Source organism: Thermostichus sp. OS-CIW-26 (assembly GCF_054058395.1).
The window spans coordinates 1-54,974 of sequence record NZ_JBSSAG010000014.1 but is presented as its reverse complement, the minus strand read 5'-3'; the positions used below and the strand labels follow the sequence as shown (position 1 = coordinate 54,974).

Annotated in this window: 56 protein-coding genes, 1 tRNA gene, 1 pseudogene and 1 riboswitch; of the genes and pseudogenes, 31 read left to right on the top strand and 27 right to left on the bottom strand. The window is 59.4% G+C overall.

Annotation, left to right across the window (positions count from 1 at the left end):
• Positions 1-97: 97 nt before the first annotated feature.
• Entirely contained in the window at positions 98-430 is a 333-nt protein-coding gene (locus tag ACVW0C_RS07725) for a fasciclin domain-containing protein (protein WP_414387847.1), read from the top strand.
• Between the two features lie 124 nt (positions 431-554).
• On the opposite strand, the gene ACVW0C_RS07720 is transcribed toward ACVW0C_RS07725, so the two are convergent.
• The gene (locus ACVW0C_RS07720) at positions 555-797 is read right to left on the bottom strand and encodes a hypothetical protein (protein ID WP_011433628.1); all 243 of its coding nucleotides are present in this window, start codon (positions 795-797) and stop codon (positions 555-557) included.
• Between the two features lie 188 nt (positions 798-985).
• Between ACVW0C_RS07720 and ACVW0C_RS07715 the strand changes: the two genes are divergently transcribed.
• Entirely contained in the window at positions 986-1,894 is a 909-nt protein-coding gene (locus tag ACVW0C_RS07715; protein WP_414342426.1) for a cyanophycinase, read from the top strand.
• Between the two features lie 10 nt (positions 1,895-1,904).
• Complete coding sequence (menD, locus tag ACVW0C_RS07710) at positions 1,905-3,725, top strand: 2-succinyl-5-enolpyruvyl-6-hydroxy-3-cyclohexene-1-carboxylic-acid synthase (RefSeq protein WP_457384817.1); 1,821 nt, start codon at positions 1,905-1,907, stop codon at positions 3,723-3,725.
• Here menD and miaA read toward each other — a convergent pair.
• On the bottom strand, positions 3,649-4,713 hold the full coding sequence (gene miaA, locus ACVW0C_RS07705) for a tRNA (adenosine(37)-N6)-dimethylallyltransferase MiaA (protein ID WP_457384816.1): 1,065 nt from the start codon (positions 4,711-4,713) through the stop codon (positions 3,649-3,651). The two genes, menD and miaA, sit on opposite strands and share 77 nt — an antisense overlap.
• Positions 4,714-4,990: 277 nt before the next feature.
• Between miaA and ACVW0C_RS07700 the strand changes: the two genes are divergently transcribed.
• On the top strand, positions 4,991-5,692 hold the full coding sequence (locus tag ACVW0C_RS07700) for a hypothetical protein (protein WP_457384815.1): 702 nt from the start codon (positions 4,991-4,993) through the stop codon (positions 5,690-5,692).
• Positions 5,693-5,779: 87 nt separating this feature from the next.
• Here the strand turns inward: ACVW0C_RS07700 and rpe are convergent, their stop codons facing one another.
• Complete coding sequence (rpe, locus tag ACVW0C_RS07695; protein ID WP_414408814.1) at positions 5,780-6,490, bottom strand: ribulose-phosphate 3-epimerase; 711 nt, start codon at positions 6,488-6,490, stop codon at positions 5,780-5,782.
• Positions 6,491-6,595: 105 nt separating this feature from the next.
• Positions 6,596-6,907 carry a hypothetical protein gene (locus tag ACVW0C_RS07690; protein WP_457384814.1) on the bottom strand — a complete coding sequence of 104 codons (312 nt, stop codon included), beginning with the start codon at positions 6,905-6,907 and terminating at the stop codon, positions 6,596-6,598.
• A 149-nt stretch (positions 6,908-7,056) separates the two neighbouring features.
• Here ACVW0C_RS07690 and ACVW0C_RS07685 point away from each other — a divergent pair, with 149 nt between their 5' ends.
• Positions 7,057-7,458: a VOC family protein gene (locus ACVW0C_RS07685; protein WP_414342431.1), complete on the top strand. Its 402-nt coding sequence runs from the start codon at positions 7,057-7,059 to the stop codon at positions 7,456-7,458.
• 2 nt (positions 7,459-7,460) lie between these two features.
• On the top strand, positions 7,461-9,122 hold the full coding sequence (locus ACVW0C_RS07680; RefSeq protein WP_457384813.1) for an NAD(P)H-hydrate dehydratase: 1,662 nt from the start codon (positions 7,461-7,463) through the stop codon (positions 9,120-9,122).
• 23 nt (positions 9,123-9,145) lie between these two features.
• Here the strand turns inward: ACVW0C_RS07680 and ACVW0C_RS07675 are convergent, their stop codons facing one another.
• The 5 genes from ACVW0C_RS07675 to ACVW0C_RS07655 form a co-directional block, all read right to left on the bottom strand.
• Positions 9,146-9,988 (bottom strand): undecaprenyl-diphosphate phosphatase, encoded by an 843-nt coding sequence (locus tag ACVW0C_RS07675; RefSeq protein WP_457384812.1) that lies wholly within the window; start codon positions 9,986-9,988, stop codon positions 9,146-9,148.
• Between the two features lie 222 nt (positions 9,989-10,210).
• Positions 10,211-10,729 (bottom strand): DUF2808 domain-containing protein, encoded by a 519-nt coding sequence (locus tag ACVW0C_RS07670; RefSeq protein ID WP_414418090.1) that lies wholly within the window; start codon positions 10,727-10,729, stop codon positions 10,211-10,213.
• 336 nt (positions 10,730-11,065) lie between these two features.
• On the bottom strand, positions 11,066-11,251 hold the full coding sequence (gene psbZ / locus ACVW0C_RS07665) for a photosystem II reaction center protein PsbZ (RefSeq protein ID WP_011433643.1): 186 nt from the start codon (positions 11,249-11,251) through the stop codon (positions 11,066-11,068).
• Between the two features lie 142 nt (positions 11,252-11,393).
• Entirely contained in the window at positions 11,394-12,086 is a 693-nt protein-coding gene (locus ACVW0C_RS07660; protein WP_414342434.1) for a queuosine precursor transporter, read from the bottom strand.
• Entirely contained in the window at positions 12,086-12,742 is a 657-nt protein-coding gene (locus ACVW0C_RS07655; protein WP_457384811.1) for a response regulator, read from the bottom strand. The genes ACVW0C_RS07660 and ACVW0C_RS07655 overlap by 1 nt, the downstream gene beginning before the upstream one ends.
• Before the next feature lie 251 nt (positions 12,743-12,993).
• Between ACVW0C_RS07655 and ACVW0C_RS07650 the strand changes: the two genes are divergently transcribed.
• The 13 genes from ACVW0C_RS07650 to ribB all read left to right on the top strand — a co-directional run bounded on the left by ACVW0C_RS07650 (position 12,994) and on the right by ribB (position 25,985).
• Positions 12,994-14,112 carry a class I SAM-dependent methyltransferase gene (locus ACVW0C_RS07650; protein ID WP_457384810.1) on the top strand — a complete coding sequence of 373 codons (1,119 nt, stop codon included), beginning with the start codon at positions 12,994-12,996 and terminating at the stop codon, positions 14,110-14,112.
• Positions 14,113-14,274: 162 nt separating this feature from the next.
• Positions 14,275-14,736: a hypothetical protein gene (locus tag ACVW0C_RS07645; RefSeq protein ID WP_457384809.1), complete on the top strand. Its 462-nt coding sequence runs from the start codon at positions 14,275-14,277 to the stop codon at positions 14,734-14,736.
• 110 nt (positions 14,737-14,846) lie between these two features.
• Positions 14,847-15,191 carry an MgPME-cyclase complex family protein gene (locus tag ACVW0C_RS07640; protein WP_414413585.1) on the top strand — a complete coding sequence of 115 codons (345 nt, stop codon included), beginning with the start codon at positions 14,847-14,849 and terminating at the stop codon, positions 15,189-15,191.
• A gap of 150 nt (positions 15,192-15,341) precedes the next feature.
• Entirely contained in the window at positions 15,342-16,883 is a 1,542-nt protein-coding gene (locus ACVW0C_RS07635; RefSeq protein ID WP_457384808.1) for an MFS transporter, read from the top strand.
• A 139-nt stretch (positions 16,884-17,022) separates the two neighbouring features.
• Positions 17,023-18,192: a glycosyltransferase family 4 protein gene (locus ACVW0C_RS07630; RefSeq protein ID WP_457384807.1), complete on the top strand. Its 1,170-nt coding sequence runs from the start codon at positions 17,023-17,025 to the stop codon at positions 18,190-18,192.
• Between the two features lie 80 nt (positions 18,193-18,272).
• Complete coding sequence (locus ACVW0C_RS07625; protein WP_457384806.1) at positions 18,273-19,970, top strand: PP2C family protein-serine/threonine phosphatase; 1,698 nt, start codon at positions 18,273-18,275, stop codon at positions 19,968-19,970.
• 93 nt (positions 19,971-20,063) lie between these two features.
• Positions 20,064-20,282, top strand: a complete 219-nt coding sequence (locus ACVW0C_RS07620) for a hypothetical protein (protein WP_414349808.1) — start codon at positions 20,064-20,066, stop codon at positions 20,280-20,282.
• A 130-nt stretch (positions 20,283-20,412) separates the two neighbouring features.
• Entirely contained in the window at positions 20,413-21,846 is a 1,434-nt protein-coding gene (gene argH, locus ACVW0C_RS07615) for an argininosuccinate lyase (protein ID WP_457384805.1), read from the top strand.
• Between the two features lie 128 nt (positions 21,847-21,974).
• Positions 21,975-22,271, top strand: a complete 297-nt coding sequence (locus tag ACVW0C_RS07610; protein WP_414329336.1) for a DUF6464 family protein — start codon at positions 21,975-21,977, stop codon at positions 22,269-22,271.
• 161 nt (positions 22,272-22,432) lie between these two features.
• Entirely contained in the window at positions 22,433-22,921 is a 489-nt protein-coding gene (locus ACVW0C_RS07605) for a M67 family metallopeptidase (protein WP_414390429.1), read from the top strand.
• 246 nt (positions 22,922-23,167) lie between these two features.
• A complete protein-coding gene (locus ACVW0C_RS07600; RefSeq protein WP_011433658.1) occupies positions 23,168-23,449 on the top strand; it encodes a MoaD/ThiS family protein in 282 nt (93 codons plus the stop codon).
• Positions 23,450-23,451: 2 nt separating this feature from the next.
• The gene (gene moeB / locus ACVW0C_RS07595; protein ID WP_457384804.1) at positions 23,452-24,621 is read left to right on the top strand and encodes a molybdopterin-synthase adenylyltransferase MoeB; all 1,170 of its coding nucleotides are present in this window, start codon (positions 23,452-23,454) and stop codon (positions 24,619-24,621) included.
• 110 nt (positions 24,622-24,731) lie between these two features.
• Positions 24,732-25,985: a 3,4-dihydroxy-2-butanone-4-phosphate synthase gene (ribB, locus tag ACVW0C_RS07590; RefSeq protein WP_457384803.1), complete on the top strand. Its 1,254-nt coding sequence runs from the start codon at positions 24,732-24,734 to the stop codon at positions 25,983-25,985.
• Here the strand turns inward: ribB and ACVW0C_RS07585 are convergent.
• The 3 genes from ACVW0C_RS07585 to ACVW0C_RS07575 all read right to left on the bottom strand — a co-directional run bounded on the left by ACVW0C_RS07585 (position 25,974) and on the right by ACVW0C_RS07575 (position 27,910).
• Positions 25,974-26,408: a hypothetical protein gene (locus ACVW0C_RS07585; RefSeq protein WP_457384802.1), complete on the bottom strand. Its 435-nt coding sequence runs from the start codon at positions 26,406-26,408 to the stop codon at positions 25,974-25,976. The two genes, ribB and ACVW0C_RS07585, sit on opposite strands and share 12 nt — an antisense overlap.
• Before the next feature lie 114 nt (positions 26,409-26,522).
• Positions 26,523-27,566 (bottom strand): GntR family transcriptional regulator, encoded by a 1,044-nt coding sequence (locus tag ACVW0C_RS07580; RefSeq protein ID WP_457384832.1) that lies wholly within the window; start codon positions 27,564-27,566, stop codon positions 26,523-26,525.
• Positions 27,567-27,721: 155 nt separating this feature from the next.
• Entirely contained in the window at positions 27,722-27,910 is a 189-nt protein-coding gene (locus tag ACVW0C_RS07575; protein ID WP_414374567.1) for a TOBE domain-containing protein, read from the bottom strand.
• 112 nt (positions 27,911-28,022) lie between these two features.
• Between ACVW0C_RS07575 and ACVW0C_RS07570 the strand changes: the two genes are divergently transcribed.
• Positions 28,023-29,216: an RNA-guided endonuclease InsQ/TnpB family protein gene (locus tag ACVW0C_RS07570; protein WP_457384831.1), complete on the top strand. Its 1,194-nt coding sequence runs from the start codon at positions 28,023-28,025 to the stop codon at positions 29,214-29,216.
• Between the two features lie 16 nt (positions 29,217-29,232).
• Here the strand turns inward: ACVW0C_RS07570 and ACVW0C_RS07565 are convergent.
• Positions 29,233-29,928, bottom strand: a pseudogene (locus tag ACVW0C_RS07565) (ABC transporter ATP-binding protein); the annotation flags it as partial.
• 249 nt (positions 29,929-30,177) lie between these two features.
• On the opposite strand from ACVW0C_RS07565, the gene ACVW0C_RS07560 reads away from it, so the two are divergent.
• On the top strand, positions 30,178-30,756 hold the full coding sequence (locus tag ACVW0C_RS07560; RefSeq protein WP_457384801.1) for a DoxX family protein: 579 nt from the start codon (positions 30,178-30,180) through the stop codon (positions 30,754-30,756).
• Positions 30,757-31,137: 381 nt separating this feature from the next.
• Here ACVW0C_RS07560 and ppk1 read toward each other — a convergent pair whose 3' ends face one another.
• From ppk1 to ACVW0C_RS07545, 3 genes are read right to left on the bottom strand one after another with little or no spacing between them, the layout of a single operon-like run.
• A complete protein-coding gene (gene ppk1 / locus ACVW0C_RS07555) occupies positions 31,138-33,312 on the bottom strand; it encodes a polyphosphate kinase 1 (protein ID WP_457384830.1) in 2,175 nt (724 codons plus the stop codon).
• A gap of 58 nt (positions 33,313-33,370) precedes the next feature.
• Positions 33,371-34,330 carry a branched-chain amino acid ABC transporter permease gene (locus ACVW0C_RS07550; protein WP_457384800.1) on the bottom strand — a complete coding sequence of 320 codons (960 nt, stop codon included), beginning with the start codon at positions 34,328-34,330 and terminating at the stop codon, positions 33,371-33,373.
• Positions 34,330-35,199 (bottom strand): branched-chain amino acid ABC transporter permease, encoded by an 870-nt coding sequence (locus ACVW0C_RS07545; protein ID WP_457384799.1) that lies wholly within the window; start codon positions 35,197-35,199, stop codon positions 34,330-34,332. Before ACVW0C_RS07545 ends, ACVW0C_RS07550 begins: the two co-directional genes overlap by 1 nt.
• A gap of 170 nt (positions 35,200-35,369) precedes the next feature.
• Here ACVW0C_RS07545 and lptC point away from each other — a divergent pair, with 170 nt between their 5' ends.
• Both lptC and ACVW0C_RS07535 read left to right on the top strand, forming a co-directional pair.
• Entirely contained in the window at positions 35,370-36,320 is a 951-nt protein-coding gene (gene lptC / locus ACVW0C_RS07540) for an LPS export ABC transporter periplasmic protein LptC (protein ID WP_457384798.1), read from the top strand.
• Between the two features lie 81 nt (positions 36,321-36,401).
• Positions 36,402-38,174 (top strand): sulfatase, encoded by a 1,773-nt coding sequence (locus ACVW0C_RS07535; RefSeq protein WP_457384797.1) that lies wholly within the window; start codon positions 36,402-36,404, stop codon positions 38,172-38,174.
• 12 nt (positions 38,175-38,186) lie between these two features.
• Here ACVW0C_RS07535 and ACVW0C_RS07530 read toward each other — a convergent pair whose 3' ends face one another.
• Entirely contained in the window at positions 38,187-38,681 is a 495-nt protein-coding gene (locus ACVW0C_RS07530) for a DUF3531 family protein (protein WP_457384829.1), read from the bottom strand.
• Positions 38,682-39,239: 558 nt separating this feature from the next.
• Between ACVW0C_RS07530 and fabG the strand changes: the two genes are divergently transcribed.
• Entirely contained in the window at positions 39,240-40,001 is a 762-nt protein-coding gene (gene fabG, locus ACVW0C_RS07525) for a 3-oxoacyl-[acyl-carrier-protein] reductase (protein WP_011433672.1), read from the top strand.
• A 5-nt stretch (positions 40,002-40,006) separates the two neighbouring features.
• On the opposite strand, the gene ACVW0C_RS07520 is transcribed toward fabG, so the two are convergent.
• The 6 genes from ACVW0C_RS07520 to ssuE all read right to left on the bottom strand — a co-directional run bounded on the left by ACVW0C_RS07520 (position 40,007) and on the right by ssuE (position 44,778).
• Positions 40,007-41,650: a gamma-glutamyltransferase family protein gene (locus tag ACVW0C_RS07520; RefSeq protein ID WP_457384796.1), complete on the bottom strand. Its 1,644-nt coding sequence runs from the start codon at positions 41,648-41,650 to the stop codon at positions 40,007-40,009.
• A gap of 37 nt (positions 41,651-41,687) precedes the next feature.
• On the bottom strand, positions 41,688-42,422 hold the full coding sequence (locus ACVW0C_RS07515) for an HAD family hydrolase (RefSeq protein ID WP_414343669.1): 735 nt from the start codon (positions 42,420-42,422) through the stop codon (positions 41,688-41,690).
• 66 nt (positions 42,423-42,488) lie between these two features.
• A complete protein-coding gene (locus ACVW0C_RS07510) occupies positions 42,489-43,142 on the bottom strand; it encodes a YqiA/YcfP family alpha/beta fold hydrolase (protein WP_414343667.1) in 654 nt (217 codons plus the stop codon).
• Positions 43,143-43,154: 12 nt separating this feature from the next.
• A complete protein-coding gene (secG, locus tag ACVW0C_RS07505; protein ID WP_011433676.1) occupies positions 43,155-43,394 on the bottom strand; it encodes a preprotein translocase subunit SecG in 240 nt (79 codons plus the stop codon).
• Positions 43,395-43,683: 289 nt separating this feature from the next.
• Positions 43,684-43,857 (bottom strand): DUF4278 domain-containing protein, encoded by a 174-nt coding sequence (locus tag ACVW0C_RS07500; protein WP_414343665.1) that lies wholly within the window; start codon positions 43,855-43,857, stop codon positions 43,684-43,686.
• 79 nt (positions 43,858-43,936) lie between these two features.
• Positions 43,937-44,018, bottom strand: a riboswitch (Glutamine riboswitch).
• A 232-nt stretch (positions 44,019-44,250) separates the two neighbouring features.
• Positions 44,251-44,778 carry an NADPH-dependent FMN reductase gene (ssuE, locus tag ACVW0C_RS07495; RefSeq protein WP_414331394.1) on the bottom strand — a complete coding sequence of 176 codons (528 nt, stop codon included), beginning with the start codon at positions 44,776-44,778 and terminating at the stop codon, positions 44,251-44,253.
• A gap of 235 nt (positions 44,779-45,013) precedes the next feature.
• Between ssuE and ACVW0C_RS07490 the strand changes: the two genes are divergently transcribed.
• A tRNA-Gly gene (locus ACVW0C_RS07490) sits at positions 45,014-45,085 on the top strand.
• A gap of 143 nt (positions 45,086-45,228) precedes the next feature.
• Entirely contained in the window at positions 45,229-45,672 is a 444-nt protein-coding gene (locus ACVW0C_RS07485) for a DUF29 domain-containing protein (RefSeq protein ID WP_457384795.1), read from the top strand.
• A gap of 5 nt (positions 45,673-45,677) precedes the next feature.
• Here the strand turns inward: ACVW0C_RS07485 and nusB are convergent, their stop codons facing one another.
• The 3 genes from nusB to ACVW0C_RS07470 all read right to left on the bottom strand — a co-directional run bounded on the left by nusB (position 45,678) and on the right by ACVW0C_RS07470 (position 49,704).
• Complete coding sequence (gene nusB, locus ACVW0C_RS07480; RefSeq protein ID WP_414331399.1) at positions 45,678-46,553, bottom strand: transcription antitermination factor NusB; 876 nt, start codon at positions 46,551-46,553, stop codon at positions 45,678-45,680.
• A 119-nt stretch (positions 46,554-46,672) separates the two neighbouring features.
• Positions 46,673-48,832 carry an ATP-dependent helicase gene (locus ACVW0C_RS07475; RefSeq protein WP_457384794.1) on the bottom strand — a complete coding sequence of 720 codons (2,160 nt, stop codon included), beginning with the start codon at positions 48,830-48,832 and terminating at the stop codon, positions 46,673-46,675.
• Between the two features lie 11 nt (positions 48,833-48,843).
• On the bottom strand, positions 48,844-49,704 hold the full coding sequence (locus tag ACVW0C_RS07470; RefSeq protein WP_457384793.1) for a Cof-type HAD-IIB family hydrolase: 861 nt from the start codon (positions 49,702-49,704) through the stop codon (positions 48,844-48,846).
• Between the two features lie 201 nt (positions 49,705-49,905).
• Here ACVW0C_RS07470 and ACVW0C_RS07465 point away from each other — a divergent pair, with 201 nt between their 5' ends.
• From ACVW0C_RS07465 to ACVW0C_RS07450, 4 genes are all read left to right on the top strand, one after another.
• Positions 49,906-50,859, top strand: a complete 954-nt coding sequence (locus ACVW0C_RS07465; RefSeq protein ID WP_457384792.1) for a DUF1517 domain-containing protein — start codon at positions 49,906-49,908, stop codon at positions 50,857-50,859.
• Between the two features lie 82 nt (positions 50,860-50,941).
• Positions 50,942-51,697 (top strand): hypothetical protein, encoded by a 756-nt coding sequence (locus tag ACVW0C_RS07460; RefSeq protein WP_457384791.1) that lies wholly within the window; start codon positions 50,942-50,944, stop codon positions 51,695-51,697.
• 76 nt (positions 51,698-51,773) lie between these two features.
• Positions 51,774-52,544 (top strand): peptidylprolyl isomerase, encoded by a 771-nt coding sequence (locus ACVW0C_RS07455; RefSeq protein WP_457384790.1) that lies wholly within the window; start codon positions 51,774-51,776, stop codon positions 52,542-52,544.
• A gap of 106 nt (positions 52,545-52,650) precedes the next feature.
• Positions 52,651-53,379: a HEAT repeat domain-containing protein gene (locus ACVW0C_RS07450; RefSeq protein ID WP_457384789.1), complete on the top strand. Its 729-nt coding sequence runs from the start codon at positions 52,651-52,653 to the stop codon at positions 53,377-53,379.
• A gap of 140 nt (positions 53,380-53,519) precedes the next feature.
• On the opposite strand, the gene bchM is transcribed toward ACVW0C_RS07450, so the two are convergent.
• Positions 53,520-54,185 carry a magnesium protoporphyrin IX methyltransferase gene (gene bchM, locus ACVW0C_RS07445; protein WP_457384788.1) on the bottom strand — a complete coding sequence of 222 codons (666 nt, stop codon included), beginning with the start codon at positions 54,183-54,185 and terminating at the stop codon, positions 53,520-53,522.
• A 155-nt stretch (positions 54,186-54,340) separates the two neighbouring features.
• Here bchM and ACVW0C_RS07440 point away from each other — a divergent pair, with 155 nt between their 5' ends.
• The gene (locus ACVW0C_RS07440) at positions 54,341-54,838 is read left to right on the top strand and encodes a hypothetical protein (RefSeq protein ID WP_457384787.1); all 498 of its coding nucleotides are present in this window, start codon (positions 54,341-54,343) and stop codon (positions 54,836-54,838) included.
• The last annotated feature ends 136 nt before the right edge of the window (positions 54,839-54,974 follow it).

Genomic DNA, 54,974 nt, shown 5'->3' with positions numbered 1-54,974 from the left:
GGTGTGGGTGCAGCGTTTTAGTTTGAATCAGAATGACTATAGATGCAGACAAACGTAACTGATCCCTCAGCCTCAAGGGATCCTTTTTCAGCCTGTTTTGGATTGCTCACCACCACCCTGCGATGATTGTTGCAAATCTAACCTTAGTGGAAGATACCCCCGCAGCCTTTGTAAGAAAGCATCTTGGGGCAGTAGAAACATCTTTTTCGGGGACTTTTTTCGATTTCTCACTTACCATGCAGTGCCCGGCAAAGTTCTCTCTACCTCTTTGGAAGCTGGGGAAGTGGTTACGGTCGAAGGATCTCCTGTGGAGATCTCTTTGGCTGATGGTGTCAAGGTCAACGATGCCAATGTGGTAACAGCCGACATTGAAGCTTCCAACGGTGTCATCCACGTGATCGACAAGGTGATCTTGCCTCCACAAGGGTGACCTACCAACGCCATGGATTCTAGGCCCTTCAGGGTCTAGCCCTCTGGCAGCCCCTGCTCTGGTGGCGGGGGTTTTGTATTGGGATCCCCAGCTATTCCGTTCTTTGGGCAAGGGATCCCCAATTTCATAGGTCGATGCCAACGCTGGAAGCGTAGATTGCCTCCACCGACACGCCGGACACCCGTTGAGGACGCACGATCATGTACTCATTGTCCATTTGCTTGGGCAAGGTGATGAACTCTTCGCCGCCCACCATGAGGTTGTTGATCAGCTCGGTGTATTCTCTGGCTTCTTTGACCCGTACCTGCATGGTTTGTCCACCTTCCAGCATGATGTGGACAAGATATCCGTCAGGTTTTCTGGCCATGGATGCTCCTGCTGGGTGAACCGAAGGACGAGAGGAGGGGTGTTCTTATGAACATTATTCCCCCTTTTGAGACCCCTAACCAACCCCTGACTCTTCCGTGAAATCTGGAATTGAGCTGCGCCAAACCGAATCCCAAGCCGTAGCATAGTGAAAGTGAAATGTGCCCATTTTAATCTTCCTCGCGCTCCATGCCCCATTTGCCTGATGTTTCTGCCGCCCACCGTGAGCTGGAGTGGAACGGAGTTCCTTCCACGCCGACAAACGACGCCCAACCCCTAAGCCGCCCTACTGTGAAGGATCCCATCACCGCCCGTTCCGACATCATCGCCGTCGGGGGAGCAGAGGACAAGGAAAATGAGCGCCACATCCTTTGGGAATTCTTCCGCCGAGCGGGGGGAAAGTCTGCCCACATCACCATCGTGCCCGCGGCTTCTGGGATCCCGGCGGTGCTGGGGGAGATCTACGCCAACATTTTTCAGCAGATGGGGGCGGCCAGCCTCCAAGTTCTGGATATCCGCAGCCCGATGGAGGCGAGGGATCCCGATAACGTTGAGAAAATCCGCTTCTCCACCGGCATCTACTTTACGGGTGGGGATCAGGAGCGGCTGGCGGAGGTGCTGGCCCACAGCGAGCTGATGGAGGCCATTCGACAGCAGTGGCAGCGGGGGCAGACGGTAATTGCCGGAACCAGCGCCGGAGCTTCTGCGTTGGGGCAGCAGATGATCTCCCGCGGCTACAGCGGAGAACCGCCCACGCCGGCAATTGTAACGGTGAAGACGGGCTTGGGCCTTTTGCCTCGCGTCATCATCGATCAACATTTCCATCAGCGCAATCGCCTGGTGCGGCTGGTTACGGCGGTGGCCCACTACCCCCAATGTCTGGGCATCGGCATTGACGAGAATACGGCGGTGGTGATCCAGGCCGACGATGTGATGGAGGTGATCGGCTTGGGCACAGTGACAATTGTGGACGGGACACAACTGTACTCGACTGTTCAGGAGGCGGCAGCGGATGAGTATTTTCGGCTGCACAATGCCCGCATTCACTTTTTGCCGCCGGGATCCCGATTCGATCTCAACACCTTGTCTCCGCTGTGACTGCTGAAATGTGACTGCTGAAAACTTTGTCCTGCCGAGGCGGCTGGACTGGCGCAACCTCAACACCCTCTGGGGATCCCTATTGGCCGAAACCTTGAGTCGGCTGGGTTGCCGTTTAGCGGTGGTGTCTCCGGGATCCCGCTCAGCCCCCCTGACCTACGCCCTGGCCCAGCACCCCGACATCGAGGCGATCCCGGTGCTGGATGAGCGGTCGGCAGCCTTTTTTGCGCTGGGATTGGCCCAGCAAACCCGGCGGCCCATTCCCCTGGTGTGTACTTCCGGCAGCGCTGGCGCTCACTTTTTCCCAGCTCTCATCGAGGCGGCAGAAAGTGGCTGGCCGCTTTTGGTTTTGACGGCGGATCGGCCCCCGGAGCTGCGCCACTGCCGCGCCGGCCAAGCGATTGACCAGGTGAAGCTCTACGGCCATTACCCCAACTGGCAGGCGGAGTTGGCCCTGCCCAGCGCGGATCCAGAAGCCCTGGCCTACCTGCGCCAAACCCTAGTGCACGCCTGGGAGCGCACCCTTTACCCTTTTCCCGGCCCGGTGCATTTAAATGTGCCTTTCCGGGATCCCTTGGCTCCCATTGCTGACGGCAGCACTGCGCCTTTGATTCATTTGCAGGAAGATCCGGAGTTTGAGAAGACCTTTTTTCGTGGAGTTGTTCCGCCATGCACCGGCTCTTCCTTCCAGGCGGTGCGGAGCCCTCTGCAGACGGAGACGGTTTCTTTTTGGCAGGAGTGGCGCGGCTGTGAGCGGGGGGTGATCTTGGCGGGGCCGGCTCAACCGGCGGATCCCCAGCGTTATGTGGAGGCAGTGGCCCATTTGGCGACGGCTTTGGGGTGGCCGGTTCTGGCCGAGGGGCTCTCTCCCCTGCGCAACTACGCTTCCCTCAACCCCTATCTCATCACCACCTACGGTCTCATCCTGCAGCGGGATCGGCCCCAGCTTTGGCCGGAGCAAGTCATCCAACTGGGATCCCTGCCCACCAGCAAAGCGCTGCGGCAAACCCTGGCCAAGGTTGCTCCCCGCGTTTGGCGGTTGGATCCCCGTCCCGACAATGGGGATCCCCTGCACAACCCCACCACCCACTTGCCTTTCGCCGTAGAGGAGTGGGTCGCCGGGATCCCGGAAGCGCCGGCCAAGCGAACAACTTTTCTGCAGGGCTGGCTGACAGCGGAAGCACAAATCCGTGCTGCCCTAGACCAGGCCATGACTGACCTATCGGAGTGGTTTGAAGGCAAGGTTGCCTGGTGGCTGGCCCACCACTTGCCCCCAGAGACTCCGCTGTTTATTGCCAACAGCACGCCGGTGCGGGATGTGGAGTGGTTTTGGCCCCCCAACGACCGCCGCATCCGTCCCTACTTCAACCGCGGCACCAACGGCATCGATGGCCTTCTCTCTACCGCCTTCGGGGTGGCCCACCGGCAGCGCCCGACGGTGTTGCTAACCGGGGATCTGGCCTTTCTCCACGACAGCAGTGGCCTACGGCTCGGCCAACAGGTGCGGGGATCCCTGACCATTCTCCTCATCAACAACCAGGGGGGTGGGATTTTCGAGCTGCTGCCCATTGCTGAAGTGGGCCGTCAAGGGCCAGATCCGCCCTTTGAGCCCTACTTTGCTACTCCCCAGTCGGTGGATCTTGCCCTCCTCTGCCAAGCCCACGGCATTCCCCACCGGCGGGTGGAAAGCTGGCAGGAGCTGGCCCAAGCTTTGGATCCCTTACCTGCCCAAGGGGTGCGGGTGTTGGAGATCCTTACGGATCGCAAGGCCGATGCTCAGCGGCGGCGGGACTGGTTTCAACAGTGGTCGGAGCTGCCATCCAAGCCTTGACCTGCTTCCAGATCTGCTCCGGCAAATCCTCAGCTTCGCAGTCCAGCCACAGGGCCACGCATCGACCCCTTCCCGACAGGGTGCCGTAGGCATGGCCCTTTTGGATCCCCAGCATGGCTCGAAACCAAGTCATCTGCCGTTTGGCAAATTGGCGGGTGCGCCGCACAATCAGGGGCTGCAGCTCGGCTTCCGGGATCCGCCCCTCCAGATAAGCGCCGATTTCCGCGTAGCCCAAAGTATTCAAAAGGGGCAGGTGGGGCCCATAGCGCTCCCGCAGGGTTTTCACCTCCTCGATCCACCCCCGCTCCATCATCTCTGCCGTGCGCCGGGCAATGCGTTGTTCCAAACGGGGCATTGGGCAGCGCAGCCCCAGGATCAAGATGGGGTAATGGGGGGGATGGGCCTGCCGTAGGCTGGAAGCCGGCTTCCCGGTGGTGTAAACGATCTCCAAAGCCCGCAGCGTGCGCACTGCGTCATGGGGATGAATGTGCTGGGCGGCAACGGGATCCAACTGCTGCAGCCAGGCGTAGCGGATCTCAGGGGGCCAAGTTTCCAGTTGTCTTCTCAGTTGGGGCTGCGGGGGTACCGCAGGGATCCCTAGGCCAGCAGTCACCGATTGGATGTAGAGACCGGTGCCCCCCACCAAGATGGGAGTCTGTCCCTGCCGATGGGCCTCGGCGATGCGGGCTTGGGCCGCCTGCTGAAACTCGGCCACCGTGTAGGTGTGGCGGGGATCCACAAAGTCAATCAGCTCGTGGGGCCAGAGAGCCCGCTCAGCAGGGGTAGGCTTGGCTGTGCCGATGTCGAACTCGCGGTAGACCTGGCGAGAGTCCGCATTCAACAACGGGGATCCCAGCCGTTGGGCCAAAAGCAGTGCCTGTCGAGATTTCCCGGTGGCCGTGGGGCCGGCAATGACGATCAATCCCGGCCATTCTGTCCGGTCAGAAGCTGCTGCAGCGGGAATGCCATTCTCGAGGGTAATGCGCATTCGCTACCCAAACCATCGGCAGGGCAGACTGGCAAGCAACTTTCCTCAGAGACCAGATTAAGATTCTCGAAGAACCTTGTCTCTTTGGGTTAGGATCGGTTGCTTACTACCCTGCTTTTTTGCTGTGCTGATCTCATCCTACATTCCTGCTTCGACGGTTTTGAGGGGCAATGGGCCACAGCCGCAGCCAGTGGCGCAGTTTTTACCTCTCCGGCTAGAGCTGTTCGCAAGGCGCGGCCTCAGCCAGATTGGACGGGCAATTGGAACAGGGTTGCTGATGGCTATGCTCATAGGTGTCCCTTGCTCGGCGCGGGGGGAGACCTTGGTGCTCAAGCAGGGAGAAGTGCGCACTCTGCCCCTGTTGCAAACCCGGGCCCGGCTGCCCTTGCAAATGGAAATGCTCTATCTGGGCATGGTCGAGGAGCGCTTCTTGAGCTACGCCCGCGCCAACAATTGGGAGACCCTTTCTAGCGAGCGGGAGGATCCCCGCTGGAGCCGCTGGCAACTGCGTCCTGGGGGTGAAGCCCTTTACCTGCCCGATTCCCCTTCATCTCAGAACTCCTTGGAGCCCCCCATCTATGCCCGTGGGTTTTATGTGCAAGCCTATTTTGTCGGCGGGCGCCTGGCGGGAATGCACCTGATTCGCAACCCTGAAGAGCCGGGCTTCAACTTGAAGGCCCTGCAAAGGCTTATCCGCGCCTGGTTTCCCGATAATCGCCTGATGTTGTATTACCAAGTGTTGCCAGAGGATCCCGAGCAGCAGGTGCTGGGCGCCTATCTGGGCACCATTCCTCCCCCCTACCTTGCCGATATTCGGCGCAACCGCGTGCCTTTTTGTCAGACTTTTCTCAGCCCCACTTCGCCCCAGCCGATCATCCCCCCCTCCGTCGATGTGCCTCCCCATTGCCTGGGCACAACTGCCGTCAACAGCGGGACGGGGCCTCACGCTGCCCAGAAAGGGGCTGCTGCTTTGCGCTAAAGGCACGTGAGGAGTTGGCTCAGCGCAGCGCTGGGGTCAAGCCGGATTTCAGTAAGGGAGCAGTTTCCTTCAAAATGAACTGTCACCTTAAACTGTCACCAGCTCGGGACGGCGGCTGTTGCGAATGCTGCGAATGGCTTCTGCATAGTCTTTGGCCTTGAACACTGCCGAACCGGCCACAATGGCATTGGCTCCTGCCTCGATCACCTGCCAAGCGTTGCTTCCCTTCAAGCCACCATCCACCTCGATCCAGGGATCCAGGCCGCGCTCATCACACATGGCCCGTAACTGGCGAATTTTGGGCACCACTGCTGGAATAAAGCTCTGGCCGCCAAAGCCGGGGTTGACGCTCATGATCAACACCAGATCCACCAGATCCAGCACGTATTGGATCAGCTCCAAAGGGCTGGCCGGATTGAGCACCACGCCCGCTTGCTTGCCCAGATCCTTGATTTGGCTGAGGGTGCGGTGCAGGTGAATGGTGGAGCTGGACTCTGCGTGCACGGAAATAATGTCGGCCCCTGCCTTGGCAAAATCCGCCACATAGTTCTCCGGCTCTACAATCATCAGGTGGACGTCCAGGGGCTTGGCCGTCACCGGGCGCAGGGCTTCCACCACCAACGGGCCAATGGTGATGTTGGGCACAAAGCGGCCATCCATGACATCCACATGGATCCAGTCGGCTCCTGCCTCATCCACTGCCCGTACTTCCTCCCCCAACCGGCTGAAATCGGCTGAAAGGATGGAAGGGGCGATCACAATCGGCTTTTGCCCAGAGGTCGCTGACGGCTGCACCATGGTGAGTCCTGGGGATTGAAAACAGAGAAACGGAGAAACCTGCTCCTCTATGGTACGGGGTTTGATCCCCTTTGCAAAGCGTCATATCCCCTCTCAGCTTGGCACTCAAGGCTCCAGGGGGGACGTGGACTCTGGCGACAGGATCCCGTTCGCGTTGGCGGAACGGAGTCCTTTCAAGCTCGCATCGCCGGGCCACAGACCCTGCAAGACTTGGGCAACACGGTGCCAGGGATCCAGCCGTTCCGCTCGCGGAAGCGGGACGGAGCCCTTGCTGCTTTGAGGCTCTGGAGAAGACTGCTCAGAGGGAGCGGGATCCCTTTCCTCCAGCCTCAGGGAAAGCTGCTGCAACTGCATGTAGATGCTGTTCACGGCCAGCATGGCCAAGACCGTGCCAAAAAACTTGGTGCGGGATCCCATGGGCCAACCCCTGTGCGAAAACAAAGATACGGTTGTCGCGGGTGCGCTAGCTCCACCTTAGCTTACGGGTTTGGCTTGCCGTTCGGAGAAAATATTGATGTTCGCGTCGGCCTTGCAAAGCCCCACGGTCAAGATTTCCCAACAAGACAATGACTGCCCCCCAAAAGCCAACCTATCATCACCTGCACACCGCCCTTTGGGTGAGCGATCTGGCCAGAGCCGAACATTTTTACGGGACAGTGCTTGGGATCCCCAAGGTGGAACGGTTGCCGTTTGACTTTCCCGGCGCTTGGTATCAAGTGGGTTCCTCCCAAATTCATTTAATCGTGGCCGAGGAGCCGATGGATCCACGGCAGCGAAGCGGAACGGGATCCTCAAAGTGGGGGCGTAATCCCCATGTGGCGCTGGGGGTAGATGACTTGGAAGCGGTGAAGGCTCGCCTGCGGCAGGAAGGGTATGAGGTGCAACCGAGCGCTTCCGGGCGAGCGGCAGTGTTCGTCCGGGATCCGGATGGGAATGTGATAGAGCTAAGCTCGATTAGCGCAACTTAGCCATGAGCCATCTCCCCTCAGCAATGCCGCCGGTTGCAACAGCGTTGCGTAGCGATATGGGTTCTCGTTGCCAGTTCGATCCGGCCATCAGCCTGGTCAGTTCCGCACAGATGCAGCGCATTGAGGAGCAGATCTTCTCTGCCGGCATGCCCGTTGCCGCTCTGATGGAGAAGGTGGGGCTGGCCGTTGTTGCTCAGTTGCAGAAGGATTTTCCGCAAGCCCATCGCGTTGGGATCCTCTGTGGGACAGGGCACAACGGTGGCGATGGGTTGGTGGTTGGGCGGGAGCTATGGCTGGCCCAAAAGTCGGTGAAGGTGTGGCTGGGCAAGCCGGATCTCAAACCCCTGACGGCAGACCACGCCCGCTATCTCAAGGCGCTGGGGGCAGAGTTTGTGGAGAGTCTTGAAGAGCTGGCCGATTGCGATTTGTTAATTGATGCCCTGTTTGGGATCGGTCTGAACCGGCCCTTGGGGGAGCCTTGGGCGGGGGCGGTGGGGTGGGCCAATGGCAGTGGGATCCCCATCCTCAGCCTGGATTTGCCGTCTGGCCTCAACGACCAAACCGGGGAAGTCTGGGGCTGCTGCATTCGCGCCAGCCATACCTATACCCTTGGCCTTTGGAAACGGGGGTTGTGGCAGGAAGCGGCTCTGCCTTGGGTGGGACGGCTGCGCCGCATCGAGTTCGGGATCCCCCCTTGGGCCTACCCAGAGGTGGAGGTTCCCCGGTTGTTGCTGCGGCCTTGGCAGCACTTTCCTGCGGATCCCCCTTTGGATACCCACAAATACCGCCAGGGATCCCTGTTGTTGGTGGCAGGCTCGGCAGCCTATGCTGGAGCAGCGGTGTTGGCGGGGCTGGGATCCCGCGCCAGCGGGGTGGGCATGGTGACGATGGCGGTGCCGGCGGAGTTGAAAGGACTGATCCACAGCGCCTTGCCAGAGGTTTTGGTTCATGCCTGGGAGGGGATCCCTTCTCTGCCGCCGGTGGCTGATCGCGACAGCGGGACGAAGTCCTTGAAACCCTTTCAGGCGGTGGCCGTGGGGCCGGGCTTGGGAGAAACCCGTTTGCCCCTGCTGGAGATCCTGCTGCGGGATTGGGCCGGGATCCCCTGGGTGATCGATGCGGATGGCCTCAATGCTCTCGCTGAGATGGGGGTAGAGCGCTTACGAGAAAAAGGGATCCAAGCCATTCTCACCCCCCACCTGGGGGAATTTCGGCGGCTCTTTCCAGGGATCCCGCTCCAGGATCGCCTTGAGGCGGCCCAAAGAGCAGCAGCCCAGAGTGGAGCTGTAGTGGTTTTGAAGGGGGCGCGGACGGTGATCGCCTCTCCCACTGGGGAATGCTGGGTGAACCCAGAGAGCACACCGGCTTTGGCCCGCGGTGGCAGCGGCGATGTCTTGACCGGCTTAATTGGGGGGCTGGTGGCCTGCTCCCTGGGCCGTGAGGTGGGATCCACTCTGGACAGGTTGCGGGCGTCAGCAGGGGGCCGCAGCGTTGCCTCAGCAATGCACAGTACCATCCTCTCCAACTGCGCCTGTGCAGGGGTGTGGTGGCATGCCCAAGCAGCTATCCAGCTGGCGCGGGAACGCGGTCTAACAGGGGTGGATCCGGCCCACCTGGCGGAGCACCTGCCCAAGGCGCTGCAGAGCCTGCGGGAGCAAGGGTGAAGGAAGGAGCTGCAAAACCCAGCCTAGGGTTTCAGGAACCCCAGGGCTAACCCCAAGAAAATGAACAGGCCAAAGCCAATCCGATAGACGATGAACAGCCAGGTGCTGCTGCGCTGCAAAAACTGAATCAGCCAATCGATAGAGAGATAGGAAAAGACAAAAGCAGAAAGAGTGCCCAACCCCTGCGACAGCAGCGCCTCTGCCCTGAACTCGGAGATAAACTCCACAACCCCCGCCAAAAAGAGCGCCGGGATCCCCAGCAAGAAGGAGTAGCGAGCGGCAGCCGAGCGCTGCAAATGGAGAAACAGCCCTGCCGTCAGCGTCGAGCCGGAGCGCGACACCCCAGGGATCAGGGACAAAGCTTGGGCCAGCCCTACCCAGATCCCATCCCCAATGCCTAAGCTGTGAAGGTCTCGCTGGCGTTTGCCCGTTTGCTCTGCCCAGCCCAACAACAAAGCCAAGCCAATGGCTGCAGTGGCGATCACCCACAACTGGCGGGGTGGGGATCCCCAAATGGCCTTGATGGCCCAGCCGGCAACCACAATTGGCACTGTTCCCACCAAGATCCCGACCGACAGCCGCCAAGGCTCCTGCTGAAAATCTCGTTCTCGCCAAGCCTTCCAAGAGCCGAGGATCAACTGGCGCAGGTCAGAGGCAAAGTAGATCAGCACCGCCCCCAAACTGCCCAACTGGATCACCGCCGTAAACGAAGCGCCCGCATCCGGCCACCCCACCAAAGCCGGAAACACCCGCAGATGGGCCGTGCTGCTAATGGGCAGAAATTCGGTGATCCCTTGCACCATGCCCAAAATTAGAGCCTGCCACCAATTGGGATACCAGGTGTCAGCAAGCAACAAGGTAAACACTCCCCCACCCAAACTTGCCGGATTTGCACAATCCCCATTCTTAGAAAAACTCAGAACTCCGGCTTTTTCCAGCAGCCCATACCACGGCGAACAAACACTTGGAGAGGGATCCCACCCCAACTGGCCGGGAACTTGGGTGTCGCTGTCCCAGACCCGCAAAAGGGCTGTGCCTATAGGATCGCCGCAAAGATCAACAGTAGGTCAGATCATCGGGTCAATAGATCAGAAGCCAATCCGCTCTGGGTCTTCAATGGTAATCAGCCAGTTGCCCACATTCCGGAAGAGGGGGTTGGGTTCCGTACCCCGTACCCGCGCCTCCACCCGATAGATGCCGGCAGACGAGGGGTTGCGCACATTGGAGAGCACCAGACGGATCTCCTGACCGGCAGCAATGGGTTGACGGGCCACCACCTCTAGAGAGCGAAACTCCTCGTTCCAGTACACTTGATCCAGCTCTACAGGCCGGCCTTCTACCTCCAGGCGGACACTTTCCGGATCGATGCGGCCATCGAAATTCCTGTCCCCGTTGATCTGCACTTCTGCCACCGCCACATTCTGGGGGGGAATGGTCAGGCGATAGCGATCCAAACGACTGCGAACCCCGCCAAAATCGAGCCGATAGCTGAGGACAGGTACCCCTTCACTGCCGGTGATCACCAAACCCGACTGCGCCTCTGCAGAATGGGGCACCATCAGGGATCCCAGGCTCCCCATCACCAGAACCGCCAAGGCCAGCCTCATGCCTCGCCGGGCAAGGCCAAGTTCCTGCGAACATTTCACTGCTCTCATCACTGCTCTCAACACCCAAACCTCCGCTGGTTGAAACACCTCAGCACCTTCAAAGCTCACTAGCGCGGCCTGTAGACAGCCTGACCGATGGCAAGCAAGGCCGACGCCTCGCCGTCCATTGTAGGGGATGGGATCCCCTCTACCGAGAGAGCCTAGGGCTCACCGGGGTGCGCAAGTACGCAGTTCTGGCAGAGATCTCAACAAGAACTTTGGGCCACCATACCCACAGTGCAGCCCCCCACAGCGCCGATTGTAACGGCAAGATGCCCCTGCCCTTCTACTGCTTCTTCACTTGAGGAAACTCAGCACCCCCACCCCGATCACCATCAGCACCCAGAGCAGGGATCCCACCAAAATCACATTCTTGGCCCGGCTCCAGTCACTGGCTGAGCTGTAGAGCACTGGCACCGCCACCACCAAGAGCAAGCTGTAAAGCACCAACACCAACAAAGCAATTTGGAAAACGAGCATCATCTTGCGGATCCCTCACAAAAGTCTTGTCTTGGATAAAAGCTCCCGGTAACACCGGATGGCAGCAGGATAAATAGGATGACGCTCTGACTATACCAAAATAGGATCCCTCTCAAAGCCAAATCCGTTGGGGCAGTTGATGGACTCACCTGGATACAGGCTGGAGGCGGAAGGGGTTAAAGTCGGTTGCCACATCGAAGTAGTCTTCTTGTTCTTGCTGCTTTAGCCAGCCGGTAATGGCATAGGTCAGGGGCGTGAACGCCGCCTCAACGGCACACTTGAACACATAGTTGGAGAGTATTAAGCTGCCCAGGCCAGGGAACACCCCCCAGAAGGCCAAGGTGACAAACAGTCCAGTATCCACCGCTTGGCCCACCAGGGTAGAGCCGATGGTGCGTGTCCACAGCCACCGTCCCCGCGTCCACACCTTCATGCGGGCCAGTACATAGGCGTTGGCAAAGCTGCCTCCCCAATAGGCGATTAAGCTGGCCAGCACAAGGCGGGGCGTCAGGCCCAGAATCTGGTCGTAGGCTTCTTGATAGGGCCAGTCGGGGGCGGCCGGCAGGGATCCCACGATCATGAATGTCACCGACATGAGGGCCGCCGAGATAAATCCCAGCCAGATCACCCGTCGCGAGCGGGCATAGCCATAGACCTCCGTGAGGATGTCGCCAAAGATATAGCTGAGGGGGAAGAGAATGGTGCCCCCGTCAAAGGTAAAGGGCCCCAGAAGAACGATCTTGGTCGAGGCGATGTTGGAAATCAGCAGCACGGCCACAAATAGAGCCGTCACCGCATCTAGGTGTCGATAAGCTCGCTCAAAAACCCTCTCAGACATCAGGATCCCCCCAACAACTTACGGATGTGCCGCAGCTCCTTGACGATCAAGGCCAAGCCTTGGCTATGCCGTTCCACTTCGCCGGCGAGCTTACGGATTTGTTCTTCCAGGTTAGCGCTGTGGGATTCCTGACGGTCTAGACGCTGGCTGAGGCTGGAAAGCCGCGTCACCACCTCCCGCTGGATCAGGTTTTCCGTGCCTTGAATCAGCAGCGTCTCGATAGCAGTGAGCTTGTTCAAGAGCAATTGGGTGTTGGTTTCCCCTCCAGCCTCCGGGGCAGCTACGGGGGCCACTTGCAGAGCCTTTTGAATTTGTGCAAGGAGAGCCTCCGCCTCAAACGGTTTTTCGATAAAGTCGAAATCGACAAAAGGCTCAGGGATGCGGGCCGTCACCTGCTCCTTCATCCCCGACATCATGATGATGGGGGTATTTTTCAAACTGTCTTCGCGGCGAATAGCCTGCAACGTGTCATAGCCATCCATCTTGGGCATGACAAAATCCAGCAAGATCAGGTCGGGGTGATGTTTTTTGGCCGCTTCCAGCCCTGTCAACCCGTCTTTGGCCTCCACCACTTGGAACTGATCGGCCAAGATGCTGGCCACCATCTTGCGAATCATGATGCTATCGTCAATGACCAACACCGTCTTGGTTGTCATGCTGAGGCGCTCCCTCTTCCCATTGACTCGACCTGATCGGCCCTTTCCTCCAGCCCATGAGGCGAGCGGGGAAATTTTTCTAGGACACCACTAGAGTACTCTCCTGTTCGGCCAGATGGAGCGTGCCTACGAATCCCCTTCCGCCAGGTTTCCCCTGATCCCAGTGGCTGCCAGCTCGGCGCGGCCGCCTTGCTATAATTAAGTGTAAACAAACGTTAAGCCTTCATTCTTCATTCGCACCTTGCAGGGTTATGAGCCTACAACTAAGTCCTGAGCTGTCGCTGCCGATCCCATCTCCAGTCGGAGAAGCTGCCTACCGCGCTTTTCAGTGGGGCAAAAACATCTTCGGCTTTGCCCACAAAGCGCTCTCCACCCAAGCTTCAGATCTGATGCTCTCGGTGCTCAGGGATCTGCAAAGCTTCTCCTCCGGAAGAACCCCGCCGCCGCGGGCCAAGGTGCGGGTGAGCGCTGACACGCTACAGGTGTTGCGGGCCCGTTATGAACAACTCCTGCAAGCGGACTGGCAAGATGCTGAGGCAGGGTACTACCCGCACGCGCTCTTGTTCGACAACCCCTGGCTGGACTTTGCCCGCTATTACCCGCAGGTGTGGTTGGATTTGCCGCAGATTACTCGGCGGGTTCACAGCAAGCGTTACCAAGAGTTTTCTCAAGACATCTCCACCGAGGGCTATCCGAAATACTACCTGCAAAATTTTCATTACCAAACCAACGGCTATCTGAGCGACAGCTCGGCTGAGCTTTATGACCTGCAGGTGGAGCTGCTGTTTGGGGGCACAGCGGATGCAATGCGCCGTCGGGTGATTCGCCTGCTCAAAGATGCCTTGGATCCCACCTTGGTCAGCCCCCACATCCTCGATGTAGCCTGTGGCACGGGGCGGATGCTGCGCTTGCTGCGGGGATCCCTGCCCAAAGCGGCTTTGTACGGTCTGGATCTTTCCCCCGCCTATCTGCGCAAGGCCAACCGACTGTTGCAGGAGCTGCCGGGGGAGCTGCCCCAGCTTATCCGCGCCAACGCCGAGGCCATGCCCTATGCCGACGCCACCTTTGACGCCGTCATCAGCGTTTTTCTCTTTCATGAGCTGCCTGGCCCGGCCAGACAAAATGTCATCAACGAGATGAGTCGGGTGGTGAAGCCAGGGGGCGTGGTGGTCATCTGCGACTCAGTGCAACTGCTGGATTCGCCAGAGCTGAAGGAGACGATGGAAGCCTTTATGCAAACCTTCCACGAACCCTACTACCGCGACTATATCCACGACGATCTGGGGGTGCGCCTGCAACAGGCAGGCTGTGCGGTGTTGCGCCGAGAAACTCACTATGTCAGCACCTACATCCTAGCCCGTAAGGGTTGAGCGCCCTTTCCACAAGCTTAAGAGGAAGAGTAAATCGGCGGTCACTTGTCCAGAGGGTGTATAGTAGTTTTAGACACGAAACCTTGGATGAGAAGACGGGCCACTAACTGGATAACCCTTGGGTGCAAGTCCGTCTAAGATCTTTTTCTTGTACTTAGGCTCATGTCTCACCCTCATGGATCCCTCCGCGCCGGCATTACTGCTCTCAAGCAGGAGCGCTACCTGGAGGCGATCAACCTTCTCGAGTCGTTCTGCTACTGCTGTTCCATCCAAGAGAGACAGGAGCACCGCCTGAGCGAGCGCAATGGCTCGAGGGCAGATCCGGAAGAATGCGTTTTGGCTCGTGTGGCTCTGATTATGGCTTATCAGGGCAGCGGCGACTTGGAGCGGTCAACCGCCCTCTGCCAAGAGCTGTTGGAGCAGAAGGAAACTCCTGAGTCCGCTCCTTGGGCTTGGGAGTGGGCAGCTCAGGCTCTGCCGACCCTCAAGCAGGCTTCAGAACACTCCATGCCCCCTGAGGAAGTGATGGCGCGGCTGCCCGTTCTCCGGCAGTTGGAAGACTGTCAGCCCCTGTGTAGCTCCCGCGATCCGGCCCCGCACCTGCTCAAATCTGCCCATCTCTAAAGGATAGAGCCAGAGCTCGCAGCGGAAGCCGTGGACGCCCGACTCTGGCCTTTACTCTTGCATAGTTTCACAGCTTGATAGTTTCACAGCGACCTAGCGATCTTAGTCTTATGTCTGCAGCCGAACTGGCCACCTATCATTTTGTCGTTGCCAGCCTGTCCTTCTTGCGTTCTGAGCCCCTGGAAGAGGTGTTGGAGGAGCGTCGTCGATACTGCGAGGAGCACCATCACCCTGTCGATTTCTTCTGGGTGCCGCAGCCGGCCTTCATGGAGGCTCCAGAGTTAAAGCCCCTGCGGGACAAGTTGAAGGAGCCCCTGGGGGCAGTGGTATCCACCAACGCGGATTTTATTCGTTGGCTGAGCCTGCGCCTGACTTTTGTGGAAAAGGGCAGCTTTGTGGCTCCCAGCGAGTCGATCCCGGATCCCTTGCGCTCCTTGTCTGCCGCAGGAAGCTAGGCCTGCCGATTCCCAAGATTTGGGTTGGTGGATTGGAAGGCGGGCCAAGATAAGATCGGGGCACCCCATTTCCACTTTTGTTTGCTGACGGGATCCCATTCTGTTGTGGGGCCGACGTCGGGGAAATGGGCAGGTCACCTGGGGAGCATCATGACTTGGGAGCAACGATGGGATTGGCCACAAGGAGGGGCAGGGATCTGCCACCCCAGTTCCCCTCTCCAGAATCCCCCACCTGCGTCAACGCCAACTTGGGGGCTGAAGTCAGAAGCTCTCTTGCCTGAGCCGACAGCAAGCCCCGCCCTCAGCTCGCCGGAGTGTTCTCCTGGGGATCCCCTGCCAGAGCCACCCCCTGAGGATCCCGAAAAAGGGCAAAAGGAAGAGGAAGATCAAGGTCTGGCTGAGCCGGGCCTGAGAAACTTTCTTGCCGTGCTGCGCCGGCGCAATTTCCTGCTGCTGTGGATGGGGCAGGCGTGTTCCCAGTTGGCGGACAAGGTGTTGTTGGTGCTGCTGATTGGGTTGGTTGCCCGCGAATTTCAGCCGGAAGGGGCTTCCATCAGCGGTTGGGTCTCGGCCATCATGCTGGCTTTTACGCTGCCGGCGATGCTATTGGGCAGCCTGGCAGGGGTATTTGTGGATCGCTGGCTGAAAAAAGGGGTGTTGGTGCTCTCCAACCTGGGGCGCGGGATCCTGGTGCTGCTGTTGCCGCCGCTGCTTTGGCTTACCGCTGGGCGCGACCTTTGGCCGGGGATCCCCTTGGGGTTTGCGGGGCTGTTGCTGGTGAGCTTTGCCGTCTCGGTTCTAACCCAGTTTTTTGCTCCTGCCGAGCAGGCGACTTTGCCCCTGATCCTGCCGAAGCGAGAGCTGCTGGCGGCCAACTCCCTGTACACCACCACGATGATGGCTTCGCTGATCGTCGGGTTTGCTGTGGGGGAGCCGCTGTTAACCCTGGCGGATCGTTGGATACGCCATTGGTTGCCGGGCTGGGAAGTGGGGCCGGAGCTGTTGGTGGGAGGAGCCTACCTCTTGGCGGGATCCCTGCTATTGCTGCTGCAACCCCACGAGAAGCTAGAGCCCCGGCGTTGGGAAGTCCCCCACCTCTGGGAAGATCTCCGCTTGGGCCTGCACTATGTTGGCCAGGTGCCCCTGATCCGAGCTGCCTTGGTGCAGGTGGTGGTGCTCTACTCGCTGTTTGCGGCGCTGGCAGTGTTGGCGGTGCGCATGGCCGAAGTGATGGCAGAGCTGAAGCCAGATCAGTTCGGGGTGTTGTTGGCCGCTGCTGGCCTAGGCATGGGGATCGGCGCCTTTTGGGTGGGCCATACGGGCCGACGGGTGAGCCGCCGCGCCTGGATTGGGCTGGGATCCCTGCTGCTCTGTGGGGCTCTAGCAGCCCTCTCCTGGACGACCCACTGGCTGCTGCCCAGCTTGGGCTGGATTGCCCTGTTGGGCTGTGGGGGGGCTTTGGTGGCGGTGCCGATGCAAACCTTGATCCAAGAGGAAACGCCTGACCATCTGCGGGGCAAGATTTTTGGGCTCCAGAACAACGCCGCCAACATTGCCCTCAGTTTGCCGCTGGTGTTTACGGGATTGGCGGAAGCTTGCTTTGGCCTTCCCTGGATGTTTGTGGCCCTGGCTGTTCTGACGGGGCTGGCGGGGCTGTACACCTGGAGCTTATTGGGCAGAGAGGCCCCCTAAATCCTGCCGCAGCGCCAGGCTGGATACCCTCTTCTGGGGGAACGGGCCAAGGCAGGAGCCAACTCTGCTACTCTTGTAGAGGTTTAAGAATCGAGACTCCCTTTGCAGCTCAGCGTTTCAGCTCCGCGGGGATCCGCCCATGCACATCGCCTGGATAGGCAAAAAGACACCTTTCTGTGGCAACGTCACCTATAGCCGCGAGATGACCAACGGCCTTTTGGATCGAGGGCATCAAGTGAGCTTTTTTCACTTCACCAACGAGGGCCAACCGCCCGCCCTGGATCCTGGAGGTGAAGGCTGGAGGGCGGAGCTGGATCGTCGAGACGTTTCCCTCCCCTGTCTGTACAAGTCGCAGATCTACACGATCCCGGCCCCCAACGCCAAGCGGTTGCTCACCCAGGCCCTCAAGGAATTGCAGCCGGATCTGGTACATGCCTCCTTGACCATTTCTCCCATCGACTTTGTGCTGCCGGAGATCTGTGCTGAGCTCAACCAGCCGCTGGTGGCCACCTTCCACCCGGCCTTCGACCGGCGGCGGCGCAACATCGCCTCTCGCACCCAATACTTGGCCTACCAGCTCTACGCCCCGTGTTTGGCCAACTATCACCGCACCATTGTCTTCTCGGAAACGCAACGGGAGATCTTGGTCAAACTGGGGGTGAGCCCCCAGCAGGTGGTGGTCATTCCCAATGGTGTGGATGTGGACAAGTACGCGCCTGGGCCCTCCACCCTCAAACAGCGGTTGGGACTGGAGCGGATCTTCGTCTATCAAGGGCGGGTCTCGCCGGAAAAAAACCTGGAAGCCCTACTCAAGGCTTGGAAACACGCCCAAATGGGGGAGAAGTGTGGTCTGCTGATCGTGGGGGATGGGCCACTGCTCAACACCCTCAAGCCCTGCTACACCCTTCAACATGGGATCCACTGGCTGGGCTATATTGCCGACGAGCAGCAGCGCATCGAGATCTTGCGAGGGGCTGATGTGTTTGTTTTGCCCTCCTTGATCGAGGGGCTCTCTTTGTCGCTGCTGGAGGCGATGGCCTGTGGGCTGGCAGCAGTGGCCACCGATGTGGGTGCCGATGGCGAGGTTTTGGCCGATGGAGCCGGGATCCCGCTGGATCCGACACGGGTGACAGCAGAGCTGCAAACGCTGCTGCCTTTGCTGCGGGATCAACGGGAGTTTACCCAACTGCTGGGGATGAAGGCCCGCCAGCGGGTGCTGGAGCGCTATACCCTCAGCCACAACCTCAGCCAGGTGGAACAGCTCTACCGAGAGCTGTGCCAGGGATCCCGTCAGCATCGCTGGGTGTGAGGGATGAGTGTGATGAAGCTTGTGATATTTTTGCTAAGCTGTTTCGTTACGTTTCCAAGGGATTAACGCCAGTCTTCCCGATGGATGATCACAGCCCCCAAAAGGCCGTTTTAGGGCAGCCCCCTGCCGGGCTGTCAGATTCTTTGTGGTCAGAGTCCTTGCTGGCCCAGGATTCGGGCAAAAATCCCCTCCCCCCCAATGCTCCGTCGCTGTCGCCCACGGACAATTCGGGGGACTTGCGCTCAGCTCAGACCGGCCAGGATGAGGATCCCACCTCTTCAGGTGCTGTTGCGTCCGATGATAGAGAGCTGCCGGAGGTCAAGCCGGCCATTGTGCCTGCCCCTGCAATGCCGGATCGGGTGGCAGAACTGGAGAGAGAACACCATCGGATGCAGTATCTGCTGGCGTGGCTGGCTTTTGCTCTGCGCTCTTTTAACAACTTGAACCAGATCCTGGAGCTGACGGCTTTTGTGGCCAGCCAACTGACCGATGCCGAAGGCGGAGCCCTGGTTTTGTTCAATCCCAACGGCACCATCCAGTTGGATCAACTGCATTGCTCTGATCTCAATCACCGCGAGCAGATTCGGGCTGAGATGGAGCAGATCGCCCAAACTCTCTCGGCTCAAGAGCCCATCCTCAAAACGGAGGGATCCCTGTCTGTTAAGATCCCTGCCCTTGAACACCTCTTGGACGAACGGTTCCGCCAGAGCTTGGGGCCGGATGTACGCCTTTTCGGCACGCCGCTGCTGATTCGCAACTCTGTCCAGGGTCGCTTGTACGTCTTCAGCCGTCAGCCTGGCTACCACTGGGATGAACGTCGCCAACAACTGTTGCGCTTGGTCGCCGATCAGGCAGGGGTGGCCATCGAAAATGACCGCTTGACGGCAGCCTTGCGCCGCAAGATGGCCCTGGAAAAAGAAATGGAGATTGGCTCTTACATCCAGACCCAACTGCTACCTCGGGAGTGCCCTCAAGTCAAGGGGATTCGCTTGGCAGCCCGTTGCCGGGTGGCCAGCAAAGTGGGGGGCGACTACTATGACTTCATCAAGATTCCCGGCGAACGCCTGGAAACATCCGACTCATCTGAAGAAACGGCAGGCTTTCGCTTGGCCATCGTCATTGGGGATGTGATGGGCAAAGGGGTGCCCGCCGGCCTGTTGATGACCATGACCCGCGCCATGGTGCGGGCGGAGGCCCTCAACCGCCATTCGCCGGCCCGTGTTCTGCAACATCTGAACCGGGCCATGTACAGTGACCTGGAAAACTCCAATCGCTTCATCAGCCTGTTTTATTCGGAGTACGATCCCCGCTCCCATCGCCTCTGCTTCAGCAACGCGGCCCACAACCCCACCCTGTGGTGGCAGGCCCGCACCCGAGAAATTCAACCCCTGGACACAGAGGGGGCGCTGATCGGCTTGGAAGAAAACAGCCACTACTCGGAAAGCTGCGTGCAACTGCAACCCGGGGATGTGGTGGTGTACTACACCGATGGCTACACGGAGACAGCCAACACCCGCGGCGAGCGCTTGGAAACCTCTGGGCTGATGGACGCCATCCAGTACGCTGCCCGTCGCTACGACTCCCCCGAAGACATTTTGGAGAGCTTGTTTGAGCAGATGGATGCCTTCCGAGGCCGCCGGGGATCCCACCCTCTTCCCCTATGGCTGCCTGCGGATCCAGAGCTCCTGTTGCAGGATGAAATTTCCCTGCGGCCTGAGCCCGTGGACGATACAACGCTGGTGGTGTTGAAGGTGTTGCCGGACTCTGAGCCAGCCTAGCCACAGAAGGCTTAAACTCAGGGTAAGCTCTAGCTAGTGGAGCTACAGGGTTGGCTGCACTCTTTCCCGATTATCTGCACTTGAGGCGTAACCATGAACTTCTCTTCTTCCGGGTCTGAGACCGCTTCGGTTTACTTGCCGGCCCCCACGGCTTTCCAGACGGAAATGATTGTCGGGCAGGTGTTCCGACAGGATGTGCTGGGCGATATCCGCAAGGGTTGGAATGGCTTTGTGGAATCGGGCCAAATTTGGGCGCTTTTGATAGGGATCGTGGCGGGCTACATGCTCAAGAGCATCACCAGCTCCCACTAGAGCCTTGTCGCCGTTGCTCTAGCTGGATCCAGTTGGCCTGAGCCGGCGGGGTTTTGGCCGTCGGTATTTGGTTTTTGTGCTTTTTCTTCTGCAGCGGGGTCTTTCTTCCCATTCTCCCAGTTCCCAGCCGATGTCTGAGCTGACGGTAACTTCCACCCCTCGCCCCTGGAGCCAACGCTTCGAGGGATCCCTGCACCCTGCCATTGCCCGCTTCAACGCCAGTATCGGCTTCGACATCCGCCTGCTGCCCTACGATGTGGCCGGATCCCTGGCTCATGTGCAGATGTTGGCCGCTTGTGGCATCCTGACCCAGCAAGAGGCCGACCAGATCCGGTGGGGATTGGAGCAGATCCAACAGGAAGCGGCTGCCGGCACCTTCCGGCCCGATCCAGAGGCAGAGGATGTCCACTATGCCGTCGAGCGTCGTTTGGTGGCTTTGGTGGGGGAAGTGGGAAAAAAACTGCATACCGGGCGCTCCCGCAACGACCAAGTGGCCACCGATCTGCGCCTCTATCTGCGAGATCAGATCGATCACCTTCGTCAAGCCCTCTGGGAGCTGCGCGGAGTTTTGTTGGACTTGGCTGAGCGGCATCTGGAGACAATCCTGCCCGGCTACACCCATCTGCAACGGGCTCAGCCGATTAGCTTAGCCCACCACCTCTTGGCCTATGAAGAAATGTTCTGGCGAGACTGGCAACGGCTGGGGCGGGTGCGGGAAGAGGTGAATGTCTGCCCCCTCGGATCCGGAGCTTTGGCCGGCACTTCCCTGCCCATTGATCGGCAGCTCACCGCCCATCTGCTGGGATTTGAGCGGATCAGCGCCAACAGCTTGGATGCCGTCAGCGACCGGGACTACCTGGTGGAGTTCCACGCTGCCGCCAGCTTGATTTTGGTGCATCTCAGCCGCCTCTCGGAAGAGATGATCCTCTGGGCTTCCCAGGAGTTCGGCTTTGTCACCCTCACCGATGCCTGTGCCACCGGCTCCAGCCTCATGCCCCAGAAGAAAAATCCCGATGTGCCGGAGTTGGTGCGCGGCAAGGCGGGGCGGGTGTTTGGCCATCTCCAGGCTTTGTTGGTCACCTTGAAGGGGCTGCCGCTGGCCTACAACAAAGATCTCCAAGAAGACAAAGAGGGACTATTCGACACGGTCGATACCCTGAAAGCCTGCCTAGAGGCGATGACCCTTCTGCTGCGGGAAGGGATCCAATTTCAACCTGAGCGCATGGCCGCTGCTGTGCAGGAAGATTTCTCCAACGCCACCGATGTGGCCGACTACTTGGTGCGCAAAGGGATCCCCTTTCGCACAGCCCATGATTTGGTGGGGCAGATTGTGCGCATTTGTTTGGCAGAGGGGATCCTGCTGCGGGATCTGCCCTTGGAGCGCTGGAAAACCTTCCACCCGGCCTTTGAGGCGGACATTTTGACGGCCATTGAGCCCCGCCAGGTGGTGGCCACGCGGCTCAGCGCCGGGGGAACGGGCTTTGCTGTGGTGCGAGAAGCCCTGCAACAGGCCCAGGCCCGCCACCAGCAGCCAGAGCCATCGGAAGAAACTCCACAAACTTAACAAACTTAAACTGAACTCAAGGAGAGTTTGCAATTCTTGGGTTCTTCTCGCCAGTCTGTGCCATCCTGAGGTTCTCAGCCATCCAACGCAACTCCCAGCCTGTTGGCCTCTTCCCTGGGTATCGTTCCATGTTGGATAACCTCACCGCCCACGTCCTCGAAAATGCGGCCAAGCGTCGCTGGCGGGAACGCGCCTACAGCCGATTTTTGCAAGATTGGCGACGGCAAGTGGTGCTGCTGCGCCGTCAACGGGCCGGCGAATTTGGCCCACCCCTGGGGGATCCCTCTTGTGTTTTCAGTGCCCACTCGGCTTGGTTGCGCTGTGCCGTCCATCCCCAAGGGCCGTGCCAGGGTTGCCCCCACTATGCCCCCGTCACCCCTCCAAAGCCAGAGCCACCTCTGGGTTCACTCGATGGACGGGTCTGACCGCGCCACACTGGTGGCCGAACATTTTCAGCAGCGGCGGCCTCTGCGGAACGGCCTGCCCGTTGCGCCCCAATGGCATCCGCTGTAGCTAAGTTGAGGGATCCCTGGCCAATTTGTGCCAGAATAAAAGGACGGTAACTCCATCGGCAAAGGCGAGATTCATGGCCCTCTACCTCTCGGCAGACCACATTCGCAGCATCCGTCAGCACGGCGAACAAGCCTTTCCCCACGAGAGCTGCGGCATTTTAATTGGGGAAATCCGGGGATCCGACAAGATCATCCACGAGCTTTGGTCGGTGACCAACACCTGGGATCAAGCGGAAAACCCTCTGGCAGACGGGGAATCCAGCCGCCGCCGCTTTTTGATCGATCCGGCGGATTTCAAGCGGGCCAACGACCACGCGGTGCGCAAAGGGCTGGGGATCCTGGGCACCTATCATTCCCATCCCAACCATGCGGCCATTCCCTCCGAGTTTGATCGGCAGCATGCTTTTCCTTGGGGCTTTTCCTGTGTGATCGTCAGTGTGCGCGAGGGCAAGGCAGAAGAGGTGGTGAGCTGGGTTTTGGATGAGCAGGAGCAGCCCCAACGGGAGCCAATGCAGATGCTGGAAGACATTCGCATCCCCCCGCTCCCGGCTTTGGCAAGCTAGAGTCGTTTGGGCTTTGCCGCTGTTTGAGGCTGAAGTTCACGGCTAAGTTCAGTTGGGATCCTTGAAAGCTGGGATGGGCGCCACCGGAAAAAGCGGTAGTCTAGTGCTGAACCTTATCTGTAACATAGCTGAATCCTCAAAGTCAGTGGACAGCCCCAACAAGATCGACAAACGGATAGGTCAGCCCAGATCCTCTGGATCCTCAAAAGTCTCCAGTAGATACCCAAGATCTCTCCCCGAACTCCCATGGCAACCAAAGTTCTGATCCCCTCTCCCCTGCGCCCCTACACCGACAACCTGGAAGCTGTCGAGATCGAGGGCAGCAATGTTGGCGAAGTGATGGGCAACCTCATCGCCCGCTATGGCGAGCTGAAGCGCCACCTCTACACCGAGGATGGGAAGCTGCGCAATTTTGTCAATGTCTACCTCAACGACGAGGATGTGCGCACGTTGCCCCAAGGCAACAACACCCCCGTGGGAGAACAAGCCGTCATCAGCATCGTTCCCGCTATTGCTGGAGGGTTGTGAGCATGTTGAACCTGGATACCAGCCAAGTCAGCCTCTCCCGCGAAGAGATGGAGCGGTTTTCTCGGCATTTGATCCTGCCCGAGGTGGGCCTGGAAGGACAGAAGCGGCTGAAAGCCGGAAAGGTGCTGTGCATTGGCACCGGCGGGCTTGGCTCGCCCCTGTTGCTGTACTTGGCGGCAGCCGGCGTGGGGCGGATTGGCATCGTCGATTTTGATGTGGTGGATGTGTCCAACCTGCAGCGGCAGGTGATCCACGGCACCTCCTGGGTGGGCAAGCCGAAGGTGGAATCGGCCAAGAACCGCATCCTGGAGATCAACCCCCACTGTCAAGTGGATGTTTACAACACCGCCCTGAAGGCCCACAACGCACTGGAGCTGTTTGCCAACTATGACGTGATTGTGGATGGCACCGATAACTTCCCCACCCGTTACCTGGTGAACGATGCCTGTGTGTTGACGGGCAAGCCCAATGTCTACGGCTCGATCTTCCGCTTCGAGGGACAAGCGACGGTCTTTAACTACGAAGATGGGCCCAACTACCGGGATCTCTACCCCGAGCCGCCCCCACCAGGACTGGTGCCCTCCTGCGCCGAAGGGGGAGTGTTGGGGATCCTCCCCGGCATCATCGGTGTTATTCAAGCTACCGAAACCGTGAAGATCCTGCTGGGCGTGGGCACAACCCTAAGTGGGCGGCTGCTGCTTTACGATGCCCTGAACATGAGCTTCCGGGAGCTGAAGCTGCGCAAAAACCCCGCCACTCCGCCCATCACCCAGCTTATCGACTATGAGCAGTTCTGCGGGATCCCGCCAGCCCAAGTCACAGAACAAGCTGGCCAGACAGAGATCCCCGAGATCACTGTGGCCGAGCTGAAAGCGCGGATGGATGCTCACCAAGACTTTGTGTTGGTCGATGTGCGCAACCCAAATGAGTGGGAGATAGGCCGGATCCCTGGTGCTCACCTGATCCCCCTGCCCCAAATTGAAAACGGCGACGGGGTGGAGCAGGTGCGTCGCCTCCTTAACGGCTCAGAGCTGATCGTCCACTGCAAGAGTGGGGCGCGCTCGGCCAAAGCCCTGAAGATCCTGCAAGCTGCTGGGATCCAAGGAAAAAACCTGCGCGGGGGGATCCTCGCCTGGGCAGAGGCTTACGATCCCTCGATTCCCAAGTACTGACCCTGCCTTGGGATCCCTAGCTGTTGCCCGGTTTGCTCTAGCATAGATCCGGCAGATCCGGTGCCCAGAGCCGGCTGTGCCAGGTTTTCCCTTTTTGCGTCCCCTTTTCCATGAGTGCCATCCCGCAGGCCGAGACAGAAACGATCTTCCACTCCATCCCCGAAGCCCTCGAAGACCTCAAGTGTGGTCGCATGGTCATCGTGGTCGATGACGAAAACCGAGAAAACGAAGGGGATCTGGTCTGTGCTGCCCAGTTTGCCACGCCCCAAGCTATCAACTTCATGGCCACCTACGGGCGGGGCCTTATCTGCCTGGCCATGCAGGGATCCCGCCTCGATGAGCTGAAGATCCCCCTGATGGTGGGGCAGAACACCGACAGCAACCAAACTGCCTTCACCGTCAGCATTGATGCTGGGCCAGAGGCTGGAGTTTCCACCGGCATTTCCGCTGCCGATCGCTCTCGCACCATTCAGGCGGCCATTCACCCGCACACGCGACCGGAAGATCTGCGCCGGCCTGGGCATGTCTTTCCGCTGCGGGCACGGGAGGGCGGAGTACTCAAACGGGCTGGCCATACGGAAGCAGCGGTGGATCTGGCGATGTTGGCCGGGCTGTATCCGGCAGGGGTGATTTGCGAGATCCAAAACCCGGATGGCTCCATGGCCCGCCTGCCCCAGTTGATCGAATATGCCCGTCAGCACGATTTGAAGATCATCACCATCGCCCACCTCATCGAGTACCGCTTGCGCACCGAACAACTGGTTCACCGAGAGGCTGCCGCCACCCTGCCAACGGAGTTCGGCCAGTTTCGGGTTTACGGCTACCGCGATAGCCTCAACCAAGTCGAGCACCTGGCCCTGGTGAAAGGGGATCCGGCCCAATTTGCCGCTGAGCCCGTCCTGGTGCGCGTCCATGTGGAGTGTCCCCTGGGGGATGCGCTGGGATCCCTGCGCTGCGATTGTCGCCGCCAATTGACCGCCGCCCTGAAAATGATCGACCACCAAGGCAAGGGGGTACTGGTGTACCTGCGCCGGCAAGAGCAGGAGCTGAGTCTCATCGAGCAAATCAAGTCCTACGCCCGGCAAGATCTGGGACTTTCTGAAACCGCGCCACCGGTGGCGATGGACTTGCGCGATTACGGCATCGGCGCCCAGATCCTACGGGATGTGGGGGTGCGCAAAATGCGCCTGATCAGCAATACCTCTCGCCACATCAGCGGCTTGAAAGGATTTGGCCTGGAAGTGGCCGAGCGCGTGCCCTTGCTGGTGGAAGAGCCGGATCTCAATTTGCACGTGGAGCCGTCCTGTTCCCTGAAACTGTTGCTGCACGACGCTGGCGCAACCGATTCCGGCTCAAGCCTGTAGCGCGTTGTAGGGCCGAGGGCTATGGTGGAACAAAGACTGGGGTGCAGCCGGCTCGCCATCCACCACATAAGCCTTGGATCCCCAACCCCAAAAAGACCAGAAAGGACGTTTGGGCAAAGATGGAACCGAACGCGCCGGTAGGAGGGAGTCCCTGGCTGTCGGGCTCAACAGTTGCTTCGGCAAGACGGGAATGTCGGATCCCACCTGCGACCACACCTCATAGCTCCGAGGGCGCACCACCACGAGGCTGATCAGGGATCCGTGATCCATGTCGTAGCGGCAACTGGCGATGGCCTCTTGCAGCTGAGAAAAGCCCCGGTTGAAGACGTAAAAATGGTCTTGGAAGCGGATGGCCTCCCAGAAACCTTCCCGTGTAACCGCCACATGGTCATGATCGGCGGAGGCGTAGTCGAGGATCACCATACGTGTAAAGACTGATCAGCGATGAATCAAAGTGAGTAAGCTTTTACCGTATTTCCACTTAAACACGATATCGGGCAGCCTGTCATCCGCAAAATGGCTCACCTGCAACAAGGCTTAATGCGTTTCTTTACTCTGCAAACCGCTGCCGCCCGCCTCTCTATCCCCTCCGGCTCCAGGGATCCCACCCAGTTCCCGTCGCAGCTCGGCCATGGCTGCTTCTCCGATGTGGGGGGTGGCGCAGACTAGGTTGGGTGTGCGGATTAGATCGGCTCGGGCTTGGCGCACCAAGACCCGCAGGGTGGGGTAGCTGGCCTCATCGCAAATCAGCGTATGGGCGCGGCGGATTAGGGATCCCACCCGTTCCGTATCCGAGATCACTGCCGTCAGCACCAGCAGGTCTCCCCGCAGACTGTAGACAATCACCTCGGCAACCTCCAGCAGGGCAGTGCTGATGCTCACCAGCCCCAGACAGGCGTAGGAAGGCAATTGGCGGATCAGGGCAATTTCGCGGGCGTAGTCAGACACCTCCACCGTCAGAACACGGGCCCCTCGCGGCTGGGCAATGGCTTCGACGGCGCTGAGAAAATAGTGCAGCGTCACCACAGTGCCGGAATGGATCTGATCCAGAACGGTGGCCAGCTCCTCCAGGGGCACCAACTGGACCCGGATGCCCAAAGTCTGCTGGATTTGCTGGGCCATCAGTTGTCCTGTACCCAAATCCCGGTTGGGCACACACACCAGCACTTGGGCACTGCAGCGCAATCGCCAATCGATCTCCGCTAGCAGCAGATCCCGCACCTGCTCCAAAGAAAACCCCTGCTGCAGCAGCTGGTCGATGCCCTGGCGCACCTGCTCCAGGACCTGTCGGGATCGATCCAGGTTTTCCCCCAGGCCGCGAGAGTAGTTAACCACCTGGCGGGCGGAGCGGCTCACGTAAATGCCAGATCCAGCGCGGGTTTCCACCAGGCCCATAGCCTCGAGTTGGTGGTAAACCTTGTGGATGGTATTGCGGTGCAGGCCTGTTTGCATAGCCAATTGACGGGTGCTGGGCAGGCGGTAGCCGGGAGGAAATTGCCCGCAGGCGATGGCAAAGCAGAGCAAATTAAAAAGCTGTACGGAGCCAGGGATCCCGCTCCCCGGCTGGATGGAAATGCGCATCATGGCCCGTTTTTCTCCCTTTGACAACGCCGTTGCGAGCCCGTTTCTGGGCTACGTAAGAATCCCTCGACTTCAGTCGGCGGGAGTGTCAACTGCCTGCAAGATAGCGCCGACGCCGGATAGACAAGCTCCAGAGGAGATCGGGATTGAGAGCCCTATTCGGGGATGCGGTGCATCCGGCTGGGATCCCAACTTAAAGTCACCTCCGTCCCTTCCGGCAACTGCTGCAAATTCAGGCCGGGGTTGGGTTGCACAGCCAAAAGTTTCACCTCACAGCCCGACACCCATACCTGATAGCGAATGAAAGCCCCTAGATAAGCAGTGTCGCAAATCCGTCCCCGCAAGCGGCAGTGGCCATCGGGGATCCCTTCTTCAGCTTACTAGCGCAGGAGCCCCGCACTGTACCCGTAGGGTCAGTGCCGGGAGGAATGCGCTTTGATGAAGTACAATGAACTTATGAGCCAAATCCTGACCATCTCCTGCAAGCTCAAGGTGTCCCAGTCGCAAGCCGCTAAATTGGACGCGACGATGGATGCCTTTGTGCAAGCGTTGAACTGGGTCAACCAAAACACGCCCGAGAAAGTCACCAACGCCGTTAAACTTCAATCTCTGTGCTACCGCGAAATCCGTGCCCGGTTCGGCTTGTCCAGTAACTTGGCTCAGCAGGTCTGCAGACGGGTGGCGGGCGCTCGCAAAGTGGCGAGACAGCGCAACCGTCCAGTTAAAGAGTTCAAGCGTAGGTTCGTTACCTACGACGCTCGCATCTTTTCGTTCCGTCAAAAAGACTGGACGGTGTCGCTGACCACGGTGGAAGGGAGAGAACGCTTTGAACTGGCCATTGGTAACTACCAGCGTGGGATGCTGGCTGGTTCCAACCCAAAAGCTGCCACGCTGATCAAGCGCAAAGATGGCTCCTACTACATCCAGATTTGCGTAGAGGAAAAAACACCCAAACAACAAGATACCGACAAGGTGATCGGGGTGGACTTGGGAAGGACAGATATTGCCCATACATCGGAAGGAGATAACTGGAATGGACAGCAGTTGAACAGAGTCCGCGACCGCTACTCCCGGTTGAGGGCGGTACTCCAACGCAAAGCCAGTAAGGGCACACGCAGTTCGCGGCGCAGATGCAGAGAACTGTTGCAACGGCTGTCTGGCAAGGAGAGACGCTTTCAGGCGTGGGTCAATCATCGCATCTCCAAAGCTATTGTCTCTAGGGCAAAGACCACAAACAGCGCTATTGCCCTGGAAGACTTGACAGGGATCCGGGAAAGGGTCAATCAACAGCCACGCAGCAAGACAGAGCGTAGGCGGGCAAATAGTTGGGCGTTTTATCAACTCCGTCAATTTTTGGAGTACAAGGCTCTGCGTGCGGGGGTTGCTCTGATTCTTGTTCCGCCTGCCTACACGTCACAGACCTGCCACCGGTGTTTGCACATTCATCCCGACCCTGCGCAATCCTATCGCAGTGGAAAGAAGTTTAAGTGTGGGCACTGTGGATGGGAGGGGGATGCGGATTTGAATGGTGCGAATGTGATTGCGCTTTTGGGGGCTGCCGTAAACCAGCCTAGAGGTTCGGGCCTGTTTTGTTCTCTGGTAGGGCAGAGCAGGCTCAGGGCTACTGAAAGCCCGCTCCGTACCGCTTAGCGGTCGGAGTCGGGTAGTTTACGGCCTCTTCTTGGTCGTGGGTGACGTACAAAAAGGTGAGACCAAGGCGGTGTTGTAGGGCCTTGAGTTCAAACTGCATCTGTTGGCGCAACTTCAAATCCAGCGCCCCCAAAGGTTCATCCAGCAAGAGCACCTGCGGTCGGCCAACCAAAGCCCGCGCCAAGGCCACCCGTTGCCGTTGCCCCCCTGAAAGTTGGCTGGGTTTACGGGATCCCAGATCGGGCAGTTGTACCAGCTCCAGCGCCTCTTGCACTCGCTTTTGGCGCTCCTTCGGCGGTATGCCGCGGATCATCAAGCTGTAGCCAACGTTCTCCGCCACCGTCATGTGGGGGAAGAGAGCATAGTCCTGAAACACCGTGTTCACAGCCCGTCGGTAGGGCGGCAGACCCAAAACATTCTGGCCGTTCAATTCGATCTGCCCCTCATCCGGACGCTCAAAGCCCGCGATCATCCGCAAACAGGTGGTTTTGCCCGAACCCGACGGCCCCAACAACGTAAAAAACTCCCCCTGCTGCACCTCCAAATCCACCCCGTCCACCGCTTGGATCCCGGAAAAGTTGCGGCTGACCCTCCGCAAACGAATGGCAGGCGGGGATCCCTCCTCTCTCCCGGCTTGGGCTTTGGCGGAGCTGACATCAGAGGCGAGGACAGATTCGGCAATCATAGCGACAGGGTCAGCCAATGAACCCATTATGAGGGATCCATTTACAGAGGTTGACAGGTCTCAGCAAGGCCGGAAAAGTCCCAGGCCAAGAGCAGAGATAGTGTGGCGCAATCGCCTGCGGTGAAAGCTCGCCGGAAACCCAGCGGGCCGGAGGCCTTGTTTTTGCATGGGATCCCTTGACCACTGGGGATCTGAGTCCCACCCTTGTTACAGAAATTTAGAATCGTTACAATAAGTTAGAATTCTTGCTCATCTTTGCATTGCAGGTTTTATCCTATGGCACTCACTCAGCAGTTTCCCGTGCTACTCGCCTCGGCTTTGCGTCACGACAGCGTAACTCCGCGCTGGTCTCAAGTGGCGTGGACCGTTTTGCGGGTGGTGGCAGGGCTATTCATGATTCACAACGGCCTTGACAAGCTGGCAGATATCGAAGGATTTGCGACGGCTTATGTAGAAGTGATCGGGTTGCCCTTCCCGATCTTTTTTGCTTATGTAGCTGCCTATACCGAGCTGATTGCAGCCCCCATGGTGGCGCTGGGTTTGTTGACCCGCGGGGCAGCGTTGGGTTTGTTCGCCACGATGGCAGTGGCCATGTTCCATCACATTAAGGTGGCCGGCTTCAGCGTTCCCTACTTGGAGCTATCCGCCATTTACGCAGCGATCTTCCTGGCCTTTGCGGTGAATGGGGGGGGCTGGTTCTCTGTGGATCAGCTCTTGGTGAACGCAATCGAGTCGTGGCTGAACCGCTCCAGCCGAGAAAAGTTGGAGAGCTTGCAGTCTTCGTTGCAGGCCACGGAACGGGTAATTGCGCTGGGCGAGGAAGAGGCCGAGGCCGCCAAGACCACCGGATCCTGAGCTTTGGTGGCCATTCCCGATAGCGGCGAGGCTGCTCCTCTCTCCCTCTGAGAGAGCATGACTCTAGTCAATAATAAGCTCAACTATACTGAAAATAATGTATAATATGTTCAGTACGGATTACTACCAGTTGATCTTTCTGTTTACTTTCGAGTCTGCCAACATGGTAGCCAAAGCAAAGCAGAAAATTGGTAGTAAGACGACACAGAAACTGCGCTTTGGGTATTCTACTCAAAGCTTTGCGGGATACCGCCATTCTGTTTGGACTCCGTCCCGCTAACGCGAATGGAAACAAACAGAATGCTATCGCTGCATAGTTGAACAGTGATGTTCAGCAGTGTTCAGCGTAAATGTATCAGGTTAGCAGTGAGAGTCATCCTGCTAAATGCGGCTAGCGGCCTGCTCCATCAGGCGTTGGTGGGTGGAGCGCACAGGCTCTCCTGGCTTGGGTTGCCGCTGCACGTAGGTGCCATCAGGGCGCAACTCCCAGGCTTGCCGGTTGTCCGTCAGGCAGATGTCCAAGATCGCCTTGAGCTCCCGCTGCAACGCGGGATCCTCCACAGGGGTAACCACCTCAACCCGTCGATCCAGGTTGCGGGTCATGTAGTCGGCGCTGCCAATGAAGTATTCTTCCTGGCCGCCATTGTAGAAGTAGAAGATGCGGGAGTGCTCCAGGAAGCGCCCGATGATGCTGATCACGCGGATGCGTTCGCTTAGGCCTGGGATCCCGGGCTTGAGGCAGCACATGCCGCGCACAATGAGGTCGATCTCCACCCCGGCTTGGCTGGCCTCGTAGAGCAGCCGGATCATTTCCGGGTCGGTGAGAGAGTTGATCTTGACGATGATACGCCCCTGGCCCCCCGCTTGGGCATGGCGGATCTCGCGGCGGATCAGGGCTTCCATGCCTTGGCGTAGGGTTCTGGGGGCCACCAAGAGCTTGCGGAATTGCCGTTGCCGTGAGTAGCCCGTCAGTAGGTTGAACAATTCCGTAACATCGTTGCAGAGGGTCTCATCGCAAGTGAACAGCCCTAGATCGGTATAGATACGGGCGGTTTTGGGGTTGTAGTTGCCGGTACCGATGTGGACGTAGCGGCGCAGGGATCCCTCCTCTTCCCGCACCACCAAAGCCAGTTTGCAGTGGATTTTCAGCCCCGGCAGGCCATAGGCCACGTGGACCCCGGCTTTCTCCAGCTTTTTGGCCCAGAGGATGTTGTTTTCTTCGTCGAAACGGGCTTTGAGTTCCACCAGAGCGGCCACCTGCTTGCCGTTTTCGGCAGCCTGAATGAGGGATTTCACCACCGTTGAGTCGCCGGAAGTGCGGTAGAGGGTTTGCTTAATGGTGAGCACCTGCGGATCGTTGGCGGCCTCCTCCAAAAACCGTTCCACGCTGGCGGCAAAAGAATCGTAGGGGTGATGCACCAACAGATCCCCTTCCCGGATGACGGCAAAGATATCCACCGGCTCATCGCTGACCGAGGCAGTGCGCAGGCGGGGCGGGGTGACCGGCCCCCAAGGGGGATCCTTCAAATCGGGCCGATTCAGGCTGAGAAACGCCATCACCCCCCCCATACTCAAGAGGCCATCCACTTCGTACACCGAGTCACTGTTGAGGCGCATCTCTTCGCTGAGCCGTTGTCGGATGGCTGCCGGAGTTTGGCTGGCAATCTCCATGCGCACCACTGAGCCGAAGCGGCGCTTGCGCAGCTCTTCTTGAATGGCAGCCAGCAGATCGTCGGCCTCGTCCTCTTGGATTTCCAGATCGGCATCCCGGGTGATGCGGAAGGGGTAGTACTCCAGCACCTGCATGCCGACAAACAGCGCTTCCAGATGGTGGGCAATCACCTGATCCAGCGGCACAAAGCTCACCCCATCCCGCAGCGGCACAAAGCGGGGCAAGGTGTTGGGCACCTTCACGCGAGCAAAATGCTCCTTGCCAGTCTCTGGATCCCGCACCACCACCGCCAAGCTGAGGCTGAGGTTGGAGATGTAGGGAAAAGGATGGCCTGGATCCACCGCCAAGGGGGTGAGCACTGGAAACAAACGCCTCTCAAAGTAGTCCCGCAGCTCCTGCCGTTCCGACTCGGCCAGCTCGGAAAAATCGCGGATGTGAATGCCCTGTTCCGCCAGCTTGGGCACCAGTTCCTGCCGGAAGCAAGTGTGCAATTTTCGAATCAGGGGGCGCAGGTGGCTCGAGATCTGCTGCAACTGCTGCTGCGGTGTAAGGCCATCCGGGGTTAGCACCAACACGCCCGTTTCCAACTGACGACGGATCACCGCCACCCGCACCATGAAAAATTCGTCCAGGTTGCTCTCAAAGATGGCCAGAAACTTCAGCCGCTCCAGCAGAGGTGTGCGCTCATCCAGGGCCTCGTGCAAAACCCGGGCATTGAATTCAATCCAGCTCAGCTCCCGGTTGAAATACTGCTCCGGCAGAGCATAGCCCTCTTGGATGGGTGTAGTCCGGATCCCTGGTTGTCCGGCATCAGGGGGGCAGCCCGTCGTGTCGGGGTTGCAGGGTGGCCAGGAAGGGTCAGTTTCCTTGGGACGCGGAGTCATGACGACAGAGGGCTGGGTTATCTCAAACACGTCAACAACAGCTGGAGCCGACCCAATCCTATCCTGCGGGGTTCTGCTTAGGCGAAGGAGAAGTGCCCAAGACGGGCTTGGGCGGACGTTCAGGCAACAATCCTTGAGAGCGCGTCAGAAGAATGACCTGTAGCAGGATCCCGATCAACAAAATGCGCAAAGGGCCAGCCCGGGTGGCCCACTGGGGCGGCAAACGGTTGGTGAGCCACTCGCTGCCCGACCACACCCCCCAAATTACCAGCGCTCCCAGCAAGGCGCCGCGATTGTTGCCACTGCCCCCCGCGATCAGCATTACCCAAACGATAAAGGTGGCAAACTCCGGTTGAAAGGCTTCTGGGCTGATGAAATTGACAAAATGGGCGTAGAGGGCCCCCGCCAACCCCATGAGCATGGATCCCAGCACAAACGCCTGCAGGCGAAACTGGAGCACATCTTTGCCGGCGGCCATGGTTGCCGGTTCATCCTCGCGAATGGCCCGCAGCACCCGCCCCCAAGGGGAGCGATAGGCCCGCTCCGCAGCCCAATAGACCACCGCCAAAATGACCAGCACCAAGCCCAAGTAGAGAAGGGTATCCTGACCTGGGATCCAGCCGCGAAAGGGTCGCGGAATGCGGGTAATTCCCCGCACACCGTTGGTGAGCCAGCCCTCATTCCTCAGGATTTGGCTGATGATCTCGGCAATGCCGATGGTAGCGATGGCCAGGTAGTCGGAACGCAGCTTCAGGGTAATCAAGCCGATCAAAAAGGCAATCGCCCCGGCGACAGGCACAGCTATGGCAAAACCCACCCAAAAGGGCAGATTGAAGCCGCCCAAATGCTCGGCGCTTGGGGGTGTGGTGACAATGGCGCTGGCATAGGCTCCCACGGCAAAAAAAGCCCCCACCCCGATGTTGAACATGCCGGCGTAGCCCCACTGGATATTGAGGCCCAGCACCAGCACGCCGTAGATCCCCACCAAAATCAAAAAGAAAATGCCGTAGCTCAACATCAGACATCCCCCCCACCCGGGGATCCCAGCAATCCCGTGGGTCGGAAGATCAGCAGCAGTACCAAAATGGCGAAGGCCACCCCGGTTTTATAGGCAGGGTTCATCACCAAGGTGGAAAACTCTTCCGCCAGGCCAATCACCAGCCCTCCAGCAATGGCCCCGTAAGGGCGACCAATGCCGCCGAGAATGGCCGCTGCAAAAATGGGCAGCAATAGCCGCCAGCCCATGGTGGGGTGCAGACGGGTATCCATGCCCAGGAACACACCTGCTGCACAGGCCAAGGCTGCGCCAATGGCCCAAGTCCAGAGGACGATCCGCTCTGTATCAATGCCGGTAATCTTGGCCAGCTCAAAATTGTCGGCCATGGCCCGCATCGCTTTGCCCACCCGCGTGCGTTGTAAGAAGAGATGCAGGGCCACCACCAACAGGGCTGTTCCCACCAGGATCACTGCCCAATCGGGCTTGATGCGCAGCTCCCCAAGCCGCCACGGCAACTGGATCCCGCTGCGGTACACCTGATTGTTGGGCCCCCAGATGATCTGCACCAGGCTGCGCAGAATCAGGGCGGTGCCAAAAGAAGAAATGAGCAAGATCACTGGTGCCTCCCGGCGCAGGCGGCGATAAATGAGTTGGTCGATCCCAACTGCACAAAGTACCGTGGCCAAAGCTGCCGGGATCAGGCTGACCCCAATTGGCCAACCCAACCCAACAAATGTCAGGCCGAAGTAGGCCCCCAGGGTCATCAGATCCCCGTGGGCAAAGTTGGCAAAGCGCAAAATGCCAAAGGTCAGCGACACCCCAATTGCTCCCAGGGCGTAGATGCTGCCCAAGACAAGGCCGTAGATGAAAAGTTGCAACAGTTGGGTCACGCTTGCCCCCAAAAACACTTTGCCCTGATAATGCCACGGGTTTGCCGAGAGCGGGATCCGGCTCAGCGCAGCGGAAGGATACGGCTGATCGCGCCAGCGGGACGGAGTCCTAAGAAAGCTAGGGTAGGGGAGAGCGCCCACAAGGAAGAAGATCCATGCAGTCCAGGTCTTTGTCTGTCCTCCGTTTCCTGGCCGTTTTGGCCCTGCTGAGCGCGGGCTGTGGCGGGCCGGAGTGGGATCCCGATGCGCCTTCCGAGCCCATCTCCACCCCCCAGTTGATCTACGAAGACATCACCCTCACCCAAGCCAGGCCCGACGGCGGCATTCTTTGGCGCTTACAGGCTCGCCTGGCCGAATATGAGTCCCCCCCAGAAAATGGTGCCGCTCCTGTGCAGTTGGGATCCGCCCATTTGCAGGCCGTTGAGGGAGAATTTTTCGACGAAGACAACCGCGCCATCCGCACCCGCGCCGAGCAAGGCTCTGCCTACCCCGGCGAACGACGGCTGGAATTGACGGGTCAAGTCGAGGTGGAATCGGAGCGAGACAACCTGCGTCTGCAGGCCCAACGGGTGGAATGGCTGCCGGAACAGCGCCGCCTCCAAGCCGAGGGCCAGGTGAAAGTGGAGCTGTTGGATGGGCAGGGATCCCTGTGGGGGGATCGGCTGCTCGTTGATTTTGGCCAAGCCCAGATGCAGTTGGAGAACCTGGATCCCACTCAGCCTGTGCGGGCAGAGTACCGGGATCCGGATCTGGAGCTGGCCGCCAGCCGTTTTCTGTGGCAATTTGGCGTCGGGGAAGTGCAGGCAGTAGGGGCTGTAGAGGTGTATGCCCCCCTACAAGCCTTGCGCCTCAGCGGTGGTCAGTTGCGTGCTCCCCTGCCCTTTGCCGAGCTGCGCTTGCTGGACAATGTGAAGGCCAAAGCCGAGCAGACAGGGCAAGAGCTGGAAGCCCAGGAGATCCGCTGGCGCATCGGCTCCACCCAGCTGCAGGCCCAGGGCAACGTGCGCTACCGCCAGCCCGGCCAGGCTTTGACTGTCAGAGGCAACCAAGGGATCCTGGATTGGCAGGCCAACACTGCTCGGATCCAAGGCAACAGCCAAACCCAGCTCACTTTGCCCTGAGGAGGCGGTGGGGGAAGCAGAAAGCTGGCCGAGAGCATGGCAGGATAGGGATACTTTAAGAAACGTATCAGGTGGGTTGTGGTGAGTTTTAAGGACTCCGTCTCGCTGACGCAAACAGGATGTTTCCCCGCCAGGGCTGGCGCTGCTGCAGAACGCCCCAACATCCTGCTGATCGTGCTGGATACCCAGCGGGCAGATCGTCTCTCCTGCTACTGGTCGGAAGCGGAGCGTGCCCGCCAACTGCCCACCAGCCCCAACCTGGATCGGCTGGCTGCCGAATCCACCCTCTTCGAGCGGGCCATCGCCCCCGCCCAATGGACCATCCCCTCCCACGCTTCCCTCTTTACGGGGGAATATCCCAGCACCCACCAGACTGTCCAAGCAGATCTGGAGCTGAGCCCCGCCCTGCCCACCCTGGCAGAGCTGTTGCAGCTGAGTGGCTATACCACCGTGGGCTTTTGCAACAACCCCCTGGTGGGGATCCTGAAAAACGGCTTGCGGCGCGGCTTTGAAACCTTTTACAACTACGGTGGCGCTCTGCCCACCCGCCCCCCCGAAGGCACCCCCTTGCCCGCCCCCTTGAACCGCTGGCTGGCCGCCTACACCCAATTTTGGCGGCGGCTCTCCTATCCGGTGCAAAACGCCTTTGCCCGCTCCGACGCCCTCTTCCAGCTGGCGCTGCACCCCTGGTTTGCCTCCCTCTGGACCCGCCTGCTCAACTTCAAAGGCAACACCGCCGCCTCGATTGCCGACCTCAACCGCTACCTGCAGCAGATGGCCCGCCGCCGGTCGGATCCCGGAGCACGGCCCTTCTTTTGCTTTGTCAACCTGATGGAGCCCCATCTGCCCTACTGGCCGCCGGAGCCCTTTGTGCAGAAATACGCCCCCTATTTCAAAAGCAACCGCGAGGCCCGCGACTTTTTGCGCCAATACAACGCCCAGCCCTACCGCTGGATGGCGCCCCTGCCGCAGCCCCTTTCTCCACTGCAAGCGCAGGTGCTGCGGGATATCTACGATGCTGAGGTGGCCTACCAAGATCACCTACTGGGATCCGTCTTCGACACCCTGCGCCACACCGGCCTGGAGCAGAACACGCTGGTGGCCATCGTCGCCGATCACGGCGAAGGCCTGGGAGAACACGACTTCGTCGGCCACGCCTTTGTGGTCTACGAAGAGCTGATCCGCGTGCCCCTCATCCTGCGCTATCCCGGCCACTTCCCGGCAGGAAAACGCATTGCCACCCCCGTTTCCACCCGCCGCCTCTTCCATACCCTCCTGGAAGCTGCCGGCTTTAGCCCCAACCTTTCCCCCAACGGTGCCCCCTGTGTCAGCCTCAAGCTCCGCCGCGAGGTCGCCCGCCTCAGCTTGGCCCGCACCTTGGCAGGGGAAGATCCCGAGCAGGGAACAGTGCTCAGCGAAGCCTTCCCGCCCCACCTCCTCATTCGGGCTATGGAAAGCCGTAACGACAGCCTGCTGCGGGCGCGTGCCTGTTACGACATCCGCCGTGCCCTCTATGAGGGGATGACCAAGCTCATCCAAACGGGGGATCGCCCCAGCCTCTACAACCTGGAGCAGGATCCGGCGGAGCTGCGGGATCTGCTTTGGGTCGGCAACGGGGATCCCGTCTCCTCTCTCCCTGATGCTGATCCGCAACGCTGTCACGACGGGTCGGCGGGGGAAGCCGGCTGGGGATCCCTTTCCCCCCAGGCTTGGCTGGCTCGCCTACAGCAGGGGCTGAAAGCCTGGGTGAGCTGGGCAGAGTCCCGGCGGCCTAGCACGGCTCCTCGCAAGGTGAATGTGGAGAGCGATGCCGACTTGGTGCGGCAGATGCAGGAGCTGGGCTACTTGGAGTAGGCAGGGATCCCGCTATTCCAGCCCTCCTTCCTCCTCCCTGTGATCCCGCACATAGCCGTTTAGATCGTAGTCATCCATGTCATCCATCTCCTCCGGATCCGCCGTTGGCCAATCCTCATTTTGCCCGCCGATAATCACGCGGCTGAGGCCGATGTATTCCAGGCTGAGGGTGCGCAGGGCGTTGATCAACACATCCAGCGCCATCGCATCGGCGGTGCCCAGATCAAACCAGCAGCGGGCCCAGTTGTCCTTCTCTTCCAGGGATCCCATGTTGTGCATCAGGGAAGGCAAGGGATCCGATTCGTTGGGATACTCCAGATAGCTCAGATCCGCCTCTGCCTCTTGGGCCACCAGGCGCTCGGCGTTAAATCCCCCCAGTTTGCCCAGCACGTACCATGACTCCAGCACCTCGTTGAGGTACTCCAGCTCAGCTTCGACCGGCGGCTCGGCAAACTCAAACCAGATCCACAGATTTCCCGGATCGCACTCGCGAAACTCCACTTGCATGGACAGTTCCTGATACATTCACGCTGGACTCTCCTGAACATGGTTCAGGAAAGAAGCGATCGCATCCTGCCTATCTCTGAGCAGGAAGGCGGTATCCCGCAAAGCCCTGAGGAATACCCCCCGAGCGCTTTCCCCCTTCACTTCCCGGCAACCGTTGCGGTGGACTCAAGGATCAGGGGGAAACTTGGTCTACTATATCCCTCTCAATGACTTTTGCCAAACCGCCTAAAGCTCAGTAAATTCAGCAAAGTTCAGGGTTTTGGGGGTTAGAGGCATGCTCTGCTGCGGCCTAGCCTTTGATCATAGTCCGGCTCTGCTCGCCCGTTGGTCTGGGAATCCGTCCGTCAACACATCTTGCGGGCAGGGTGACTGCACAGAGCCGTGGGATCCCTCCTGCCTATGCCGAAGGACTCCATCCAAGTAGCGCGAACGGCGGTTATGAGGGACGCAGCGCAAGCGATCGCAGGGAAGCCAGTGGCAACCAGAGGGCTCTAAAGCATCCTATACTGTTGCGGCTGTCCTAATCACGCTGTCCGAATCACGAGGAATCTGCCGCTTATGTCTGAGCTTCTCCCTTTGCCTTCCCTCCAAGACCGGGTGGCTGTGGTCACCGGAGCCAGCCGGGGCATTGGCCGGGCGATTGCCCTGCACCTGGGGGCCATTGGAGCAAAAGTGGCGATCAACTACGCCCGCTCCGCTGCCGAAGCCGAGTCCCTGGTGGAGGAGATCGCGGCCCTGGGGGGAGAAGGGATCCCTGTGGCCGCCGATGTGTCTTGCCCAGAGGCGGTGGAGAGCCTGTTTGCCCAGGTGATGGAGCGGTGGGGTCGGGTGGATGTGCTGGTGAACAATGCCGGCATGGCCCGCGACACCCTGCTGCTGCGCATGAAGCCAGAAGATTGGCAGGCGGTGCTGGATCTCAACCTGACGGGGGTCTTTCTCTGCCTAAAGGCAGCCGCCAAGATCATGGTGAAGCAGCGCCAGGGGCGCATCATCAACATCACCTCGGTGGTGGGCTTGGTGGGCAATGCCGGCCAGGCCAACTACAGCGCCGCCAAAGCAGGGGTGGTGGGCCTCACCAAGACAGCAGCTCGCGAGCTGGCCAGCCGCAACATCACCGTCAACGCCGTGGCACCGGGGTTCATCACCACCCAAATGACCGAAAAACTGGATCCCGGCCCGATTTTGGCGCAGATCCCCCTGGGGCGACTGGGATCCCCGGCAGAAGTGGCGGGGCTGGTGCGTTTTTTGGCGGCAGATCCGGCGGCGGCCTACATCACGGGACAGGTTTTTGCCATCGATGGTGGCATGGTGATGAGTTGAGCCTTCTACCACGCCAGGGCTAGGCCATCGGCACGGGGTTCGGAAGCCGCAATGAAGTGATCCCCATCCCGCAAGAGGATCTGTCCCCGGCCAAAAAGACCACAATCCTCTTCTGCGTCCACCACCTGCACTGCATGGCCGCGGGCGGAGAGTTCGCGCACCACCTGGGGCGGCACCGTGCTCTCCAGCGCCACCTGCGGGATCCCCTGATCCCACAGCACTCGCCAGCGGGGCGCATCCAGGGCCGCTTGGGGGTTTAGGCCGTAATCCACCAAGTTCACCACCACCTGCACATGGCCTTGGGGCTGCATCGTCCCTCCCATCACACCAAAAGGGCCGAGAGGGATCCCTTCTCTGGATAGAAAAGCGGGGATGATCGTGTGGTAGGGGCGCTTGCGGGGGCCCACCTGGTTGGGATGGCCGGGCTCCAGGGTGAAACCCGTGCCGCGGTTGTGGAGAGCAATGCCCGTGCCCGGAACCAGCAGACCACTGCCGAAGCCATCGAAATTCGACTGAATCAAAGACACCATCAACTCACCATCAGCTGCAGCCAGGTAAACCGTTCCCCCCTCCGGCAGCCCTGGCTGGGCCAGGGGGATCGCCTCTCTCCCGATCAACTGCCGCCGCCGCTGTGCATAAGCCTTATCCAGCATCTGGGCAGGACTGACCCGCACATACTCCGGATCCGCCACCTGTCGGCTCACATCGGCAAAGGCCAGCTTCATTGCCTCAATCTGCAGGTGATAGCGCTCGCCGGCATCGTAGGAGATCCGACCCAGCTCAAAACCCTCCAAAAGGTTGAGCGCCATCAAAGCGGCAATGCCCTGCCCGTTGGGGGGGATCTCCCAGACGGTGTAGCCGCGGTAATCCGTATGGATGGGTTCCACCCAATCGGCCTGGTGCTGGGCCAAGTCGGCGGGGGACAGGAAGCCGCCCGTGGCCTCCGAGAAAGCCAGCAACTTCTCCGCCAGCTCCCCCCGGTAAAAACTCTCCCCACCGCTACGGGCAATCTCTTCTAGGGTTTGAGCATGCAGGGGGCTGCTCCAGCGCTCTCCAGCCCGTGGGGCACGCCCTTGGGGAAAGAAAACGGCCTTGAAGGCGTCGTGGCGGGGATCTGGCAGGGGCAAATAGATGGACTCCGCCGCCTGCCACAGTTGGGCCACCCGGGGAGAGACCGGAAATCCCTCTTGCGCCAGACGAAGGGCAGGCACAAACAGACGCTCGAACGGCAGCTTTCCCCAGCGCCGGTGCAAGGTTTGCCAAGCGGAAACTGCCCCCGGCACCGTCACCGCTAACCAATCGTAGGGGGGGATCCGCCCATGGTCCCGGTACCGCTCCGGCGTCAGGGCGGCTGGGCTGCGACCGGAAGCATTCAACCCGTACAGCTGACCCTCTTCCCCCCCCTCCCACACCAGAGCAAAGGCATCGCCGCCAATGCCATTGGAGGTTGGCTCCACCACCGTCAAAGCCACCGCCATTGCCACGGCTGCATCCACAGCATTGCCGCCCGCCCAGAACATCTCCATGCCCGCCATTGCCGCCAAAGGTTGGCTGGTGGCCACGGATCCCTGTCTGCCCATCACCACCCGTCGCCGCGAAGCAAACGGATAGCGATCCAGGGCCTGCCGCAAAAAAGTGGGTGCTGGCATATCGCTACGCGACGCTCTCGCGAATGGGCTGGGCTCCCTACACAGGCAGGTTATCGCTACGCGACGCTCTCGCGAACAGGAGTGCGGCCAACTCCGCAAAGCTGTCCACCACCACATCTGCCCCGGCGTGGCGCAGTTCCTCGGCGGTGAAAGCCGTGGTGAGGCCCACCGCAAAACAGCCAGCCCCCTTAGCGGCGCGGATCCCATGGGTAGAATCTTCAATCACCCAACACAACGCCGGATCCAACCCCACAGCGGCAGCCGTTTTCAGGTAAGGCTCTGGGTCGGGCTTGGCCCGCTGAATGTCTTCGGCGGTAATCACCGCGTCAAACCAGCGGTGCAGGTCGAAGCGCTGGAAAATCTGCGCTTGATCCCGGCGGATGGCCGAAGTGGTGACGGCCAGGGCAGAAAAGCGCTGGCGGCTGGCCGCCAAAAACTCCAGCACCCCCGGCACCAGGGGTACCTCTGCCAGCAGCTCGCCAAAAGCCTTGGCCTTTTCCTCGATCAAGCGCTGCACCAGCAGGGGCCGTTCTGCAGGTGGGGTGTCCGTCTGGTGTTGGACAAGGTACTCGAACATGTCGCGGTCGGTGCGCCCCTTGAACTGCAGGGAGATGGGGGCCAAATCCAGGGATAGGTGGCAGCGTTGCAGGGCAATGGCCCCGGCGCGGGCATGGATTGGTTCCGAATCCACAATCACCCCGTCCATATCGAAGAGCAAGCCGGCAGTCACGTCAGCCTTCCCCTGTTGTAGGCACAGCACTTTGGATTGCATAGACATTATCGCTACGCGACGCTTTCGCGAATGGGCAAGCACGGGACAGGGATCCTCTTAACAACCCTACTGCCCCGTCTCCATCCCCCACCCGCAGAAGCGGCTGGTGATCTGCCAGATGGGATCCAACACATCGGTCAGGGCGTGGTCGCTCTCCACCGCCACCAGTTGGGCCCAGGGGCGACGGGCCACATAGTCTCGACTGGCTTGAATGGGGATGGTGTCGTCTTGGATCCCGTGCACAATTAGGGTGGGCACAGGCCGTCGTAACCCCCCATCCGGGTAGCGCTGGGCATCGGCGACAAAGCCGTACTCCAAAGGGAGAGGGCGGCCTTCTCCGTAGTGAAACACCATGAGCTGTCCGGTTCGCTGCCAAGTCTCCACCGCCTCTGCCCCCAGCCGCGGCAGCCAATGGCCTAAAAAGCCAAAAGCCGGCGCCAAAAGCACCAAGCGCTGCACGCAAGGTTGTCGTTCGGCAACCCAAGCAGCCACCAGGCCCCCCAAGCTAGAGCCGATGAGGGTGACAGGGGGGTAGTTCATCTCGGCAAGCTGGCTGGAAACCTGCTGGATCTGGCGGGTCAAGGTGAGCTGGGCAAAATTGTCCTGGTTCAGATCAGGCACCTGAACAGGGATCCCCACCTGCTGCAGCCGCTGCCGAAAGAAAGTTGCCTTGGCCGACTGCGGCCCAGAGCCGAATCCATGCAGGTAAATCGCCAACACGGAAAGGGATCCCTATGGCCCTGTGGCTGCCGAGAGCCAGCCCGCCCCCAACACCACGCTGATGGAGAGGAAAAGGGTCGCTACCGTCCAGGTGATGCGGTTGAGGTTTTGCTCAGCACTCTTGGAGCTGGAGAACAGCTGGGCCTGCCCGCCAATGCCCGCCAACCCATCCCCCTTAGGGCTGTGCAGCAGCACCAAGATCACCAGCAAGATGGCCGAAGCCGACCAGAGAAACTCGAAAAACGCTTCCATCGCAGCGGATCCCTGTAGGGCAAGTTGCTAAGGCCATTATCGCTTGGAACCGCATCTTAGCGCACCCTGCCTCGGCATCGCTCCCATTTCAAACTCAACTCGTTCAAACTCAACTCGGCAGGCCCAGACCCATCTACTTGCTTCTCAGGTGGAACGGGTGCTGCTCCTTCTGGGGGTGTTGCTTTGCCTCAAAAAACGACCCCAAACGGGGCCGCTCGGTCTTTTCCGAATCTCTATGGAGATCTCCAGTGGATCCCCACCTCACCTACAAGGGCAAACAGTATTCACCTCAGTAGCTTACGCCCCGGTAGGTCAGGGGCTGATGAGGGTGAGGCATCGCTTTCTTGCTGGTGTGGTGCACACAGAAGGCTTGACCGCGATACTGAGCCTGCAACTCCTCATCGCTGAGCTGAGTATGCGCAGGAACGTAGTCAAAGGTGTTGCCACGGAAAGAGAGTTTCATATATCGCCTCCATCAACGAAGGGTTGAGTTTGTTGTCGTTGGGCCCTACGCCACGGAAAGAGTGGCGCGATTCAGTTGAGGCGCGTTCCTTCGGGAAGACCCCTACTTCCGTCTCTGCACAGCTCCAGGCCACTGGTGAGCCAACTGCAGAGATGAACGATTTATCCTATGTCTGTATCATAACTTACGGTTTTGCAGGTTTTTTGGGGGATTTATAGAAATTTAATCCGGCCATACCCGCAAAAGGGATCCCTTGCCGTCGGCTCTTCCGCGGCTTCTCGGGCCTGACTGGGCAATCACCTATGCACTTTTCGGAATAGATTGCCGCAACCGGTTCTGGGCCCAGGGCACCAATCCCGTATTCGGCCAGTCTCCGCAAAATTCTGATTTCTTCTATTTCACCGCCTGCGCAAGTGCCTGCAGCCCTGCTCGCAGACGTTCCTCGATGTCGGCCTCTAGCTGTAGTGTTCCGGCAGCGTCCAACTGAATTTGAGAACTCAGGATATAAACCCCTCTCAGGATGTGGGTTGCCCCCATCACCGCCAGCACAGGTTTCATCGCAAAGTCGATGGACAGCAGATGGGCCAGGGTTCCCCCGGTGGCAATGGGGAGAATCACTTTACCGGTAAAGGCGTCTTGATCCAGCAAATCCAGCAGTGCCTTCAACACACCTGGATAGGAGGCTTTGTAAACGGGAGCAGAGATGACGATCCCGGTAGCTTGGGCCACCTTTTGCTGAATTGCCTTGAGTTGAGGGCTATCGAACTTGGCCAGTGCCAGATCCTCTGGGGGCAAATCCCGCACCGAAACAAACTGAGTGGTCAATCCCAGATCGGACAGGATCCCGGCAGCGTGATGTAAAACGGCTTCTGAGCGAGAAGGAGTGCTGGGACTACCGGAGAGCAGGAGGATGCTGGACATAGGCCGCAGACAGAATACTGTCTCAGTTGTACCAGGGATCCCACGTGAAAGATGATTAACCCACTCTCGCCCTGCCCCAGCATGCACGATAGCTTTGTCTCTCGACGTCATTCCCTGCTGGTCAAATTGCGGGCAAAATATGCCCCCCCCAACTCCCCACCTACTCAAGGGGTCGGGAACGTGATAGGTTAGATTCAGCAAGGGTTTCAGCTTGCTAAACTTGAGATTGATTTACGCGGGCGTAGTTCAGTGGTAGAACGCTAGCTTCCCAAGCTGGATGTCGTGAGTTCGAGTCTCATCGCCCGCTTTCCCCAACCAACCGGCAAAACCCGCTTTCCGCAAGCATTCCCGGGCTTGGCCTAGTCCGGGAAATCAATGAGCTCAAGGTAAAAAGGGGTAGTTCGGGGTCAGTAAGATCTCCTTGGCCAGTGCCCAGTTAGGCAATGAAGCATGCAACTTTACGAGTACGACTTCTATGCCTGGACGCAAAAGCAAGCCGCACTGCTGAAATCGGGGCAGTGGGATCAACTGGATATCGCCAACGTGGTGGAGGAAATCGAGGCTTTGGGCAGGCAAGAACGCCGGGAATTGCTGCACCGGCTGGGGATCCTGGTAGGGCATTTGCTGAGGTGGCAATTGCAACCCCACCTGCGAGGCAAAAGTTGGCGGGCAACGATTACCGAACAACGCCGCCAGATCCAGCGATTGCTCAAAGACAGTCCCAGCCTCAAGCCCGATCTTTCGGCAGCCCTGCAAGAGGCTCACCAGGACGGGATCCTGTTGGTGGTGAGAGAAACACCATTGTCTGAAGCAGATCTGCCTGCCCAGTGTCCCTACACATTTGAGCAGGTGATGGATCCCGACTTTTATCCTGGCAAGGAAGATCCCCAGTGATCTGCTCAGCCCCCGGAACCAGAACCAGGGAGGGAGGGATCCCGACCCCGGTGGGTCTCCATCTGGCTGTCCACTACCCGTCGCAGCACTCCGTTGACGAAAGCGGCGGCCTCAGGATCCCCGTATTTTTTGGCCAATTCTACAGCTTCGTTGATGGCAACCTTCACGGGGCTGCTGGCCAGTATTTCCATCTCCACCACCGCCAGGCGCAGGATATCTCGTTCGATCCGACCAACCCGCTGCAGTTGCCAACCCACCAAAGCCTTTTGCAAACGAGCATCAATCGCCTCCTTGTGGGTTCGCAGGGCAGTTAACAGTTGCAAAGCGTAGGCGCGCACTTCTTGGGATTGGGCAATGTACAACAGTTCCGGCATGGACAGGGCAACGCCCACCCGGTTGACTGCTCTTTGGGACAACTGGACAACCTCATCCAAGATGTGGCGGACGCTGTGCAGCCGCTGTTCCAGGTGTTCTAAGGCTTGGCCGGCGTTGCCGAGGGCCACTTGCACCTGCTGGATTAGCTCCAGCAATTCCCCCCGTAAGGCATTGGGGTCAGGAACGTCCGCCTCCTTCAGAGTGATTTCCAGGCGCTGCAGGTGTCGTTGGGCCTGCTGAAGGCGGAGGGTAACGGAGCGGGATCCACCCTCTTCCTTGGGATCCGAATCGGCCAACAATAGAGGATCGCTCTCGTGCAACAAACGGTCGCTGCGCTGGATTTCCGCCGCCGCTGTGGAGAGGGTTTCATGGGTCTCTTCACTCAGGGCGCGGATGGCTGCCAGCAGCAAGTCCTCCAGTTGTTTTTCGCTCAGTTTGGCCGCCGTGGCTGGCAGTTGATTGACCCCCAGCAGGGCCAGTTCGCGGGCAATACGCCGAGGTTGCATTGCAGAATATCCATAGCTTCTGAAAGACTGCCCCATTGCCGCAAGGCGGCGCGCAAGCGCTATCGGGCTTAGCCATGCTAGCAGGTTGCCAATCCATGAAGAACGAGAGACTCACCCGGTCAACTGGCCCTAAAACTGCGACTTAACACCCGAAACACCAAAGATGAACTCTGCTCTGTGCCAAAGCGAGATTGGCTGGATACCGAGAGGGTGAGCCGTCGTTTGCTGCGGGTGATGCCCACATACAGCAGCCGCAGCCGCTCCGCTGCCAAGTCCAAAAAGGCTTGCTTGGTGGCAGAGTCGGCCTGCAGATCCCAGCCGCCTTTGGGGCTGAGCTGTCGCAACTGAGCCAGGGCCTCTGCCTGCATATCCACTTCATCCAAAAACTTCAGCCCCAGGGTTCGCTCCCCGTACTGGGTGGGAAACTCGTAGGCCGACACCTGGGGGATGAACACCTGATCCCATTCCAGCCCCTTGGCCCGATGCAGAGTCGTGACAGTGATGCTGCCCGGCTCGGGGTCGAAGGCGAAGATCTCCGAAGGCAAGTTGTTGAGGCGGTGATCCAGAATCACTTGAAATTCTTGGGCGATCTCCTGCCAATCGGTTTCGGGCAGGGATCCCAGCACCTGCTCCAGCTGATCGATTACATAGCGACCCACAAACAGCTCTTCCGGCTTGCGGTAGAGGCTTTGAACGATCACATTCAGCACCTCTGGCCAAGGGGATCGCCCGGCCCGGAGCCAACCGGCAAGGGTGCGCAGCAGCCTGCCCAAGTTCTGCCAAGGCGGGCCATCGGGCAGAGCGGGAGCCTCACCAAAGTTGGGGAACAGCAGCCGCTCCGGCAGAGAGGCGCGGATCCAGCTCAACATCGGTCCCAGTTCAGCACGTGGGATCCCCGCCCAATCCGCCAAGCAATCCACAGCAGCAGCCAAGCGAGTGGGGGCAGTGGGCTGGGCAAACCAGTCGATGATTCCCTTGAGCTGCAACAACACCCGCCGCTGACTGGGACTGCCCCGCAACAGATCGATCACCCGCTCCGCTCCCATTTCCTGGAGATAGCTGAGGGCTTTGCCCCCCAGCTCGTTAGTGGTGACCAGAATGGCCACCGTTTGGCCGGGAAAAGCTTGGGCGGCTGCAATGGCCTGCCGCGCCACCTGTTGCAGCTCCTCTTCCGGGGATCCGACAACCCGCAGAAAGTCCACACCACCCTCGCTGGCCGGGGGGTTTTGGCCACCGGAGGTGGCCAGTTGAATGGGCTGGGGGGCCAGAGCGGTGCGCAAAGCCGGGATGGGGTGCTGCTGATTCACCCACTCCACCAGGCGGTTGGCCAAAGCGATGATCTGGGGGGCGCTGCGGCTGGATTCATCCAAGAGCACCACCTGAGGACTAGCCTGGCAAAAGGCGCGAAACAGCCGCGGCTCGGCGCTGGTAAAGGTGCCCATGATGCTCTGGTTGGGATCCCCCACCCGCACCAGGTTGCCGGTGCGTTGGCTGAGCAGCCGCAGCAGCTCTTCCTGCAGGGGGGAACTGTCTTGGGCCTCATCCTCGAACAGGTAGTCGTACCAGTTCTGCACCTGCTCCCGCAGCTCTGGACTGCCCTCGATCAAATCCACTGCTTGCCAGCCCAGGTCGTCGTAGTCTAACTTGCCCAGGCGACGCAATTCCGCTTGATAACCGGCGTAGATGGGAGCAGCCCAGCCCAGATAGCCCTCGCTGGGGATCACTTCTGGCCCCAGGCGCAGATTCTTGGCCCTGCTGATGACTACCTGCACCATCTGCTGGAAACTGCGCCGGAACTGGGCTCGGTTTTGGGCGATCTTTTGCGGGTTGTTGTCGCCGGGGATCAGCGGCTCCCAGAGCTGAGTATGGCGGACGAGCCAAGCGCGGCACAAGCGGCTGAGCAACCGCTCCTGTTCGTATCCCTCCAAAATAGACAGCTCCTCCCAACGGCTGGGGGCCTCCCGCAACACCCGCAACGACAAAGAATGCAGGGTAAAGGCCTGGGTAAAGCGATCCGGATACCCCGCCCGTTGCAAACGTTGATTGATGCGGCTGATCAAGTTGCCCCGCGCCGAACGCATGTAGGTGAACACCCCGATGCGCTCCGGTGGGATCCCCCGATTGAGAATTAAATCGGCGATCAACAGCTCCAGAATAAAGGTCTTGCCGCTCCCCGGAACGGCGGCGATCCCCAGCGGCCCCGATTGGTAGGCCAACGCCTGTTGCTGCGCCGGACGCAGGGTGACCTCAGGAAAGGGAGAAGAAGCCAGACCCAGCATGGGATCCCTGCCTAGCTGAGGATGAAGGTCTCGATGGCTGCCGCCACCCCGTCTTCTGTTACAGAAGGGGCGATCCAGTCGGCATGGGGCAAGAGAGCTGGCGAGGCATTTCCCATCGCCACCCCGATCCCCGCATACCGCAGCATCTCAATGTCGTTGTCGCCATCGCCAATGGCCATCACCTGCTCCGCCGACAACCCCAGCATTTCCTCCGCCAAAAAACGAACGGCATTGCCCTTGTTCACCGCCGGATGGGTAGCCTCGAGAAAAATCGGCTCTGAACGGGTGAGGTAGAGCTGCTCAGGGGAATACCGCCGCCGCAGGGATCCCTGCAATTCCTGCAGGAACTCGGTATCCTCAGAAACAGCCAGGATCTTGGTGGGGCTTCGTCCGTATTGGGCGGAAGAGAACATCTGGAACGGCACCTGAGAGCGCTCAGCATAGGCCTGACTGAGAGGGCTCAGCTCCCGCAAATAGAGCTGGTCATCGATGTAGAGGTGAACCCCCACCGGCTGATCCTGCAACGCTTGCAACAACTCCTCGGCCAGCGGCCAGTCCAGGCTCCAGTGCTTTAGGGTCTTTTGGCTATCGGGATCCCGAATTAAAGCCCCCTGGTAGCTGCATAGGGGCATATCGGCCCCAATCGCGTAGTGGAACCGCTCGGCAGAACGATGCATGCGACCCGTAGCGATGGCTACTCGCACCCCTGCTGCTTTGGCCTTCTGAATGGCCTCCCGAACCGGCTCTGAAACCTGGTTGGAAGGCCCGGCAATCGTGCCATCGATATCCACCACCAACAGCCGAATCTGGGCACGGGGTGGAGAAGATGCCCGCTCTCTTTCCTCGGCTTGGACGTTAGCCTGAGTTTGCATTGCTGTTGTTTGCCCTCCTCCTGGCAACCTTCCAGACCGTAGCATGGCTCTGCCTCGATTGGTTGACGGTCATTGGCCGGCTCAGTACACAAAGAATCAACACAGAAGAATTGAACAAGTGAGATGGCCGGGTGGGGGATCGGTTTCCGCCCCTATTCCCGCCAACGAGAAAGCGTAGAATTAAGAAAGACTAGCCCCGTGATGGACGAAAACATTGTGATCATGCTGAAACGAATCGGTCGCGTCTGCCGGCCTCTGCTGGCTATTGCCCTGGCCTTGACCTTGGCCCTGGCTCCCATAGGCGCTGTTTGGGCACGCAGTGGCGGTCGCATTGGCGGCGGATCTTTCCGGTCTCCGACGTTCTCTGCCCCCCGCTCGATTGGCCCGCACTACTCAGCTCCTGTCTACCCCAGCTATGGAGGCGGCTTTGGTTTTCCGCTGCTGGTGCCCTTTTTCTGGGGAGGGGGGGGTGGCGGCCTGCTGACGCTGCTGCTCTTGGTTGGGGCAGGTAGCTTTTTGGTGCAGACGCTGCGCTCGGGGATCAGATCCGAAGAAGGGGACGATAGCATTGGGGTTCGCGATCCCCAGGTAACTGTTGCGCAGGTAAAAGTGGGACTGCTGGCCAGCGCCCGGCAACTGCAAAAAGACATGAACACCCTGGCTCTGGAGGCGGATACTCAGTCGCCAGAAGGGCTGAGCCAACTGTTGCAAGAGGTCACCCTTGGCTTGATGCGCTACAGCGACTACTGGGCCTATGGCCATGCCCAAGCGGAGAAGCTGCCCCTCTCCCGCGCCGAATCCCTGTTCTATCAAGCCTCTTTACAAGAACGGAGCAAGTTCAGCGTCGAAAGCCTCAGCAACCGCAACAACCAGATCCAACAAGTCTCCCAAGCGGCGCTGCAGCGATCTGCTGCTGGGATCCCAGATGTTGGCGAGTACCTGCTGGTAACTCTACTGGTTGCGTATCGTGGTAACTTGGGTACACTACCTGTAGTTAACTCCACGGCGGATCTGCGGCAGTGCCTGTTGCAGCTGGCTTCGATTCCGGCAGATCGGATTGTGGCCATCGAAGTGCTGTGGACGCCGCAGTTGGAGGGAGACACCCTGTCGGCAGAGGCGCTGTTGACCGAGTACCCGGAAATGCGGCTCCTTTGAGAGCCTTTGGGCGATAGACGGCAACTGTTGGCTGAGTGTCTCAACTCCTCGGGATCCCCGCCGCTCAGGCTAGGGAGGTTGTATGTCCGGGTTAGATGCTTCAGCGGGCAGAGGCCGTCGTTCCCCTTGGGCATGGTCTGGCCAAGTCAAGCAGGCAGATTCTCTGTTGGATGAGCTGTTCGAGGATTTGGAGAACAGCTTGGAAGAGGGGCTGTCAGAAGCCGGCGAATATCCTTACCTCGGCACACGGCCCCCACTGCCTTCCCGGCGCTTCTCTGCTGCCGGAGGATTACTGCTGGGTATGGCTTTGGCCGCTACCTTGGTGGCAGGGCTGGCTTTTTGGATGACCCTGCGCCCGCGGGCGGTGGTTTTTTCGCAGGCCACTTGGGATCCCTTGGCTGAGGCACCCAATTCTTCCCATTCCGATGCTCACCAGGAGCCCCTGCTTCCCACTGCTGCTGATGTGGATGAAAACCCCAAAGCTCCACCTGAGGATTCTGCAAAGGCTGTCTTGGTCGAGCCGGCAAAACCGCCGACTGTTGCCGCTCCTCTTGCTTCAAGAGGGGCTGGTCTTCCCTCTCCCCCCAGGGCACCTGCGCCTCCGGTGCCAGCGCGGATCCCACCCCAGCCTCTGCCGCAAATGAAGCTGGTGGGATTGATCCACGATCCAGGTGCCCCCAAGGCTCTGATCTTGATCGACAACGTGGTGCGGCAGGTGGCTGTTGGCCATGCGGTGAAAGCAGAGTGGCGGGTTACCTCCATCAGCCCCTACGGTGTGAGGGTGAGCAATGGTGCTCAAAGCGTCACCTTGCAGTTGGGACTGTCGCAGCGAATCTAAAGCATCCAAATAGGGATCCCTGCTGGGTTGAGCAGCGCCTGGAGGGTGGGAGATTGGATTGAAGGAGGAGGGGCAGATGAAATTCGCCAAGCCGGGGCGAATGAGCCGCTGCAGAGTGGGAGTGGGCTTAGTTCTGGGATACCTCTGTCTCGGGCTGTTGGCTTGTCGCAGTACACCCCCCCTCTCAGAATCCCCCTCTGGGATCCCGGCGGCCTATGCTAGCCGCCCGCAACTGCAAGGGAAGGCAGTGGTGGAGATGGAGGTGCAAACTGCTGAGGGGGTAGGCAAGGTGATCTTGGCGATCCACGGGGAAGCGGCACCCCTGACCGGCGGCCAGTTCGTGGATTTGGTTCAGCGGGGCTTTTACAATGGCCTCACCTTCCATCGGGTGGAAAAGGATCCGCAGCCTTTTGTGGTGCAGGGTGGGGATCCCCGTGGTGACGGTACAGGGGGTGCAACAGAGCCGGGGAGCAACCGCCTGCGCACCATCCCCCTGGAAATTCAGCTGCGTGGGGAACCCTACCCCCGCTACAACACCTTGATCCAGGATCCCGCTGCTCTGAGTAAGTTGCTCTTGCCCCATCGTTTGGGGGCGGTGGCCATGGCCCGTTCTAGCCCACTTGACTCAGCCTCTTCCCAGTTTTACATCACCCTCTCTGCTCTGCCGATTTTGGACGGGCGCTATGCCGTGTTCGGCTACGTCACCGAGGGGATGGAGTGGGTGGAGCGCATCCAGGTGGGAGATGTGATCCGCTCGGCGCGGGTGTTGGAAGGAGCGGACTTGCTTAGGGTGCCGGGATCCCAACCGGAAAGAGCAGATCAGATGGAGGATCCCGGCAGTTTATGATGGGCAGCAACTCTGCTGCTGGTTTGGTTGTTGTGGCTCTGGCTTTTGCCTTGAGGAAGGGCAAGTTTTGCCCTCGTCCCCTCCGCCAACACCTGGGCACCCTTTCATGCAAGAAGACGCTTTTTCTCCCCTGGAGCCCCTAGACGAGCTGCCACCTCACTCGCCGCCGGAGGTGGATGTGGAGCTGATGCTGCAGCAGTTGCAGGATCCGGATCCCTATTTGCGGATGCAGGCGGCCCGCGCTTTTTGTGAGATCGAAGAACCCCGCGCCGTTAAACCCCTGCTGGCCCTAGTCCGGGATCCCTGCCCGTTGGTGCGGGTGGGAGCAGCCTATGCCCTAGGTCGGAATCCGGATCCCGCTGAGGTGGAGGTGCTGATCGAGGGCTTGCGCTGGGATTGGAACGGCTATGTGCGCAAAGGCTTGGTGTGGGCGTTGGGCAATGCCAAGGATCCGCGGGCGTACCCGGTGTTGCTGGAAGTGTTGGCCGGGGATATCGCGGCAGTGCGATTGTGGGCTGCCAGTGCCCTCGGACAACTGGCCCAGGCGCAGGTGTTGCCCGGCCCGGCATTGGATGAGGTGGTCGCAGCTCTCTGCCGGGGTTTGGCTCAAGATCCAATCGCAGCGGTACGCGGCAACTGTGCCTGGAGCTTAGGGATCCTGGGGCAACAGGTGAAACTGGCTCTCGAGGATCCCGCCGTTTACGCAATGCTAACAAGGCAGTTGCTGACCAGCGCCCGCCACGATCCCGATTGGGGGGTTCGGGATGACGCGCGGCTTGCCCTACAAAAGCTGGCAGATCCCGATTTGCTGGAGCAACTGGATAACCTCAGCTGATCGTTATAGTCATTTTTAAACTAGATTGAGACACTCCCCAAGCATTCCACGCTGCTGCCCCTACTCCCAGCCTCGCTGCCAGAGGGAGAGGGGAGCTAGACGAAAATGTTTCATTCCCGTTTAACGAACCAGATCGAGTGTCACCGAACCAGATCGAGGAGCCAAGCAAAGTAGAAGCGGCTGCGAATGGTTTGTCGCTGCTGCACTTTCCAGCCCCATTCGGTTAATTGGCTCACCAAGATCGCCTCTCGGTGTTGATAGGCGCGGGTGGTTTTGCTGGGGCCGGGGAAGAACTCTCCCACTTTCTTCAGCAGCGTCAGCCAGGGGGTTTTGGGAGCGAAACTGAAGATCAGGCGGGACTGGGCCAGGCAGGTCAGGTGTTTTAACATGCGGAGGGCCTCGGCTTCGGGGTAGTGGATCATCACATCGAGGCAGATGACGACATCGTATTCCCCTGTCAATTCCTCCAGATCCGAGACCCAAAATTGGGGGTTGTCTGTGGATCCCAACTCCATTTGCTGGCGGCGGCGTGCTTCGTTCACCATTTGTTCCGAGATGTCGCTGGCGAACACCTGCGCCCCTCTGGTGGCCAAGGGCAAACTGAGGCTGCCCACCCCGCATCCGGCATCACAAATGCGTAAACCCGAGGGATCCCCCAACCACTGCAACACCGTCTCTACCGTGCGGGCATGGCCAAGGCGGATGTCTTTTTGGACGAAATTGACTTCTTCTTCGCCATAGATGCGCCGCCAGCGCTCGAAGCCAACGGAGTTGAAATAATCGCGGACAATGGTTTTCTCTTGCATAGAACTTCCAGCTAGGGATCCGGCGAGAGAAAAAGATGAACGCTCTGCTTTTCTTCGCCAACGCGCATCCCATTCTACCCCGAGGCCCCGTAACCCTCTGCATCGTTGCCCTAGGATTGTATTAGAATTAACTCTCATGCCTTGGATGTTGCACCATGACCGAAGCTGAGATTGCCCAAGCGTTGCAGGCTCGGTTGGCTGCCCCGGTCAGAATTGCGGTCAAACGCCGCCAAGGTCATCTACATGTTCTCCTGAATCGGCCCCCCCTGGCTCGAGTGGACTACCCCCATCTCACGGAGCGGGTGCGGGTGGAGCTCAGGGCGTTGGGCTTGCCCGGCTTAGAGCAGGTCACGGTGTACGGGCGTGAGTCGGGACATTCTGAATACGAGTGGGAGCAAACGGCCCCCTTGTTGAACCCGCTGCTGGCCTCAGAAGAAACCACAGTTCTGTTGGAAAAAAAAGGCGATCGCCTACTGCAGGATCTGACAGTTGTTGCCCCGGATTCGGTCAACTCAAAGCCTGAACCTGCGCCGGAGAATCCTGTCGGGAAAACCGACATAGGCAGCAGGTCCCGCATCTCCTGGGTGTGGCTGGGGGGAGCTGTACTGATTGTTGGAATTGGGGTGATTCTTTTGCTGGTTGCCCTTCTCTGAAAGAGCTGGTTAAAGGTTCTTGTTCTTGTCTTGGGAAAAGCCTCAGCTAGAAATCGCAGGAGCCCCGCACTGTACCCGTAGGGTCAGTGTCGGGAGGAATGCGGAAGTTATGATAGAACCATGACCCAAGTCCTGA

Coding starts and splice junctions, on each gene's coding strand:
- ACVW0C_RS07720 (WP_011433628.1), bottom strand. CDS start 797: ATGGCCAGAAAACCTGACGGATATCTTGTCCACATCATGCTGGAAGGT.
- ACVW0C_RS07715 (WP_414342426.1), top strand. CDS start 986: ATGCCCCATTTGCCTGATGTTTCTGCCGCCCACCGTGAGCTGGAGTGG.
- miaA (WP_457384816.1), bottom strand. CDS start 4,713: ATGCGCATTACCCTCGAGAATGGCATTCCCGCTGCAGCAGCTTCTGAC.
- ACVW0C_RS07700 (WP_457384815.1), top strand. CDS start 4,991: ATGGCTATGCTCATAGGTGTCCCTTGCTCGGCGCGGGGGGAGACCTTG.
- rpe (WP_414408814.1), bottom strand. CDS start 6,490: ATGGTGCAGCCGTCAGCGACCTCTGGGCAAAAGCCGATTGTGATCGCC.
- ACVW0C_RS07690 (WP_457384814.1), bottom strand. CDS start 6,907: ATGGGATCCCGCACCAAGTTTTTTGGCACGGTCTTGGCCATGCTGGCC.
- ACVW0C_RS07685 (WP_414342431.1), top strand. CDS start 7,057: ATGACTGCCCCCCAAAAGCCAACCTATCATCACCTGCACACCGCCCTT.
- ACVW0C_RS07680 (WP_457384813.1), top strand. CDS start 7,461: ATGAGCCATCTCCCCTCAGCAATGCCGCCGGTTGCAACAGCGTTGCGT.
- ACVW0C_RS07670 (WP_414418090.1), bottom strand. CDS start 10,729: ATGAGGCTGGCCTTGGCGGTTCTGGTGATGGGGAGCCTGGGATCCCTG.
- psbZ (WP_011433643.1), bottom strand. CDS start 11,251: ATGATGCTCGTTTTCCAAATTGCTTTGTTGGTGTTGGTGCTTTACAGC.
- ACVW0C_RS07660 (WP_414342434.1), bottom strand. CDS start 12,086: ATGTCTGAGAGGGTTTTTGAGCGAGCTTATCGACACCTAGATGCGGTG.
- ACVW0C_RS07655 (WP_457384811.1), bottom strand. CDS start 12,742: ATGACAACCAAGACGGTGTTGGTCATTGACGATAGCATCATGATTCGC.
- ACVW0C_RS07650 (WP_457384810.1), top strand. CDS start 12,994: ATGAGCCTACAACTAAGTCCTGAGCTGTCGCTGCCGATCCCATCTCCA.
- ACVW0C_RS07645 (WP_457384809.1), top strand. CDS start 14,275: ATGTCTCACCCTCATGGATCCCTCCGCGCCGGCATTACTGCTCTCAAG.
- ACVW0C_RS07640 (WP_414413585.1), top strand. CDS start 14,847: ATGTCTGCAGCCGAACTGGCCACCTATCATTTTGTCGTTGCCAGCCTG.
- ACVW0C_RS07635 (WP_457384808.1), top strand. CDS start 15,342: ATGACTTGGGAGCAACGATGGGATTGGCCACAAGGAGGGGCAGGGATC.
- ACVW0C_RS07630 (WP_457384807.1), top strand. CDS start 17,023: ATGCACATCGCCTGGATAGGCAAAAAGACACCTTTCTGTGGCAACGTC.
- ACVW0C_RS07625 (WP_457384806.1), top strand. CDS start 18,273: ATGGATGATCACAGCCCCCAAAAGGCCGTTTTAGGGCAGCCCCCTGCC.
- ACVW0C_RS07620 (WP_414349808.1), top strand. CDS start 20,064: ATGAACTTCTCTTCTTCCGGGTCTGAGACCGCTTCGGTTTACTTGCCG.
- argH (WP_457384805.1), top strand. CDS start 20,413: ATGTCTGAGCTGACGGTAACTTCCACCCCTCGCCCCTGGAGCCAACGC.
- ACVW0C_RS07610 (WP_414329336.1), top strand. CDS start 21,975: ATGTTGGATAACCTCACCGCCCACGTCCTCGAAAATGCGGCCAAGCGT.
- ACVW0C_RS07605 (WP_414390429.1), top strand. CDS start 22,433: ATGGCCCTCTACCTCTCGGCAGACCACATTCGCAGCATCCGTCAGCAC.
- ACVW0C_RS07600 (WP_011433658.1), top strand. CDS start 23,168: ATGGCAACCAAAGTTCTGATCCCCTCTCCCCTGCGCCCCTACACCGAC.
- moeB (WP_457384804.1), top strand. CDS start 23,452: ATGTTGAACCTGGATACCAGCCAAGTCAGCCTCTCCCGCGAAGAGATG.
- ribB (WP_457384803.1), top strand. CDS start 24,732: ATGAGTGCCATCCCGCAGGCCGAGACAGAAACGATCTTCCACTCCATC.
- ACVW0C_RS07585 (WP_457384802.1), bottom strand. CDS start 26,408: ATGGTGATCCTCGACTACGCCTCCGCCGATCATGACCATGTGGCGGTT.
- ACVW0C_RS07580 (WP_457384832.1), bottom strand. CDS start 27,566: ATGCGCATTTCCATCCAGCCGGGGAGCGGGATCCCTGGCTCCGTACAG.
- ACVW0C_RS07570 (WP_457384831.1), top strand. CDS start 28,023: ATGAGCCAAATCCTGACCATCTCCTGCAAGCTCAAGGTGTCCCAGTCG.
- ACVW0C_RS07560 (WP_457384801.1), top strand. CDS start 30,178: ATGGCACTCACTCAGCAGTTTCCCGTGCTACTCGCCTCGGCTTTGCGT.
- ppk1 (WP_457384830.1), bottom strand. CDS start 33,312: ATGACTCCGCGTCCCAAGGAAACTGACCCTTCCTGGCCACCCTGCAAC.
- ACVW0C_RS07550 (WP_457384800.1), bottom strand. CDS start 34,330: ATGTTGAGCTACGGCATTTTCTTTTTGATTTTGGTGGGGATCTACGGC.
- ACVW0C_RS07530 (WP_457384829.1), bottom strand. CDS start 38,681: ATGCAAGTGGAGTTTCGCGAGTGCGATCCGGGAAATCTGTGGATCTGG.
- fabG (WP_011433672.1), top strand. CDS start 39,240: ATGTCTGAGCTTCTCCCTTTGCCTTCCCTCCAAGACCGGGTGGCTGTG.
- ACVW0C_RS07520 (WP_457384796.1), bottom strand. CDS start 41,650: ATGCCAGCACCCACTTTTTTGCGGCAGGCCCTGGATCGCTATCCGTTT.
- ACVW0C_RS07515 (WP_414343669.1), bottom strand. CDS start 42,422: ATGCAATCCAAAGTGCTGTGCCTACAACAGGGGAAGGCTGACGTGACT.
- secG (WP_011433676.1), bottom strand. CDS start 43,394: ATGGAAGCGTTTTTCGAGTTTCTCTGGTCGGCTTCGGCCATCTTGCTG.
- ACVW0C_RS07500 (WP_414343665.1), bottom strand. CDS start 43,857: ATGAAACTCTCTTTCCGTGGCAACACCTTTGACTACGTTCCTGCGCAT.
- ssuE (WP_414331394.1), bottom strand. CDS start 44,778: ATGTCCAGCATCCTCCTGCTCTCCGGTAGTCCCAGCACTCCTTCTCGC.
- ACVW0C_RS07485 (WP_457384795.1), top strand. CDS start 45,229: ATGCAACTTTACGAGTACGACTTCTATGCCTGGACGCAAAAGCAAGCC.
- nusB (WP_414331399.1), bottom strand. CDS start 46,553: ATGCAACCTCGGCGTATTGCCCGCGAACTGGCCCTGCTGGGGGTCAAT.
- ACVW0C_RS07475 (WP_457384794.1), bottom strand. CDS start 48,832: ATGCTGGGTCTGGCTTCTTCTCCCTTTCCTGAGGTCACCCTGCGTCCG.
- ACVW0C_RS07470 (WP_457384793.1), bottom strand. CDS start 49,704: ATGCAAACTCAGGCTAACGTCCAAGCCGAGGAAAGAGAGCGGGCATCT.
- ACVW0C_RS07465 (WP_457384792.1), top strand. CDS start 49,906: ATGGACGAAAACATTGTGATCATGCTGAAACGAATCGGTCGCGTCTGC.
- ACVW0C_RS07460 (WP_457384791.1), top strand. CDS start 50,942: ATGTCCGGGTTAGATGCTTCAGCGGGCAGAGGCCGTCGTTCCCCTTGG.
- ACVW0C_RS07455 (WP_457384790.1), top strand. CDS start 51,774: ATGAAATTCGCCAAGCCGGGGCGAATGAGCCGCTGCAGAGTGGGAGTG.
- ACVW0C_RS07450 (WP_457384789.1), top strand. CDS start 52,651: ATGCAAGAAGACGCTTTTTCTCCCCTGGAGCCCCTAGACGAGCTGCCA.
- bchM (WP_457384788.1), bottom strand. CDS start 54,185: ATGCAAGAGAAAACCATTGTCCGCGATTATTTCAACTCCGTTGGCTTC.
- ACVW0C_RS07440 (WP_457384787.1), top strand. CDS start 54,341: ATGACCGAAGCTGAGATTGCCCAAGCGTTGCAGGCTCGGTTGGCTGCC.